The organism is Alloalcanivorax venustensis ISO4, assembly GCF_015356855.1.
In the GTDB taxonomy this organism is placed as follows: Bacteria; Pseudomonadota; Gammaproteobacteria; order Pseudomonadales; family Alcanivoracaceae; genus Alloalcanivorax; species Alloalcanivorax venustensis.
Window position 1 is genome coordinate 1 of record NZ_ARXR01000006.1, and the last position, 57671, is coordinate 57671.

Sequence of the window (57671 nt, forward strand, 5' to 3'; positions counted from 1 at the left end):
CGGGCGGTGTTGCTTCGGCCCGGGGCTCCGGCGCCACCGGCTCCTTGGGCGCGGTGCGTCGGCCCGTGTCACCGCCGAGCAAGGCGCGCAAATCCCCCGGCCCGCCGCCCTGGGGCGACGGCGCCGGGGCGTCAGGCTTTTTTGCCGGGGCGCGGGCCTCTCCGCCCGGCAGCACGCCACGCGGGGAAAACAGCACCATGCGCAGCAGGATCATTTCCAGGGCCGCCCGCGCGTCCGGAGCGTCCTGGATATCCCGCCGTCCGCGCAGCGCCACGTCGTAATAGAGTTGAATCTGTTCCGCCTGGAAGCGCTCCGCCAGGCCCGCCATGGTCGGGTCGGCGCCCTCCCCGCCCAGCGCCTGGATCACCGCCAGCTCGTGCAGGGCGGATACCAGCTCATCGAGCAGGGCCAGCTCGTCGGGCGCGTGCTCGGCGATCGCCGCCAGCCCCTGCAGCACACCGGCGGCTTCGCCACCGGCCAGCGCTTCCAGCAGGGTATGCACATGGCCCCGGTCCACGGTGCCCAGCATGGCGCTCACCGACTGGGCGCTGAGCTGCTCGCCGCCGAACGAAATCGCCTGGTCGGTGAGGCTCAGGGCGTCGCGCATGGAGCCCTGCGCCGCCCGGCCCAGTGCCAGCAGCGCCGGCTCCTCGAAGCGGATCATCTCGCGCTCGAGCAGGGCTTTCAGGTGGCCGGCGATCTGCTCGGCGGGCAGCGCCTTGAGGCTGAACTGCAGACAGCGGGACAGCACCGTTACCGGCAGACGCTGGGGGTCGGTGGTGGCGAGCAGGAATTTCACGTGCGGTGGCGGCTCTTCCAGCGTCTTCAGCAACGCATTGAAGGAGTGCGCCGAAAGCATGTGCACCTCATCGATCAGGTACACCTTGTAGCGGCCCCGGGTGGGCGCGTACTGCACATTCTCGAGCAGCTCGCGGGTGTCCTCCACCTTGGTACGGCTGGCGGCGTCCACCTCGATCAGATCCACGAAGCGGCCTTCGCCGATTTCCTCGCAGGTGGGGCAGACCCCGCACGGGCGGCTGCTGACCCCCTCTTCGCAGTTCAGACAGCGGGACAGGATGCGCGCGATGGTGGTCTTGCCGACCCCGCGGGTGCCGGTGAACAAATAGGCGTGGTGCAGGCGGTCCTGATCCAGCGCGTGGGTGAGCGCCCGGGACACATGCTCCTGGCCCACCAGCTCGTCGAAGGTGCGCGGTCGATATTTGCGGGCGAGAACCTGGTAACTCATCGCTCTCCAGCCAAAGGGCTATCCGGGGCTTCGGGGGAAAGCCGTATGCTAGCGAATCTGACCGGTTTAAGACAGCGGGAGGGGCATGACGGGGGAAGAAATTGGAGGCCTTCCCGCCAGCCGCACCCCGGCACACGAGTCCACTGCTACCGTTGCTCCCTTCCGGGCCTGGCGGGGTTTACAGTTTGTCGTTGCGGGGGGACCAGCGGGTCGGCCATAACGCGCTTTTCAGCGAGCGCGCATTGTGGCCAAAGGCCGGATTCTTTGCAAGCGCGGCTCAGTCGAACGGGCTGAAAGAATCCTCGCGGCCCACTTCCCGGGCCTCGCCGTGGCTGTCGTTCATCACCCGCACGATGCGTCCGGCCTGGGCGTCGTCATCGGCGTCCACCATCACCAGGTACTGGCCCTTCTCCACCTCGCGCCAATAGGGCCGCAGGTGGTGGTTGCGCGATGAAATACCGAAGATGCCGCCCAGCCAGGCGCCGAAGCACAGGCCGAACAAGGTGGTGATCGGCACCACGCTCACCGACAACTGCCAGCCCCAGGGGTCCATGCCGGCCAGCATGAAGCCCAGCACGATGCCGGCGATGGCGCCGATCAGCGCGCCCAGAAAGCCGGTGTGCATGATCTCGGTGTCTTCCCATATGGTGGTGCCGTGCACCTTGGCCGCTTCCAGCGGCCCCGGGTCGCGCCCCAGCACGTGCAACCGTCCGGCGTCGATGCCGGCGCGGTCCAGATCCCGGGAAATATGCTGCACGCTGTCGATCGACGCGGTCAGATAATAGAACCGTTTCACGATGCTTCTCCCTGTCACCTTGGGCCGGCCCGGTACCGCCCTCTCCGGGCCCTCGCCTTCGATTGTGCTACCGGGGCGCCGGGGTACGCAGTGAAGAAGCTAGATTGCTTTGCTATATGGGCGGAGCGCTCATATCGAAACGGGATAAACGAAACAGGGCCGGCGCGGGCCGGCCCTTCGGGCGGTTTAGTGCGGTTCCCCGATTGGGATCTGGCGCGGTTTGTGCGCCTCCGGAACCACCCGGGACAGATGCACGATCAGCAGGCCGTCTTCCATGGTCGCGCCCTCCACCTGAACGTGGTCGGCGAGCCGGAAGCTGCGTTCGAAACCGCGGCGGGCAATGCCCCGATGCAGCCAGGTGCGCTGCTCGCTGTCTTCTTCCGCCGGTTTGCCGCTGATGCGCAGCAGGTTTTCCTGCACGGTGATGTCCAGGTCCGCGCGGCTGAAGCCGGCCACCGCCATCACCACCCGGTAGGTGCCGTCGCTTTCGCGGATAATGTCATAGGGCGGGTAGCCGTTGGACTGATCCGAACGCAGGGCCGTTTCCAACCAGTCGTCGAACCGGTCGAAACCCACGCTGTGCCGGAAAAGGGGTGCCAAAGTATTCATCACGTTACCTCCATAGCATCGTAAGCGGTCCCCGCAGGCGACCGCGCAAACAATCTTCAAGTAGGCGTGACAACTTCAGCCGGCTGTTCGTCACGGTGAAATAAATAGGGTCACCAAAACGGATTTCAAGGCTTTCAAGAAGGGATTAGCAGGGTGGGTCGGGGCGGTCCGCGGTGCTGTTGTTACAACGGAACCAGCCGGCCACGGAGACCCGCTGGCGGCGGGCTTCCAGTACCTCGTGGGGAATCCGGTCGCTGAGAAAGCAAACCAGGGTACCGGCGCGCGGCTCCACTTCGGTGGCCGGGTGAATCGCATCCGGGTCGGCCCAGACACGGAGGCGGCCGCCCTCTTCGCTGCGCCATTGATCGTTCAGGTACACCACCACGGACAATACCCGCCCGTTGCGGCCGTTGAAGGCGTCCAGGTGGCGCCGGTAGAACGCCCCGGGGTCGTACACCGCGAAGTGGGATTCGAGATCGAACAAGCCCATGAACAGCTGCCGGTTCACCGCCAGCCGCAGTTGCTCGAACTCGCCCAGCAGACGGCACTGGGCCAGCGTCGACCCGTCCAGCCACAGGGTGCGGTCGCGGCGCACGCGGGCGTTGTGCTGGTGTTCGCCGCGCCGGCCGATGCCGGCACTCTGGAATTCCCCACGCCGGTCACGCAGCAAGGCCTCGCGGCGCAGGGCGCGCACCAGGTGGGCGGGGAAGTAATTGGGCGCCACGGCGTACTGCCGGGCCACCAGATCATCGATCAGCCGCTGGCAGCGGGGGCTGCCGCCGTCGAACAGATCAGCGTGATTTTCCAGGGCGGGGTCCTCGGAAGGCGGGTGCCGTATTAGTGCAACGAGCCCGGTTCGGCGGGCGGGACATCGTCGTCGGGCCAGAACAACCAGTCGGCCTGCTGGGAATCTTCCAGCAGTTGCACGGTGGCGTCCAGCGTCGCCTGCACGAAATAGAGAAATTGCTCGAAGGTGACGCCCCGGCGGCCCAGCAGCAGGTCGCAGGCGACCAGCCGCGGCATGGAGTCGTCGTTCACATCCAGGAACAGCTTCAGGGAGGGGTATTCCATATTCAGGCGGGTAAGGTCCGCCTGCACCGTGAACAACGCCGCCGGCCTGACTTCCAGCTCGGTGGAGAACAACACCCCGTCTTCTTCCACGAACAGACGCGCGTCCACCACCCCTTCCCGGCCCTGCAGTTCGGAAAGATGCAGGCCATGGCACTGGTCGCAGATATAGTGTTGGATGTTGGCCTGTTCCAGCCAGCGCGTGACTTGCTCCGCATCCGGCGTGACCACCGTCAGCATCGGCTTACTCCTCTGTTCAGGGGGCGCATCATCCGGCATTCGCAACCTAAAGGAAAGAGGTTGCCTCGGAAAATCGGCCCACTTGCGCCGCCGGGTGGAACGGTGGTTATGATTCAGCAAACTCCCCCACAGAGAGAGACAATGACAACAACTTACGTGGCCTTCCGCTCCAGCGACGACCTGCACCAGACCACCGACGGCTTCATCCAGCGCATGCGCGACGGCGCCAGCAAACCCGAGCCCAAGGTGGTGGAAAAGATCATGACCACCTTTATCGACGAAGCCCTGGACGCCTTCTTTCTGCAACCGGCCGCCATGTCCGGCCTGAGCGGCACCCAGAAGCGCCTGGTGCAGGTGGCGTCGGATACCATTTCCAAGGCCACCCGCCTGGTGATCGGCCGCAGCGCCCGCAAAATGGACCTGGAACAAAACAAAGCCGCCGCCGAATACATGGATGAGATCCGCTTCCCCGGCCCGGACCAGGCCTACTGGTACGTGGCCTTCCCGATCAGCGACCCGCTCGCCGCCCAGGGGCGCGGCCTCGCCGACATGGCCGAGGACGGCACCACCAACGCCGCCGCCCGCGACGAGATGGTCGCCTACCTGCGCGGCGTCACCGACGAAGCGCTCAAGTGGTACTTCAACAAGCCCATCGCGCTGCTCGGCTTCGGCCCGATCCTGCGCAAGGTCGCCGACGTGGGCGTCGACACCACCCGCCGGGCCAGCTACGGCGTGATCAATAAAGTGATCCCCAACCTGGATGACGAGCAGTTCCTGCAGTCCGCCGTGTACTACCGTTCCATGCAAATTACCCGCTAGGCCGACGGCCTTCCCGGCGCCGCCCGGCGGCGTCCGGGTTTCATTCCGATTCCGAAATAAAACGATTTGATAACAAACACTTACGCTCGTACCGGGAGCGGAAGGAACGTCACTAAGTTTTTACAAAAGTGCTTATACAACGGATTGCGCAGCGCGCAAGCGGCTCTCTACTATCCCTCTAGTACCACGAATAACGAACCGAGGAGTCAGCCGTGTCACTGCGCCACGCTATTCTTGTCCTACTGCAAGACCAAGAAGCCAGCGGCTATGACCTCGCCAGGGAATTCGCCAATAGTATTGGCCTGGTGTGGAATGCCACCCACCAGCAGATTTACCTGGAACTGGGGAAGCTTAACGAGCAACACATGGTCAGTTTTCGCCATGTGCCGCAGGAGGGGAAGCCGGACAAAAAACTCTACAGCATCACCGAGGACGGCCGGCAGGAGTTGATCCGATGGCTAAAGAAGCCCGCCGGGCCCGCCCGCATCCGCGACGCCTTCATGGTCAAGGTCGCCGGTGGGCAACTGGCGGACTCGGGCGCACTACTGGGGGAACTGGAACAACTGTCCAAACAACGACGGGAACGCCTCGCCACCTTTGAAGCCCTGGCCCAGCGCCTGGACGAACAAGGCCGCGAAGAGAACCTGTACAGCTACCTGACGGTACGCCGTGGCATCCTCGACCAGCGCGCCTGGCTGCAATGGGCCGAGGAAGTCCGTCAGGCCCTGGAACACGCCTCGGTGGGCCTGCCCACCTCGTGAGCGACCCGGCGACCCTCGCCGGGGAGCTGGCATGGCTGACTCAGGCGCCGCCGCTGATCACACCGCCACCCGGCTGTGACAGCGCCGACGCCATCCTCCGGCAGTGCGCCGGCGAACCCGGCGTACTGCGCCGGGCCGCCGCCACCCTCGTCGAACAACCCCGCCCGCGCCGGCTCGGCCTGCACTTCGAAAACCTGGTCGCCGCCGTCCTCCAACACAGCCAACGCTACCGCCTGGTGGCCCGCAACGTGCCCCTGCGCCTCAATGGCAACACCCTCGGCGAACTGGACATGCTGGTCGAGGACCGGGACACCGGCGACCTGATGCACTGGGAGCTGGCGCTGAAGTTCTACCTGGGCCTGCCCGGCGAGCCGGCGGAACGTGCCTGGCCGGGGACCGACCCACGGGATCAGTTAGCCACTAAAATTCGCCATCTTCATGACCGTCAACTGGCCCGTTGTGACGACCCTGTGGTCACCACCTTGCTTGCCGAGCAGGGCTGGCGTGTGAGCCGAAAGATGCTGCTCACACGGGGGCGGCTGTTTCATACCGAACGCGAGACCGCCCTGCCCAAGGAAGCCAATCCGTCCCATCAACGGGGAAGCTGGTTGTACGCGCGGTCACTCGAAACCCCTGGCGTGGTTATTCCACACGACCAATGGCACTACCATCAAACCTTGTCCGACAACCGGACTGACTTTGTTGCCGCCGAGGTGTTGCGCGACTATGTTCAGACCTTGTCGTCGCCGGTGATGATAGGAACCGAGTCGGGCCGCCTCACTTTTGCCGCCCCGGACAGCTGGCCCGATCACTGAGCGCGACCGACCAACTACAACGCGAGCACTTCATGACCCAGCACCAGCCCGACCGGTTACTGATCAATAAAAACGGCGATATCACCACCGGGCTTTTCGAAGATACGGTGGCTCGCATCAACGGTCGCGACTACGACTACCGCACGCCGCTCGGCAAGCCGGCGTCCCGTCGGGCGCGGCACTTTCATTACAAGCAGTTCCAGTATTTCGGCGTGGTCAGTGATGAACTGCTGATCGGCTGCGCGTTCGCGGATACGGCGTATCTGGGCATGGCGTTTTTCTATGTGTTCGACACCCGGACCGGGGCGTTGAGCGAGCACACCTGGCGCTCGCCGCTGGGGCGGGCGCTGACGTTGAGTGATTCGCCGGTGGACGGCGAGAGCCGTTTCCGGCAGGGCAAGGTGAACATTGCCATGGGCTACTCCCAGGCGCCGGGCGGCACGCGCCGGAAGTCGCTGACGGTGACGATGCCGGGGTTGAATCTGCAGGCGGCTCTGCATGAGCCGGCCGGGTATCAGCCGATGTCGCTGTGCACGCGCACCGGCATCAACGGCTGGACCTACGCCAACAAGGTGGCCGGTGTGGATGTGTCCGGGGAATTGCGCCGCGACGGCGACACGCTGGATCTGGGCACGTTGAACGGCGCCGGTGGCCACCATGATTTTTCCGCCGGTTATATGCGCCGGGAGACGTTCTGGAACTGGGCCTGCTTGTCGGGTCGGGTGAAGGGGCGCCGGCTGGGGCTGAACCTGTCCTGCGGGGTGAACGAGACCAGTGTCAATGAGAACTGCGTGTGGGTGGACGGCCGGCGGATCAAGGTGGACGGCACCGCGTTCGCGTATGATCGCGACGATCTGACACAGCCCTGGCGGGTGGACAGCCGGTGCGGCCAGGTGGCGCTGCGGTTCACGCCGTTGGGCAGCCACCGCGAGCGCCTGAACCTGGGTCTGTTCGCCAGTAATTTCCAACAAATTTTCGGGCGCTTCGACGGCGAGATACGCGTCGCCGGCGAATCGCCCCTGGCCGTGCACGGCCTGCACGGCTTCGTCGAGGAGCAGTACGCCAAATGGTAGACGACCATCGCGAGAGCAACGACACCGGGCCGGCCGACGCCGGCGCACCCCATCAGCCTGAGCCGCCCCAGGGCGACGCCGTCAATGAGCGTCTGCGACGCGGCCTGTTCTGGGCGCTGCAATACTGGCGGGAGCTGTTCAATTTCCGCTTCGACAAATACATGATCATTCAGGTGATTCCGGGGGTATACGGCGTGGCGCTGACCGCCATCGGCCTGGGCCTGGTGTATCTGTGCGCGGAGGCGTTCATGGCCTCCACCTGGCGCGGTCTGTTTTTTCTGTTCGTGGGCGGGCCGCTGCTGTTTCTGTTCATGGCCACGCTGCTGCGCGCGTTGCTGGAGTTCTACATGGTGGTGTTCAAGATTTCCGAGCATGTGGATCAGCTGGTGGGGCTGCGCGACACCGTGGACCGGCTGTCCGGCATCGGCGATTCAGTGGACGAGATGGTCTCGGTGACCCGGCGGATTCCGTTCTGGCGGGTGCTGGCCGGGCCGCGCCGCGGCGACATGCGGCGCAACGACAAACCCCGACCCGGCGAACGGGACGACTGACAACCGGCGCGGGGGCGCCCTGTCCGGCGTATACTGAAAGCCTCAGCGCCGAACGAGGCCCTAATCATGGAACTGCTCAAACCCCATGCCCGCGACATCGGTTTTCCGGTGCGCCGGCTGTTGCCCGCCGCCGGCCGGCAGCGCATCGGCCCCTTTATCTTTTTTGATCATATGGGCCCGTCGGCGTTCGAGGCCGGCGGCCGCAATGGCGACGTCCGCCCGCACCCGCATATCGGCCTGGCCACGGTCACCTATCTGTTCAGCGGCGCCATGGACCACCGCGACAGCCTCGGCACCGTGCAACGGATCGAGCCCGGCGCCATCAATCTGATGACCGCCGGCCACGGCGTCGTGCATTCCGAACGGGTGCCCGAAGACGTGCGCCGGGACGGCATCGAAGTGGAAGGGATCCAGACCTGGCTGGCGTTGCCGGAAGACAAAGAGAACGGCGAGCCCGCCTTCAGCCATCACCCCCAGGACAGCCTGCCGCTCTACCAGAGCCGGGGCGTGCGGGCGCGGGTGTTGATCGGCGGGGCTTTCGGCGTGCAGTCGCCGGTGCCCACTGCCTCACCGGCGCTGTACGTGGATATTCAACTGGATGCCGGCGGCTCCCTGCCGCTACCGCCCAGCGATCAGGAGCGCGCCGTCTATGTGGTCTCCGGCAGCCCCACGGCCGGCGACGAACCGCTGCCGCTTCATCATGTGATGACATTGGACGGCCAACGCAGCTGGTTGCTGGAAGCGTTGGAGGAGCCGGCCCGGCTGATGCTGTTCGGCGGCGCCGCCCTGCCCGGCCGGCGCTATATCAACTGGAATTTCGTGTCATCCGATAAAGAGCGCATCGAAAAAGCCCGGGACGACTGGCGCCACCAGCGGTTCCCCGGCGTGCCCGGGGAAACCGAATGGATACCGCTGCCGGAATAAGCGGCGGCATCAGGCTTCGGTGGCGTCCAACGCGGTGAGCAGCAAGCGCTGATACAAGCGCTCGCGCAAGCCGTCGGTGTCCGCCAGCCCCATGCGCGCCAGCTCGGCCTGGTAGCGTTCCGCGTCGTGGTCGCCGAGCAGCGCGCGGCGGCCCAGGGACAGGAAGTCCTTCTGGCTGACTTTTTCCTTGAGCCAGGTGAGCGCCTTCATCAGGCGCTGTTCGCGCTCGTCGAAATCGGTGCCCAGCGGGAAGGTGGCGAAAGAGCCTTCGCCGCCGGTCTCCGCCACCCGGCGTAGAAATTCCGGATTGTTGTGCCGGAAGCGCTCCGGAATGCTGTAGTCCCGGCGCAGTTTGCCGGCCTCCTGGGCCTGTTCCATCAGCTCCACCTGGAAGCGGCTGTCGGCCACGTTGAGCATGGCCATGACCACTTCTTCATCGGTTTTTCCGCGCAGGTCCGCCACCCCGTATTCGGTAATCACCATATCGCGCAGATGGCGGGGAATGGTGTTGTGCGCGTAGGAGAACAGCACATTGGAGGCCGCCTCGCCGCCGCGCTCGCGCCACGCCCGGGTCATCAGAATGGAGCGCGCACCGGGCAGTTCATGGGCCTGGCTGACGAAGTTGTACTGGCCGCCGACGCCGCTGAGCACCCGACCGTCCTCAAGCTGATCAGAGACCGCCGCGCCCAGCAGCGTGGCGGTGAACGCCGTATTGACGAAGCGCGCATCGCGGCGTTGCAGAAGGCGCAGATCCTCGCCGCCGTAGAGGTCGTTGATGATGTTCACCCGGGTCATGTTGATCGCCGCCCGGGTGTCGTCGTCCAGTTCCCGCAGCCGCTGATAGAACGCTTCAGGGCCGAGGAAAAAGCCGCCGTGCATGATGATGCCGCCATTGAGGCGATCGCCGAACAGGCCTTCCAGCGCTTCCCGCGTGTCGGGATGGTCCAGATCATTGGGCACGCTGTCGTCATTGGGCAGACGCAGGTGGCTGGCTTCCACCACCACCCCGGCGCGCAGCACGCCGAAGCGGGTCAGCCGGGCGAGCTGCTCCGGCGTCATCGGTGACGATACGCCGCTGTCCTGACGCAGCGCGTCCAGCAGCGACCAGTCCGGCCGCGCCTGCGGGTGCGCCAGAACGTAGCGCTGCAGTGCCGACCAGTCGTACACCGGACGGCGGATGATGCCCTCATCGATCAACCGCAGCAGACCGTGGGTCATCATCTCGCTGCAGCCGTAGAGGCCCTGGTCGAAACGGCCGGTGCCGCCTTCGCGCTCGATCAGCGCCCGGTGTTCGTCGGGCAGATCGAGCGCGTTCAACAGGGCGCGGTAGTTATCGTTGTGCTGCTGGCGACGCAGGGTGTGATGCACCAGGGCGTCACCCAGGGCGCCGATGCCGATCTGCAGCGTGCCGCCGTCACGGACCAGCGAGCTGGCGTGCAGGCCGACAAAATGGTCCTGCAGATTCACCGGCATATTGGGCGTGCTGAACAGCCGGGTGTGCCCCTGAGGGTCATCCAGCAGGATGTCCATGTCGGCGAGCCACTCGCCCACCCGGGCGTCGTTTTCCATGAACGGCAGATCGCGGTGCACCTGCCCCACGGTGACGATGGTTTCACCGGCGTCGCGGCGGGCCTTGAGCATGGGCAACAGTTCCAACGTCACTTCCGGGTTGCAGGAGAAACTGTAATCGTTGCCGTTCTCGCCATCGGCCCCCGGACGGCACGCCAGCAATTGCGCCACCACGTTCACGCCGCGCGCGTTCAGGTCACGGGCGGCGTGGGTGTAGTTGACGCTGATGTAATGGCGTTGCGCGCTGTTGCTGCCCAGCATGCTGCCCGGCTGAAAGAAAAACTCGAACACCCGGATGTTGTCGGGCAGCTGATCTTTCTTGGCGGCCTTCAGGTAGTCCAGCTCTTCATAGTCACCGAACACCCGCTCCGCGAAGGGCTCCAGAAAACGCTTTTCCAAATCGCTGCCGGCGCCCGGGCGGCCCAGTGACAGAGCGGTATAGATGTCCAGCCGGACGTCCGGGTTTTCCGTGGCCCGCTGATAGAGCGCGTTGACCAGACGGTTCGGCTTGCCCAACCCCAGCGGCAACCCCAGCCGTATTTCACCACCGGTGAGTTCAATGATCCTGTCGGCCGCTTTCAGGGCATCGTCCATTTGCTCGGGCACGGCGTTCTCCTTATCGGTACGTTTTCAATGGCCGGCGGTGCGCGACACGGCGCTGACCAGCACCACACCGACAATAATGAACAGCATACCCAAGACCGCGGGCAGGTCGGGTAACTGTTTGAAAAAGATGGCGCCGGAAATCGCGATCAAGACGATGCCGGCGCCGGCCCACACCGCATAGGCGATGCCCATGGGCACGGTGCGCAAGGTCAGCGACAAAAAATAAAACGCCAAACAATAGCCCACCACCGTAACCATGGACGGCCAAAAACGTGTGAACCCCTGGGAGGCGTTCAAGGCGGAAGTGGCGACCACCTCACTGAGGATCGCCACCACTAAATACCAATAGCCCATATCGGCTCCTTGCGGGCGTCGAATCAGTCCGCCAGCAGCGGCAAGCGTGTTTCGGGGGGCGCGATGCGGCGCTCGAAACGGTGCTCGCCATTCACCACCAACGCGTCCAGGGCGACGCCGTTGAGAAATTCCAGCAGCGGCACGTCCGCCGCCACCAGCCCGTCCGGGCTTTCGCAGCGCCAGGCGTAACGCGCCTGGAATTCGGCGGGGTCCGGGGTGGCCGGCGGCATCAGGGTGGTGGTCGCCTCCTCCCGGGTCACCGTGCAGCCGGCTTCCGCCGCCGGCACCAGCACATTGTCGGCTTTGCCGAGCCGCGCCAGCGCCTCGGTGACCGCGATTTTTTCTTCGTCGCTCTCCGGCCGGTGGCTGAAGCCCACCACTTGTTCGGCGGGCAACGTCAGGCGCGCGATCAGCGCCTGGCCCTTGCGGGCGATTTCCAGGTCACCGGCGGCGCGGTCGCCCTCGGCGGCGGCACCGGTGACGGCGAGACTCAACACCATGACAGCGATAAACAGACGCATGATCCTTCCTCGTTTCCATTCCATGGCAACCGGGCTCAGGCACTGGCCACGTCCGCGAGCCCGAGATAAATACGCCAATGCTCCAGCCAGCGCGTCGGGGTGCCGGCGTCCTCGCCGGCGGCGATCACCACCAGGCGGCTGTCCTCGTCGCCGCCGGGCCAGGCCGGCAACGGCGCCACCTCCACCGCCTGGCCGGCCACCGCCTGGATCAGCAAAGGCCCGTCCAGCTTATCAATGGCCACCAGGCCCTTCAGGCGCACCAGTTCGTCGCCGGCCTCGGCACGCAGTGCCGCCAGCGCCTCCTGCAGGCGATCATAGGCGATCCGCCCGCGCCAGCGTAGACCCGACGGATGCAGGTGGTGGCCGCGCCGTTTCGGCCGTGGCGCCAGGGTGGCCACCGCGCCGGTCGGCGCCAGGGTGCCGGTGATCCGGCACTGGCGGGGGAAATCCCGGTCCAGCAGCCCGGCGTCGGCGCTGGCCGCGTCGTCCACCCCGGCGCGGGGGTTAAGACGGCGCAACGCGTCGACCAGGGCGCCGCGTTGCGCCGCCGTCGCCCGGTCGGTCTTGGTCAGCAGCAGTTGATCGGCGGCGGTGACCTGCTCCAGGGCCTCCGGGAAGCGGGCCAGTGCCGCCTCGCCGGCCACGGTATCCACGGTGGTCAGGATTGAGCGCAGCGTGAAGCGCTTGCGCAGCCAGGCGTCCTGTTCCAGCACGGCGGTCACGCCGAAGGGGTCGGCGGCACCGGTGGTTTCCAGCAGCACCGTCGAAAACGGCGGCAGATCGCCGCCGGCCCGGGCCATGTAGAGATTGCGCAAGGTGGTGCGCAGGGTGCCCTGCACGGCACAGCAGACACAGCCGCCGGCCAACAGGCTGATCGGCGCGCCCACGCGCCGGGCCAGATCCTTGTCGATGCCGATCTCGCCCAGCTCGTTAATCACCACCGCCAGGTCGCCGCGCTGGTCGAGCCAGCGGTTAAGCAAGGTGGTCTTGCCACTGCCGAGAAACCCGGTCAGCACCACCAGCGGGATCGGCGCCGTCATTGGCTTTCGCGGATCGCCCAGGGCAGCGCCTGACCGGCCATGAACGGCACCATGTCTTCACCGGCGGCGGTGACCGTCTCCGGCACGGCCCAGTCGCGCCGCTCCAGGTTCACGGTGTCCGGGTTGCGCGGCAGCCGGTAGAAGTCGGCGCCGAAATGGCTGGCGAAGCCTTCCAGCTTGTCCAGCGCTCCGTGGCGGTCGAGAAAGGACGCGTACAAAGGCAGCGCCGCCCGGGCCGAGTAGCAACCCGCGCAGCCGCACGCCGCTTCCTTCTTGTCGCGGGCGTGGGGGGCGGAGTCGGTGCCCAGGAAAAAGCGCGGATGCCCTTCCAGCACCGCCTGCTGAATCGCCTGCTGGTGGGTGCGCCGCTTGAGGACCGGCAGGCAGTAGTTGTGCGGGCGCACGCCGCCGACCAGCAGGTCGTTGCGGTTCATCAACAGATGCTGGGGGGTGACGGTGGCGGCGGTCAGGTCGCCGCCCTCGCGCACGAAGTCCACGCCTTCCGAGGTGGTGACGTGCTCGAACACGATACGCAGCGCCGGGAACCGTTCGCGAATGTCGTTCAGGTAGCGGTCGATGAACACCCGCTCGCGGTCGAAGATGTCGATTTCCGGCTCGGTCACCTCGCCGTGCACCAGGAACGGCAGATCGTGCTTTTCCAGTGCCTCGTAGAGATGGTGAATGCGCGCCGGGTTGGTGACGCCGCTGTCCGAGTTGGTGGTGGCCCCGGCCGGGTACAGCTTGAAGGCATGCACAAACGGGCTTTGCGCCGCCCGTTCGATCTCCTCCACCGGGGTTTCGTCGGTCAGATAGAGCACCATCAGCGGCTCGAAATCCACGCCCGCCGGAATCGCCGCCAGGATGCGCTCGCGGTAGGCCTCGGCCAGCGCCACGGTGGTCACCGGCGGCGTCAGGTTGGGCATCACGATGGCGCGGCGGAACACCCGCGCGGTGGCGGGCACGGTTTCCTCCAGCATGGCGCCGTCGCGGAAGTGCAGGTGCCAGTCGTCCGGGCGGGTCAGGGTCAGAGTATCGGTCATCAGCGCGCCCTCAACGTTCCACCGCCAGGGCGACGCCCTGACCGCCACCGATGCACAGGGTCGCCAGGCCCTTCTTCACGTCGCGGCGCTGCATTTCGTGGAGCAGCGTTACCAGCACCCGGCAGCCGGACGCGCCGATCGGGTGGCCCAGGGCGATGGCGCCGCCGTTGACGTTGACCTTGTCCTGGTCCCACTCCAGGTCCTTGCCCACCGCCAGGGACTGGGCGGCGAAGGCTTCATTGGCTTCGATCAGGTCCACCTGATCCAGGGACCAGCCGGCGCGCTCCAGGCAGCGGCGGGTGGCGGACACCGGGCCGATGCCCATGATCGCCGGATCCACGCCGGCGCTGGCCTGGCCGGCCAGACGGGCGAGGATCGGCAGGCCCAGCTGGTTGGCGCGCGCTTCGCTCATCAACATCACGGCGGCGGCGCCGTCGTTCAGCGCCGAGGCGTTGCCGGCGGTGACGGTGCCGTCCTTTTTGAAGGCGGCGCGCAGGCCACCCAGGGACTCGGCGGTGGTGTCGCCACGCGGCTGCTCGTCGGTGTCGACGATCTTCGGGTCGCCCTTGCGCTGCGGTACTTCCACCGGGGTGATCTCATTCTTGAAGCGGCCTTCGTTGATGGCGGCCGCCGCCTTCCGGTGGGAAGCGGCCGCGAAGGCGTCCTGGGCTTCCCGGCTGAGGCTGTATTTCTGCGCCAGATTCTCGGCGGTGATGCCCATATGGAAGTCGTTGAAGGCGTCCCACAGGCCGTCTTGAATCATCGAATCCACCAGGCTGGCATGGCCCATGCGCAGGCCGGTGCGCGCCTTGGGCAGCACATAGGGGGCCAGGCTCATGCTTTCCTGGCCGCCGGCGATGATCACGTCGGCCTCGCCGCAGCGGATCGCCTGGCTGCCCAGGTGCACCGCTTTCAGGCCGGAGCCGCACACCTTGTTGATGGTCATGGCCGGCACTTCGTCGGGCAGGCCGGCGAAGATCGAGGTCTGCCGGGCGGTGTTCTGGCCGGCGCCGGCGGTGAGCACCTGGCCGAGGATCACTTCGCTGACCGCGCCCGGCTCCACGCCGGTGTCCGCCAGCAGGCGGCGCACCACCGCTTCACCGAGTTTGGTGGCGGGGACGTCCGCGAGCCCGCCCTGGAAGCGGCCGATGGCGGTGCGGGTGGCGGCGACAATGACCACGTCTTGCATGTTGTTCTCCCAAGCTAAGATTCATGAGCAGCTGTTAACCGCGCATGGTAACACGGCCGCCGTGGCGCCCCCATTGCGCTGAACGCGAAAGGCCGTTAGGCTTCAAGCATAGATTTTGGAGATTCCATGGCCGCAGCACTGCTCGACAACCTGATGCTTGTGAACACCGCTTCCGCGGTGGCGCTGGCTGCTGCCTGCTATTTCTACGGATATTGGTTTAGCCGCGCGCGCGTCTGACCTCTATCCGGTCAGGCGCCCGCTTCGGGACGCCTGCCGTAGAATCCTGAAACCCCGGCTGGTCGTCCCGCCGGGGTTTTTTCGTTTCAGGATGATCAAAATTAAGGAAGTTGCTATGAACGCCAGTCTTGCCGCCGTCACCGCCGACGACTCTTCGACACCCGCGTCGGGGACCGTGAGCCGCCGTCTGCCCAGCGCCCGGCAGCTACGCCAGACGCTGCCCGTGGACGCCGCCCTGGGCACGCGCATCGCCGCCCAGCGCCAGGCGGTGCGCGACATCCTCAACGGCGAGGACGATCGCCTGCTGATCGTCACCGGCCCGTGCTCGCTGCACGACCCGGAGGCGGCGCTGGAATACGGCCGGCGGCTCGCCGCCCTCGCCGACCGGGTCAGCGACCGTGCCCTGCTGGTGATGCGCGCCTACGTGGAGAAGCCGCGCACCACGGTGGGCTGGAAAGGGCTGCTCTACGACCCGCACCTGGACGGCCGCCAGGATCTGGCGGAAGGCCTGCGTGTGTGCCGGGAGCTGCTGCGTGATCTGGCCGGCCTGGGCCTGCCCCTGGCCAGCGAGCTGCTCAGCCCGGTGGCGGCGAGCTACCTGGAGGACCTTCTCAGCTGGGCGGCGATCGGTGCCCGCACCACCGAATCCCAGATCCACCGGGAGCTGGTCAGCGGCCTGTCGTTGCCGGTGGGCTTCAAGAACGGCACCGACGGCGGCATCGCGGTGGCCCGGGACGCCATGCAGGCGGCCGCCCACCCGCACGCCCATCTGGGCGTCGATGACGAGGGCCACCCGGCGCTGCTGGAAACCGCCGGCAACCCGGACACCCACCTGGTGTTGCGCGGCGGCCGGGGCGGCCCCAACTACCACGCCGAGCAAATTCAGGCGGCGCGCGAGGAACTGGCGCAGGCCGGGCTCAACCCGCGTCTGATGGTGGACTGCAGCCACGCCAACAGCGGCAAGGACCCGCGCCGCCAGCCGCTGGTGGCCCGCGACCTGATCCAGCAGCGCCGCGACGGCGAGCGCGCCATCGCCGGCGTGATGCTGGAAAGCCACCTGCACGACGGCAGCCAGCCGCTGGCCCACCCGCTGCGCTACGGCGTGTCGATCACCGACGCCTGTCTCGGCTGGGGCCAGACCGAAGACCTTATTGGTGAGTTAATCGAAACTCCCTGACTTCGCGCATCAGCAAACCGGCCTGACTCTCCAGGGTCTCCGCACGCTCCGCGGCGGCGGCCACCAGGGTGACGTTCTGCTGGGTGACCCGGTCCATTTGCGACACCGCCAGGCCGATCTGCTCGATGCCCCGGGTCTGCTCGGCGGAGGCGCCGCTGATGCGCGCCATGATCGCCGATACCCGCTCCACCGCGGCGACGATCTCGGCCATGGTGTCGCCGGCCTGGGCGGCCTGCTCCGAGCCTCGCGCCACCTCGGCGCTGGAGTCGACGATCAGCGTGCGGATTTCCTTGGCCAGCCGGTCGCTGTTCTGCGCCAGCAGACGCACTTCCTCGGCCACCACGGCGAAGCCGCTGCCGTGCTCGCCGGCCCGCGCCGCCTCCACCGAGGCGTTCAGCGCCAGAATATTGGTCTGAAAGGCGATCCCTTCGATGGACCCGACAATCTGCTCAATGCGCTGGGAGCGCGTTTCGATCAGCCCCATGGTGTCCACCACCCGTGCCACCGCGTCGCCGCCGCGGGCCGCCACGCCGCCGGCATCGCCGGCCAGCCGGTGGGCCTGGTCAGCGTGCTCGTCGTTGTCTTTCACGGTGGCGGTGAGCTGTTCCATGCTGGCGGAGGTTTCCACCAGCGACGCGGACAGTTGTTCAAAGCGGGTGGAAAGATCGGTGTTGCCCCGTGTAGTTTCCACCGCCGCGTCCTGAATCCGTTCGCTGCTGGTGCGCACCTGCCCGACGATGGCGGCCAGGCTGCCCTGCATGCGCGCCAGGCCGGCGTAGAGGCGCCCGATATCGTTGTTGCCGCGTGGCGGAATCGCCTCGGACAGGTCGCCGTCGGCGATGCGGTCCAGGTGCCCGATCACGTTGCGCAGGGGCCGGATCACGTTCACCGTGACCCCCCACAACACCGCCGCGACCATCAGCAGGGCGGCGAGCACCGCCGCCACCATGGCGGCGTCCAGCCGTTGCACGCGCCGGTCGAAACGCGACACCAGCGCATTGGCGGCGGCCCGTGAATCGGCCAGAAAAGCGTCCGCGGCGTTGATAAAATCCTGGCTCATGCCGTTGAGCCGCGAGCGCCCGGAGCGGTAGCCGGCGAAGTCGCCCTCACGGAGCAGCACCAGTTGCAGCCGCAGGCCCACGTCCGTGAGCCGGTCCATGGCGTCGGACAGCGGCACCACGGCCTGCATCGCCGCGCCTTCGCCGGTCATCGCCAGGAAGTTTTCAAAATGCCGCTGTGCCTGTTCGATGAACCCCGCCGCCTGATCCAGCACCGGCCCGGGTTCATCAAAGGATGGCACCCGCACCAGCTCGGCGGCGCGGTCCATGGCCACCTGCGCCTGCAGCAGGTTGATATAGGTACGCTGCAAGGCGCCCGCCCGCTCCACATGGGTCTGATTCAACGTCTCGAACGATTGCCGGCTCTGGTGGCTGGTGTAAATGCTCAGCCCGCCGATCAGCAGAATAATCACACTGAACGCCAGCAGCACCAGGCTCCAACTCGTCTTCACCGTCATGTTGTTAAGCCGATTCATTGGCTTTCCCCCAGCTCATGAACAATGGCTGGAAAGGCTAGCCGCAAACCATGAAGGAAAGACGACAAAGTGACTTTTTGTTGTTTTAAATCAATGTTTTAGCGCCGAAAACCAAACGCTGAAAATTGATAAAAAAGCGGAAAAAGATATCGGCCGGGGAACGGCTTTCTTTAGAAAAAAGATAAAAAAAGGCGGCCGAAGCCGCCCTAGGGAGGAGAAAGTATGCCGGCGGGCTCAGTTGCAGCCGTCGGCGTTGTCGTAATCACCGTCCACCACGGTGTTGATCCACTGCCGCATCAGGGCGGTGGCGCCGTCGTGGGCGACGCTGCGCGCGATCGGCGGCATCATCCGTTGCGGGTCGTTTTCCGCCTCCATGCGGCAGGAGACGATGGAATCGTCGCTGCTGCCCGGCACCACCACGTGCTGGCGGCCGCAGGACCCGCCGCCGGTGGCGGTGGGCTTCTTGCAGATGCCGTAACCCGCGTCCACGGCGCGGAACACGTCCAGGTAATACCCGGTGTTGGACGCGGCGCCCTTGTCGTTGTGGCAATGCTGGCAGTTCACTTCCAGATAGGCGCGCAGGCGGTGCTCGATGTCCGCCGGTGAGTTGGCGGTGTCGCCGCCGTCGCCGGGCACGTTCCAGCGCGGCAGCCGCTCCACGTTGGTGGCCACGCCCTGCCCGTCCAGTTCCAGCTCCGGGGCGCCGGCCAGCAGGCCCTGATCGACCCAGTACTGCAGCTGGTTAACGCGCGGGAAACCGGCCTGACCGGCGGTGCCCATGAAGCTGCTTTCCGGCTGGTAGGCGCGGTTCAGGTTGCGCGGCTTGGGGCCGATCGGCGCGCTGCCGGCGGGCCGGTCGTCGTTGCCGTGGCAGGTGATGCACTGGTTGGCGTTGGGCACCGAATAGCTGTCGGTGGACCCGGTGATCAAGGTGCCGGTATCGGCGTCGCGGAAGTGCCAGCTCGCCGCGCGGCTGCCGCCGCCGGGGGTCAGCACCGCCACCGGTTCACCCTGGTTGTTCTGCTCCCAGATGTAGGGCAGCCCGGCCCAGAACGCCTTGCCGCTCTGGCTCACTCTCTTGATCAGCAGCCGGGTTTCCACCAGCGCTTCGCTGTTGTTGGCTTCGTCGGTGAAGGCGAAGGTCTTGGCGATCACCGTGCCCACCGGGAAGTCGATGGTGCCGTTCACGTTGTTGCCGCCCTGCCCGTCGCGGTAAACCGCCTGTTCGCCCGGGGGCACGAACAGCACCCGGTACTTGGTGGCGTGGTCGGAGAACAGTTTGCTGTTGAGCACGTAGGGCACGCCGCCTTCGTGGGGCAGGCTGCGCGGGTCGTCCGCTTCGGCGAACAGGTTGTACTGGGACAACAGCGGGCAATCCACCTCGAAGGCCGCGCGGTTGATCTCGCCCTCTTCCACTTCCGCCTCGCAGAGATGCGCGATGTATTCCTCGGAGGCGGCCGGGTCGAAGTCGCCGCTGGGCTCGAACGGCGGAATCTCCACCCTCGGCAGGGACGGCAACACGCTGCCGAAACGGGCCTGGCAGTCGTGGTCGGACAGGTTGGTGTCCGACGGGAAGTTGAGCAGGCCGCCGACGATATCCAGCAGGCCGCCGGGGGTGAGGATGGACAGGTCCTGGTCGACCAGGCCGATCACCAGTTCCAGGCCGTCGGTGCCGTGGAAATTCAGGTAGGGCGCGCTGTCGTCGGACAGTTCGTTGTCATGGATACAGGAACCCCAGCGCGGCAGCTTGCGGTTGCCCTGGTCGTCGAACTTGTAGGCGTTGTAGTGGCAGGACGGGTTGGGATGCTGGTTGGTGTGCAGCGGCTTGCCGTGCTCATCCTGGGGTACCGGGTTGCCCTGGGCGTCCACCGGATAGGGGCAGTCCTCATCCAGCTCGTCACGCAGGCCGTCCCAGATGATGTGCGCGCCCTTACCCAGGTTGGCCAGGTTCTGCAGGCTGGAGAGAAACTGCGCCGGGTCGTTGATGGTGGGCAGGTTCTTCAGGCCGATCAAGGTCGGCAGCACGCTTTCGATTTCCCCGTTGAGGGTTTTCTCCAGATCCGGCGGCGGCAGGTCATAGCCGGAATTGCGCATCACGTTGTCGTGGATGTGCAGCCCTTCGGTGTAGGGGTCGAGTTTTTTGTCGGCGGTGCCGCCGGGGCCGTCAATCAGTTCATAGCTGATATAGAGCACCGCGGCGGTGCTGTGGTCCTCGAAAACGTTATCCACCACTTCGATGTTGTCGTAACCCAGGGTGATAAAGCCGACGCCGCGCGGCACCACCGATACCAGACCGCTGTGGGCGAAGTTATAGGTGTTGTTGTTGCGGGCGGTGTTGTTGAGCATCACCGAGGTGTCGCCGTACTGGGTGATGTTTTCCAGATCGTAGATCAGGAAGCCGCCGGTGTTGCACTCCGCCAGGTTGGAATCGTATTCACCGCCCTGGACGTTTTCGATCTCGAAGCCCATGACGTTATACACCGCGCGGCTGTCGCGGATGATGGCGGTGTTGGTCTGGCCCACGTAGATGCCGGCGTCGGAGGCGCCCACCGATTCCGATTCCTCCACCAGAATGTTCTCGGACTCCACCGGGTAGATGCCGTAGCGGCCGCTGTCGGAGCTGGGCACGTAGTCCGGGGCCGGGTCGCCCTCGTTGAACGGCGGCGCGGTGCAGGCCACGTTCAGGCGCTGCGGGTAGTTGTCCTCGGTGATCGGGCCACCGCCACCGGACCAGATCGCGCGCACGTTGCTCAGCGTGCCCCATTTGACGCCCTTGAGTTTGAAGGCGTCGCCGGGGGAGTCGAGGATGGTCAGATCACGCACGGTGATGCCGCGCACGTTGAGCGCTTCCAGGCCGGTGACGTTGGCGCTGTCGCGGAACGACAGCACGGTTTCGTCCTTGCCGCAGCCCTTGATCAGCACGTCCTCGGTGGCCTGGATCAGCAGGCCCTGGTCCAGATTGAAATAGCCGCAGGCGAATTCCAGGGTGTCCCGGGGGCGCAGCTGGATCATGGCGTTGACCATGTCCTCGGTGGCCCCTTCGCCGGGCTCAATGAGAAAAGTCCGGCCCTCGGTGAAGCGGTCCGGTTCTTCTTCCTCGGGCTGGTTGGGCGCCGGCGACGGCGTGGCGCCGCCGTCGCCGCCGGAGTCACCGCCGCAGCCGCTCAGTGTCAGCCCCAGCATCAACGTCAGTAGCGCTAACCAGGATGTGTTGCCGTTCATGGTCGTTCCCCTGTTGGTGTTGGCCGCCCCGTTCATCGCGGGGCCTGCTCCAGTCTTTCCCACATGCGCAAATAGGCTTCCGCGGAGGTGAACAGCTGGTTCACCGCGTCTTCGATCTGCTCCCGGGGGCGGTCGCTGTTGGCGATCATGTCGGCGATCTGATCCGCATAGAGGCCGTAGTGCGCCACGCCCCTGCCCTCGTAGAGGCTGAATTCGTGGTCGCCGGTGCGCTGCACGTCGAAGCGCACACGGCCGTCCACGGATTGGAACGGATACAGGTCGTCGTGCTGGTCCTCGGTGCCCGGGTTGCTCGCCAGCTGCGCGATGCCGTTGACGTCCGAGGCGAAGCCGGCGCCGCCGAACGGCCCGACCTTGAGCGCCTCGTCACGGGGGCGCTGGCCGTCGCGGGTCAGTTCGTCCACCCAGGCGCTGCGCACGCTGCCGAACGAGGCCACCACGCCACCCTGGGAGGCCACACGGTCGCGCAGCGCTTCGGTGCCGCCCCAGGCGCCGTGGCTGTTGATCACCGGGTAACCGCGCCGCCCGGTCAGTTCGAGAATCTGTTCCGCCGCCTTGCGGCTGATGTGGTCGGTTTCGATCATCATGCGGCGCTTCATCAATTCCTCGATCAGGAAGAAGCCCAGGTCGGACAGGCCACGGCTGTTGCAAAGATGGTCGGTGCCCCGGCGCGGGTCGTATTCCGCCAATTGCTCCGGTGTGGCCGGGAAGCGGTCGCCGACGTAGTCGAGCTGGAACAGCAACTGGTCGATGAGGCCCAGCGGCGCCAGCGGGTCCGGCAGGGACGACGCCGGCGGCGCGTCGTCGCCGTGGTCGTGGGCGCAGGTTTCGAATTCGATGGTGTGGCCGGTTTCCAGAATGTTCCCCGCGTAGAGCACCGGACCGATGCCGATGCCCGAAGACAAATCCGGCAAATGGCCGCCGAAGGCGTTGTCGAATTTGTGCACCGGGAACAGGCTGCGCACGTCCATGGCATAGAGACGGTCGAGCCGCTCGACGATCTGCTCGCGGGTGCATTCCGGCGCGCCCAGGAACTCGCCGCAATTGAGCACCTTGGAGGCCTCCACGCCGAGGATCACCGCCATCTTGCCCTCGCCTATCACGTCCCGGGCCTGGGCCGGATCGGTGACGATGCGGAACCAGCCCTCGCCGGGGCCGCCGTGCTGGGCGTCAATATAGTCCTGCATGGCGTGCATCTGCTCGGCCTGCATTTCGATCGCCGCCATGGTGTCGCAATCGTTCTGCTTCTGGGGGTTGAGCTGACACAGCACCTGGTTGTGCACCAGATGGTTGACCAGGATTTTCAGACCGGCGAGATGGGCCCGCTCGATCCAGCGGTAGTAACTCTGGTGATGCTGCAGCGAGTTGTGACGCGGCCAGAACTCATAGCCCGGCCAGCCTTCGGTGGCGTGGGGCCCGGGACTGCTGGTGACCTGCTCCACCAGACCGGTGAGTCCCTGGGGGCCATGATTGACGGCGCAGTCGTCCAGGGCATGATCGACACCGAAGGGATGGAAAGGGTCGCCGTAATTCACCCGGCCGCCGATGAACTCATAGGCGGAAATATGGCTGTGCGCGTCGACGAAGCCGAACACGTCATCGTCGTCCAGCCCTTCCACGTTCTGGAAACGGGGCACCTCGCGCAGATAGTTGGCCGGGCCTTGCTCGGCCACGGTGGCGTTGAGCTCCGCTTCCGGATAGGCGTCACAACCCTGCGCGGGGAGCAGGTGGAAACGGTTGGCTTCGCTCTCCAGCGACGGTGAGGCCAGAGTCAGCGCGTCCTCGCCCACGGTGAGCAACAGCCCGGTGGCGTCGGAGGCCACCGTGAAGGTCTCGCCTTCGCTGCGGTTGAGATTCCACACCGCCAGATCACTGGCCTGGTCCACCTTGCCCAGCGTGGGCCGCGGGGTACGGTCGCCGAGGCGCGTGCCCGCCACCTCCAGGCTCTCGCCCAGTTCCCGCAGCACGCCCCCCAAGGGCGCCACCGGATCCAATACCAGGTTCAGGGTGTCGCCCAGGCCGGCGACCAGGTAGCTGACTTCCGCGATCAAGCGACCGCCGCCGTCGAGCAGCTCGCCGGCCGGGTCGGAGATACCCAGCAGCTCCTTGTCGCCGGCCTGGCCGGGATCGCGGCGGTAATCGGACAGCAGCAGATAGGAACCCAGTGCCGTGGGCTTCATATAAAACGACGCCGCCCGACCGGGGTCCAGGGTCACACCGTAGCGCCCGTCCAAACCACTAAGGTAGCGCCCGTCGGCGTACAGGTGGTAGCAGCCATTGGCGAACTGAAAGCGGTTGAGGGCCTGGGGTTCGGGTTCCGGTTCGGGTTCGGTGGGCGGCTCCGGCTCCGGTTCCGGCTCGGAGGGCGCCGGCGGGTTATTCGCCTGTCGGTCGTCCGACGAGGACGAACCGCCCCCACAAGCGGTAAGGCCGAGAGCCAAAAGCAGCAGCAACCAATACGTCGACACCCGACGCACGCCTTTCACGGTCATAGCACCTTCCTGTTCTTGTTTTATTGGTACGTTTGTACAACTTATTACCGTGAAACGTTGTGGCGTTATTGTGAACGATTGGTGAACGGGCCCGCGGCACTCAAGTTTTCCGCCCTTCCGCCGAGAAATGCGTTGGATGGCGCCGTGTTGGCGGCTATGGCATATTCAAAAAAAGGCGATAGATAGTATGTATACGGCGCGCCGTATTACCGCGCCGCGCCATGCGGGGAGGGGGACCCTGATGCAGGACAAGGGGATGTCAGAGACGGAGCGGGCCCGGCTGGAAAGCCTGGCCAGCTACAATATTCTGGACAGCGCCCCGGAACACGAATACGACGACATCGTGCAGCGCGCGGCGGCGCTCTGCGAGTGCCCGATCTCCACCGTCACCCTGGTGGACCGTCACCGCCAGTGGTTCAAGGCGTCCGTCGGGCTTGATATCCGGGAAACCGAACGCGACATCGCGCTCTGTGACCACACCATTCGCGGCACCGGCCCTCTGATCATCCCGGATACCCGGCTCGACCACCGCTTCGCCGATAACCCGGTGGTCACCGACCCCAACGGCATCCGCTTCTACGCCGGCGCCCCGTTGGTCGCCCCGGACGGTCAGGCCCTCGGCACACTCTGTGTCATGGATCACCGGCCCCGGCATCTGAGCGAGGCCGAGGCGAACTATCTGGCGCTGCTGGCAGACCAGGTGATGATGCATTTGGAGCTCCGCCGACAGAATCAGCGGCTACAGGACGCCGTCGACGAACGGAACCGCGCCCTCCATAAGGCCGAACGTCGCGCCGCTCATTTGGAGGAGTCGCAACGCATCGGCCGGATCGGCAGTTGGACCTTCCATCTGGATAGTCAGACTCTCAAGTGGTCGGAGCAGACCTTCCGCATCTTCGACCTGTCCCCGAAAGACTTGGACGGCCGCTTCGAGCGTTTTCTGCAATGCGTGCACAACGACGACCGGCGCCGCCTGCTCGACTACCGCAAAGATGCCCTCGCCGGCCACACCCCTTTGGATATTCAGTACCGCATCAATTTACCCCAAGGTGGACAACGCCACTTGCATGAGCGTGGAGAATTGCATAAGGACAATCACGGTCGGCCGATGTATCTGCAGGGCACGGTTCAGGACATTACTGAGCTCAAGACCTTTGAAATGCAACTGCAACACACCCAGCGACTCACCGGCATCGCCGGGAGGCTGGCTCGGGTCGGCGCCTGGAGCGTGGATGTGGCCTCCGGGCAGGTTTCCATGTCACCGGAAATTCTCGCTCTGCATGACCTTGGCAACGACACACGCATGGCCCTGGAGGATTCGCTCAGTTTCTATGCCCCGGAGGACCAACCCAAGGTACAGTCCCTGTTCGCCGCCTGCGTCAATCGGGGGCAGCCCTACGACGAAGAACTAAGGGTCGTCACCGCCACCGGACAGCCATTCTGGGTACGCGCTCTGGGCGAACCCGTGTTTGATGAGGTGGGCAAAGTCGTCCGCGTCGATGGCGCCTTCCAGGACATCAGCGAACAGCGCAATGCCGCCAATGCTTTACGCGAAGAAAAAATCCGCTTTGAGGCCGCCGCCCGCGCCACCGCCGATGCGATCTGGGACTGGAACACGTCCACTGACCGGTTGTGGTGGAGCGAAGGCATGGAAACCCTGTTCGGCTACAGTGCCGAAGACCTGGAACGGGACAGCCGTTCCTGGACCACGCGCATTCATCCGGACGACAAAAAGCGCGTGCTCACCGATATTGAAAGGGTCATTTACAGCCAGCAGCAGAAATGGGAAGCGGAGTACCGCTTCATACGCAAGAACGGCAGCGTGGCCTATGTGTCGGATCGCGGCTACGTAATCCGCGATGAAAACGGCGACGCCCTGCGTATGGTGGGCGGTATGAGCGATGTCACCGAGCGCCGCCACTTCCTCACCAATCTGGCCCGACAGGCCGCCCTGCTGGATAAATCCCGCGACGCCATCATGGTGCTCGATCTGGATCGCCGTATTACCTATTGGAACCAGGCCGCCGAGGGCATCTACGGCTGGCGCCAGAGCCAGGCCCTGGGACAGCGCATTGATGAGGTGCTCGGCGAGGACCCGGATGTCCTGAAAGCCGCCACCCGGGAGCTGCTGCTCAGCGGCCAATGGGCCGGCCGCTTGGCCAGCCACGGCGTGAACGGCAAAACCGTGATCTCAGACGCGCGCTGGAGCCTGGTCGCCGACGACCACGGCCAGCCGGACGCCATCCTGGCCATCAACACCGACATCACCGAACATCTGGCGCTGGAGGAGCAGCTCCAGCAGTCGCAGCGGTTGGAAGCCATCGGTCAGCTGACCGGCGGCGTCGCCCATGATTTCAACAACCTGTTAACGGTGATTCTGGGTAATTCCGAGTTACTCGAAGAGCAACTGGAAGAGGCCTCGCCATTACGGGCTTCCGCGGGCTTGATCCGCGGCGCGGCGGAACGGGCGGCGGAGCTGACGCGCCGGCTGCTGGCTTTCGCCCGGCGCCAGCCACTGGCCCCGCAGATCGTCGACGTCAACGAACTGATTCACGGCCTTGCCCCCCTTCTTCGCCCCTCGCTGCACGAACATCTGGAGATCGATATCGTGCCTTGCCCGACGCCCTGGCCGGCGTTCATTGATCCGGGGCAGCTGGAGTCGGCGATTCTCAATTTATGCCTCAACGCCCGCGACGCCATGGACGGCGGAGGCTGCATCGTTCTTGAAACCGCCAACGTCAGCCTGGACCAGGATTACGCCAACCGCCATTCCGAAGTGGTTGCCGGCGACTACGTTCAGGTGGTGGTCTCGGATACCGGTGCCGGCATCCCGGAGACCACACTGAAACAGGTATTCGACCCCTTTTTCACCACCAAGCCCAAGGGCAAGGGTACCGGCCTGGGTTTGAGCATGGTATACGGTTTCGTTAAGCAGTCCCGCGGCCATATCAAGATTTACTCCGAGCCGGGTGAAGGCACCACGGTAAAACTCTACCTGCCCCGGGCGGACCGTGAGCGGCAGGAGCCGCTTCCACCAGCTTGCCCGGTGCGGTTCACCAACCGCCAGGAAACAGTACTTGTCGTGGAAGACGATGACGAGGTGCGCGACCAGGCCGCCCGACAACTGCGCGAGCTGGGCTATCGGGTGATCAGCGCCGCCAACGGCGATGACGCCCTGGAGCGGCTTTCCGAACAAGAAGTCGACCTGCTGTTCACCGACGTGATCATGCCCGGCGGCCCGAACGGGCCGGAACTGGCGCGGCTCGCGCGGCAGCGTCTGCCCGAGCTGCCGGTGCTCTACACCTCCGGCTACACTGAAAACGCCATTGTCCACCACGGCCGTCTGGATCCCGGCGTGCATTTATTGGAAAAGCCCTACCATAAGACGGATCTGGCGCAAAAGATCCGCGACGCTCTCGACGAGGTGCCAAGATGACGCCATCACAACAATCAGAAACGATACCTCGGCTCCTGGTTCTTGATGACGACCCTGACATCGGTCAGACGGTTTGCAGCATGGTCTCGAGCCTGGGTTACCAATGCCAGGTCACCACCCTGCCGGACACTTTCTTCGAGATACTCGACACCTGGCAGCCCACCCACATTCTGCTCGACCTGGTGATGCCAGCGATGGACGGCGTGGAAGTAATCCGCCATCTCGCCGAGCGTCACTGCGACGCAGGCCTGATTATCTCCAGCGGGCTGGGCAGCCGGGTCATCGATGCGGCCGGCAGGGCCGCCAGCCAGCACCGGTTGCACATGACCGGTGTGCTCCCCAAACCCTTTTCGATCCGCGATCTGCGTGCTCTGCTGGGCCAGCAACCGCCGCCAAGCCGCCAGCCGCGCCAGGCTCCGGTGAGCCCCGAGCAGGACATCACCCCGGCAATGCTCGCCGACGCCATCGATAATGACCAGATCCGCCTGATGTATCAGCCCAAGGTCAGTTGTGCCGAGGGCAATCCTGTTGTCGGGTTCGAAGCGCTGGCCCGCTGGCGGCACCCCCAGTGGGGACCCATCGCCCCGGACCGCTTTATTCGCCTCGCCGAACGCGAAGGGTTGATAGAGCCCCTTACCCGCAAGGTAGTCGTCCAGGCCTGTGCCGCTATGGCGGCCCTGTTACGAAGTGGCGGAGCGAAGGCCGAGCACTGGACCATGGCGGTGAATCTGTCCGCCTCCTGCCTGACCCGGTTCGATATGGCGGACAAGCTGGTGGTCCTGTGCCGACGGTACGGTCTGGAGCCGCGCCATTTAACGCTGGAGCTCACCGAGACGGCGGCCATGGAAGACGGCGTGCTGGCGCTGGACCTGCTCACCCGGCTGCGCATGAAAGGCTTTCAGCTGGCGATCGACGATTTCGGCGTGGGGTATTCCTCCATGGTGCAGCTGGCCAAACTGCCGTTCTCCGAGTTGAAGCTGGATAAAGCCTTCGTCATCGCGGCGGACCATTCCCGGGAAGCACGCACCATTATCAAATCGGCGGTGGATTTGGGGCACCAACTGGATCTGAAGGTGATCGCCGAAGGGGTGGAAACCGACGCGGCTCTGGCGTTCCTCCGCGAAACCGGGTGCGATTTCATGCAGGGGTACTATATTGCGCGGCCGATGGAGGGAGAAGATATTGGGGGGTGGTTGGAGGACCGCGAAGGGCGCTGCTGAGAGGCCTGGGCGCGCTGGGGCGCGCCGAGAGGGAGGGATTGGCTCGCTGCGCTCGGGGCTGCGCCCCGTTGCCGCCGGGCGGCAACGCCCCTCACGGCGCGTTGCGCCGTTCGGTCGAACGGAGGGTTCGAATCATCAACTCCCTCTCCGCCATACACAAAAAAGCCCGGCGTTGGCCGGGCTTTTTTGTGTATGGCGGAGAGGGAGGGATTCGAACCCTCGATACGCGCAATGCGTATGGTTCCTTAGCAGGGAACTGGTTTCAGCCACTCACCCACCTCTCCGGAACTCGGATTTTTCGATCGTTGGATAACGATTTAGCCGCGCATGATACCAGCTTGCGCGAAAAATACAGCCCAAAAATCAGGCATTCTCGCCGGTGTCGCTGCTTTTTTCGTGTTGAATCCGCTGGTAGATCTCTTCGCGGTGCACCGCGACTTCCTTCGGGGCGTTAACACCGATGCGGACCTGGTTGCCTTTGACGCCAAGCACGGTGACGGTGACATCGTCGCCGACCATCAACGTCTCGCCGACGCGACGCGTAAGTATCAGCATGGAAAATCCCTCCTGGGTCCATCAGATTGTTCAGTGAGCGCGTTCCCGCACACCAGGTGTGAGAGGACCCGTCATCCTTGTGTTCCATCATGCGGACGGCCCGGCTCCCTGGTGAGCGAGGCCGCATTATGCCGCATCAGATTAGGAAAGTCTCCCTAGAGACTAGCCACGCCCGCCCCGTGAATGCAATCACCGGGCGGGCCCCGGCATCACGCCGCCGGCTGGTCCAGCTCGAAGGCCTGATGCAACGCACGCACCGCCAATTCGAGGTATTTCTCGGCCACCACCACGGAGACTTTAATCTCGGAGGTGGAGATCATGGTGATGTTCACGCCCTCGGCGGCCAGCGTCTGGAACATCTTGCTGGCGACACCGGCGTGGGAGCGCATGCCAACACCCACCAGGGAGATTTTGGCGATCTTGTCGTCACCGATGATTTCCGGGTTGCCCAGTTCCTCGGCGGCCTGCTTGAGGGCCTCCTTGGCTTTGGCGAAATCGTTGCGGTGCACGGTGAACGTGAAGTCGGTGGCGCCGTCGGCGCCCACGTTCTGCACGATCATGTCCACTTCAATGTTGGCGTCGCTGACCGGCCCGAGAATCTTGAAGGCAATGCCCGGAGTGTCCGGCGCGCCGCGTACGGTGATCTTTGCTTCGTCACGGGTAAAAGCGATGCCAGAGATAACCGGCTTTTCCATATCCACCTCGTCGTCGACGGTAATGAGGGTGCCCGGGCCCTCTTGAAAACTGGACAGTACGCGCAGCGGCACGTTGTATTTGCCGGCGAATTCCACCGAACGAATCTGCAACACCTTGGAACCCAGGCTGGCCATTTCCAGCATTTCCTCGAAGGTGATGCTGTCCAGACGGCGGGCGGTGTCCACGACCCGCGGGTCGGTGGTGTAAACCCCGTCCACATCGGTGTAGATCTGGCACTCGTCGGCTTTGAGCGCCGCCGCCAGGGCCACCGCGGTGGTGTCCGAGCCGCCCCGCCCCAGGGTGGTGATGTTGCCGTCCTGGTCGATGCCCTGGAAGCCGGCCACCACGCACACCCGGCCGGCGTCGAGATCGGCGCGCATCTTGCGGTCGTCGATCTCTTCAATGCGGGCCTTGGAGTGGGTGTTGTCGGTGCGGATGGCGACCTGGCCGCCGGTGTAGGAACGGGCGCCCACGTTGAGCTTCTGCAGCGCCATGGACAGCAGCGCGATGGTGACCTGCTCGCCGGTGGAGACCAGCACGTCCATCTCCCGCGCCGGCGGGTTGTCGTGCACGCCGTTGGCCAATTCGATCAGGCGGTTGGTTTCACCGCTCATGGCGGAGACCACCACGACCACCTGATCACCACGTTCCCGGAAGCGCGCCACCCGTTCGGCGACGGCCTGAATGCGTTCGACGGTGCCTACCGAGGTGCCGCCGTATTTCTGGACAATTAGAGCCATAGTGACTTGGTTTCTGCCAAAAGAGGCGCGCAAGCATAGCATTTGCGCCCCTGATTTTCATGTGAGGGTGGTCAGAGCTGCTCCGCCACCCACCGATACGCACTCTCCAACGCCGCCGGCAGAGCCGCCGCGTCGCTGCCGCCGCCCTGCGCCATATCCGGCCGGCCACCGCCCTTGCCACCGACCTGCCCGGCCACGTGTTTCATCAAATCACCGGCCCTGACCCGGTCGGTAAGGTCCTTGGTGACGCCGGCCACCAGCGACACCTTGTCGCCTTCGGCGGCGGCCAGCAGGATCACGCCGGAGCCCAGCTTGTCCTTCACCTTATCCATGGTGACCCGCAGCGTCTTGGCGTCGGCCCCGTCGACACGGGTGGCCAGCACCTTCACTCCCTGGACGTCACGGGCGTCGGCGGTCAGATCACCGCCGGCACCGGAGGCCAGTTTCTGCTTGAGCCGTTCGACCTCCTTTTCCAGCTCGCGCACGCGGCGGGTTTGGGCCCCGACCCGCTCGGCGGCCTGCTCCGGCCCGCTTCTCAGGGTCGCGGCGATCTCACCCAGCGCCTGTTCCTGGTGGCGCACCCGCGCCAGAGCGTACTCGCCGGTGACCGCTTCGATACGGCGCACCCCGGCGGCGGCGGAGGTTTCCAGGGTGATCTTGAACAGGCCGATGTCGCCGGTGCGCTGCACGTGGGTGCCGCCGCACAGCTCCTTGGAGAAACCGTCGCGGCCCATGGTCAGCACCCGCACTTCGCTGTCGTATTTCTCGCCGAACAGGGCCACGGCACCGGCGTCCTTGGCCGCTTCCATGTCCATCAGCTCGGTGGTCACCGCCGCATTCTCGAGAATCTGGCGGTTGACCAGGGTTTCGATTTCCTCGCGCTGCTCCGCGCTCAGGGCTTCGCCGTGGGCGAAATCGAAGCGCAGGTAATCCGGCGCCACCAGCGAGCCCTTCTGCTGCACGTGGTCGCCCAGCACGCGGCGCAGGGCGGCGTGCAGCAGATGGGTGGCGGAGTGGTGGCGCATGATGGCGCGGCGGCGCTCCACGTCCACATAGGCGTCCACCTTGTCGCCCACCTTCAGGGTGCCGGTGCTGACGGTGCCCACATGGATGTGCGCCTGGCCCCGCTTGCGGGTGTCTTCCACGTTGAAGCGGATTGCATCGGCGCCGGTGCCGCCGGCGAGCACGCCCCGGTCGCCCACCTGGCCGCCGGACTCGGCGTAGAACGGCGTGCGTTTGAGCAGCACCATGCCGGTTTCCCCGGCCGCCAGGCTGTCCACGGCGACACCGTCGCGGTACAGGCCTTCCACCTCGGCCTGGTCCTGATGCTTCTCGTAGCCGGAGAAGTCGGTGACCGCCTCGATGTTGAGCCGGTCGCTGTAATCATTGGCGAACGCGCCGGCGCCACGGGCGCGCTCACGCTGCGCCTGCATTTCCTGGTCGAAGCCGTCCATGTCCACGGACAGGCCGCGCTCGCGGGCCACATCGGCGGTCAGATCCGGCGGGAAGCCGTGGGTGTCGTACAGGGCAAACACCACCCGGCCCGGCAGCTCGTCACCCTGCAAGTCGGCCATCGCCGCTTCCAGCACCTTCATGCCGGCGGCCAGGGTGCGGCCGAACTGCTCTTCCTCGGCCAGCAGCGCTTTTTCCACCCGCGCCTGCTCGCGGCGCAGTTCGGGATAGGCGTCGCCCATCTGCTCGACCAGCGCTGCCACCAGAGTATGGAAGAACGGCTTTTCCTGGCCGAGCTGGTGCCCGTGGCGCAAGGCGCGGCGGATGATGCGGCGCAGCACATAGCCGCGCCCTTCATTGGACGGCACCACCCCGTCGGTGATCAGAAAGCTGGCCGAACGGATATGGTCGGCGATCACGCGCAGGGATTTGTTTTCCAGGTCGTCGCGGCCGGTGGCCCGGGCGGCGGCCTGGAGCAGCGCCTGGAACAGGTCGATCTCATAGTTGGAGTGCACGCCCTGCTGCACCGCGGCGATGCGCTCCAGGCCCATGCCGGTGTCCACGCTGGGCTTGGGCAGCGGCTTCAATTCGCCGTCGTCCTGGCGGTCGTACTGCATGAATACCAGGTTCCAGATCTCGATGTAGCGGTCCAGCTCGCCGTCCTCGGAGCCCGGCGGGCCGCCGGGCACGTCGACGCCGTGATCGTAGAATATCTCCGAGCTGGGGCCGCAGGGGCCGGTGTCGCCCATCTGCCAGAAGTTGTCCTCGTCCAGGCGCGAGAAGCGGTCGGCGCTGACGCCCATTTCCTTGAGCCAGATGTCCGCCGCTTCGTCGTCGGACACATGCACCGTGACCCACAGCTTCTCCGGCGGCAGCCCCAGCTCCCCGGTAAGAAACTCCCAGGCGAAGCGGATGGCGTCACGTTTGAAATAGTCGCCGAAGCTGAAGTTGCCCAGCATCTCGAAGAAGGTGTGGTGGCGGGCGGTGTAGCCGACGTTCTCCAGGTCGTTGTGCTTGCCGCCGGCGCGCACGCAGCGCTGCGAGCTGGTGGCGCGGCTGTAATCGCGCTTGTCGCGGCCGAGGAACACATCCTTGAACTGGTTCATGCCCGCGTTGGTGAACAGCAGGGTGGGATCGTTCTCCGGCACCAGCGAGGACGACGCCACCACGGCGTGGCCCTGGCGGGCGAAGTAATCGAGAAAGGCCTGGCGAATCTCAGCGCTCTTCATACGCAAGCAACTACTTTAGACAGGGAAATGGGGAGCAAAGTATAGCGTTGTCAAAGGGCGGTTGCGATGGGGAAGGCGCGCCACTTACTTGAGCGCCGCCGCCGCGCAGACCGTTACCACCATCACCAGCAGGATCCATTTCAGCACCCGCTGGGAGACCTTGTGGGCGAAGCCCACGCCCAGCCGCACGCCCAACAGGGTGCCGGCGGCGACCAGCAGGCCCGGCGCCCAGGCCACCTGATCCCGCCACACGAAAATACCCAGGGCGAGAATAGTGAAGCCGGCGGTGATCGCCAGCTTCAGGCCGTTGGTGCGCACCAGGTCGTAGCGGAGCTGGCCCGCCAGCACCGCAATCAAGAGAAAACCCACCCCGGCCTGGGCAAAACCGCCGTAGGCCCCGGTCACGAACAGCCCGGCCCAGGCCGCCGGCGTGCTGGCCAGGGCCCGGGGCGCCTCGTCCGGGCCGGCCACCAGCGTGGACGGCTTGAGCACCATCACCACCGCCATCACCACCAGGGTCGTGAGCAACACAGGTTCAAGAATGGTGGTCGGCAGGAAGGACGCGGCCAGGGTTCCCAGCAAGGCGCCGGCCAGGGTCGGCACCATGATGCCCGGCAAAGCCGCCACCGGCATGGAGCCATGACGATGGAACTGGCGGGCGCCCTCCAGGCACTGGATCAAGACGCCCACGCGCATGGTGCCGTTGGCCAGGGCCGGCCCCATGCCGGTGAGCATCAGAAGCGGCAGAATCAACAGGCCGCCGCCTCCGGCCAGGGTGTTGATGAAGCCGGCGATCACGCCGGAGCCCAGCAAGGCCGCCACCAACCAAGGGTCGCCCAGGTACTCCACGTCGATTCCCCGCTACCAGTCAGAAAGGGAAAGCATTATGACCTGCCCGGCGGGGGAATAAAGTCGCGGCAGGGATTAAATCAGTCGAGGTCCTCTTCCCCGGCCAGGTCCAGGGCGTTAAAGCTTTGCTCCGCGTCGAAACCCCGGGATTGCAGAAAGCGCAGTTGGCGGGCTTTTTCCTTGCGGTCCGCCGGCGGCTGACGAAAACGCCGGGCATGGGTCTCCCGGGCCAGGGCGAACCAGTCACAATCGGCCTGTTCCAGCGCCTCTTTCACCAGCGCCTCGGGGAGGCCCCGTTGCTGAAGCTCGGAGCGGATTCGCAACGGTCCCTGCCCGCGCTCGATCCGCGAACGCACAAAAAAACCGGCGAAGCGCCGGTCATTCAGAAAATCGTGTTCCTGGCACCAGTCCAGCGCCGCGTCCAGCTCTTCGCCGTCACCGAACTTGCGCGCCATCTTGACGCGCAACTCGGCACGGCCGTGATCCCGGCGCGCCAGCATTTTCACCGCGTACTGACGTAACTCAGCAGGGTCGGCGGGGCCGTCTTCAGGGCCCCGCTGTCGCCGGCGCCGTTCAGTCATCCTTGCCGTCTTGCGCCTCGTCACCCTCGGCTACGGACGCTTCCTCACTGGCGGGGGTTACCACATTCAGCAGACGGGCACGGATTTCCTTCTCAATGGCCTGGGCCACGTCCGGGTGCTCGGTCAGGTAGTCGCAGGCGTTCTGCTTGCCCTGGCCGATCTTGTCGCCCTGGTAGGCGTACCAGGCGCCGGACTTGTCCACCAGGCCCTGCTGAACGCCCAGGTCCAGCACTTCACCAAGCTGGTTGATGCCCTGGCCATAGAGGATCTGGAATTCCGCCTGCTTGAACGGTGGCGCCACCTTGTTCTTAACCACCTTCACCCGGGTTTCGTTACCGGTGACTTCGTCGCCCTGCTTCACCGCGCCGATACGACGGATGTCCAGGCGCACGGAGGAATAGAACTTGAGAGCGTTGCCGCCGGTGGTGGTTTCCGGGTTGCCGAACATCACACCGATCTTCATGCGGATCTGGTTAACGAACATCACCAGGCAGTTGGCGTTCTTCACGTTGCCGGTGATCTTGCGCAGCGCCTGACTCATCAGGCGGGCCTGCAGGCCGACGTGGGCGTCGCCCATCTCGCCTTCGATTTCCGCCTTCGGCACCAGGGCCGCCACGGAATCCACGATCACCACGTTAACGGCGCCGGAACGCACCAGCATGTCGGTGATTTCCAGCGCCTGCTCGCCGGTATCCGGCTGGGACACCAGCAGATCGTCCACGTTAACGCCGAGTTTTTCGGCGTAGTCCGGGTCCAGGGCGTGCTCCGCGTCCACGAACGCGCAGGTGGCGCCCTGCTTCTGCGCCTGGGCGATCACGCTCAGGGTCAGGGTGGTCTTACCGGAGGACTCCGGGCCGTAGATTTCGACAATCCGCCCTTTCGGCAGGCCACCGATGCCCAGGGCGATGTCCAGGCCCAGGGAGCCGGTGGAAATGGCGGGAATGCGCTCGCGCTTCTGGTCGCCCATGCGCATCACCGAACCTTTACCGAACTGGCGCTCGATCTGGGACAGCGCCGCCGACAGTGCTTTACTCTTGTCGCTCATTTGTGAACCCCTCTCCGATTCCATCCATTGGCACAGAAACTGACCCGATGGCCAGCACTGTCTTTCTGGACAGCATTATGGGCAGTGTTTGTGCAGGGTGCAACCCCCACTGCGGGCGTGACGATGGTCGCCATGATACACGTCCCCGCGAAGGAACAAATCCGCGCGCCTCACAGGCGCTCGATCAGCCCCTCCAGGGCCGCCAGCATGCTGCGGTTACGCACCTCGTCGCGGTCGCCGGGGAACAGGAAGTGTTGCGCCTCGGCGATGTCCTCGCCCAGGCCCCAGCCGATCCACACCGTGCCCACCGGCTTCTCCGCTGAGCCGCCGTCCGGGCCGGCCACGCCGCTTACCGAAATACTGACGTCGCCGTTGGAGTGCGCCAAGGCGCCCCGCGCCATCGCCAGCACCACCTCTTCGCTGACCGCGCCGCGGGTTTCCAGAAGGGAGCGCGGCACGCCCAGCATTTCCTCCTTGGACAGATTGGAATAGGTCACGAAGCCGCGCTCGAACCAGCTCGAGGCCCCCGGCTCGTCGGTCAGCAGGCGAGCGATGCCGCCGCCGGTGCAGGACTCCGCCGTGACTACGGAAAGCCGCCGCTGTTGTAAAATCTTGCCTAACTCGCGGGCTTGATTCGCCAGTCCTTGCATGCTCTTAACCTCGCCAAAGCCTGTGATTACGGCCTCCATGATGGACGACTTCCGGTTTGCTTCCCAGCGCCCTGGGGGCTCCGCCACCTTCCAAGACCGGTGACGGCTGTGCTATTCCCGGGGGCACCGACGCTAGTGAAGGAGCACTACCGTGACAACCGCGAACGGCACTACGCCAAGGGTCTCCATGGAAAGCGTCATTCACCTGGTCGACGAGGACCCGGGCGCCCGCGATCGTCTCGACCGCGTGCTGCGCCGCGCCTACCCGCCCTGCCGGGACTACCGGGACGCCGACGATCTGCTGCTGCGTCTCGTTGATGACCGGCCCGGCTGCGTTCTGGTGGCCCTGCGCACCCCGGGGATGGCGGGTCTGCGAACCCAGCAACGCCTGAGGGAAGCAGGCTCTACGCTGTCGGTGATTTTCCTGGGCGACAGTCCCCGGGTCAGCGCGGCGGTCGGGGCGATGCACGCCGGCGCCGAGGATTTCCTCGCCAGCCCTATCGATGACGACACCCTGATCGAAACGGTGCAACAGGCCATCGCCCGGGACCGCCGCCGCAAGGTCCGCCAGGCCGCCCGGCAGGCGCTGCGCGAACGTCTCGCCCGGCTGACACCCCGCGAGCGGGAAACCCTGGAGGCGGTGGTGTCGGGGTTGTCCAATAAAGGTATCGCCGAGGCACTGTCGATCTCGCCGAAAACCGTGGAACTGCACCGCGCCCATATGATGCACAAAATGGGCGCCGGCTCGGTGGCCGAAGTGGTGAAGCTGTATCTGCTCGAACGCCCTGTAGGCAACCGCCAGCGCACGGACTAGCTGGCCTTTCACCTATGGAACCGCTGCTGGCATCTGCCGAACGGCGGTATTCGCTGTGCGAAACCAGCAACCCCAACACGGCGGACGCCGCCCAGGCCGACGCGGACTTCAACGCCAAACAGGACGGTTGTATCAAGGTGGTCATGAGCCCCTGAGCACCGGCGCCCAGCGATAAAAAACCCCGCCGATGGCGGGGTTTTTTATGGGCCTCTGATGGTTGCCGGTTGCGATCAGGGCAACATCGTCTTCAACGCGCCGGCGTCCTCGCTATCGTCTTCCACTTCGCCTTCCAGGATCGCCTCGACGGTGGTGGCGCGGGTGTAGTACTCCTGGTTGGCTTCGTCGTCGGCGAACACGTCGCTGACGCTGATGGCACCGCCCGCGAACAGGCCTTCGGTGCTGCTCCAGAACAGCACATCGCCTTTGCCATAGCTGCCCTGGGCCGCGTTGGACCAGTCCAGCAGTGTCAGGCCGGCGTCCGCGTTGAGCGCGAAGTTGTGATCCTGCTTAAAGGATTCCACAGCCTTATCGGTCATCAGCAGCATCGCCACCTCACCGGCGGCGACACCACCCTGGGCACCGGCGCTGACCGCGCCGAAGTTGAAGAACGCCGGGCCGTTCCAGTCGCCGCCTTGCTTGGTCAGCACCACGCCCTGACCGCCGCGGCCACCGAACACGAAGGCACCACGCCCGAAATCGGGCACCAGGAACACGCCCTTGGCCTGCTCCAGCGCGGCGTCCATGCCTTCCTCGCGCTTCATGTTTTGCAGCACCTTCTGTGATTCGTTGAGCACTTCCCGGGTATCGTGGCGCTCGCCTTCGGTCTCCAGGTTGGACGCCTGGTCCTCCATATGATCCATGCTTTGCGTATTCTGCATGGTCTCCGCGTCATCCACGTCCCGGCCGGTCTGGTTGGCGCTAACCGCCGCCGTGAGCGACGCCAATGCCAATGAGGTCGCTGTGATCATTGCTATCTTCATGGTTCTCTCTCCTTCCTTGATGAGGAACCCCCACGCTAGGACGCCAGTCCGACAGTGCAAATACGGGATAACCCGTGGTCGGCGGCCGCGGTGTGCTAATCCGAGTCGGTTTTTCATTCCTTAACAGAAAACCCCGATACCATGACCTCCACACCCAACCGCGCACGACGATGGTTCGAAAGGCTCAACGGCTCCAGGCACATGCTCTGGCTGCTCGCCGCCCTCTCCTTCCTGGAGACCATCATCCTGCCGGTGCCCATCGAGCTGGTGCTGATCCCGCTGATGGCCCTCAACCGCCAGCGCCTCTGGCGTATCGCCACCGTCACCACCGCCGGCTGCCTGGCCGCTTCGCTGGTGGGCTACGGCGTGGGCATGGCGCTCTACCAATCGGTCGGCACCTGGTTCATCGACACCCTGGGCATGCAGGACGCCTACCAGGCCTACCAGGGCTTCTTCGACCAATACGGTTTTATCGCCATCCTCACCCTGGGCATTCTGCCGATCCCCTTCCAGGTCGCCATGATCACCGCCGGCCTGTCCGGCTATCCGGTCGCGCTGTTCGTGCTGGCGGCGTTGATCGCGCGCGGCCTTCGCTATTACGGCCTGGCCTGGCTGGTGTGGCGGTTCGGGCCCCGTGTGGAAGAACGGTGGCGACGCCACGCGGTGGTAACCAGTCTGGTGGCTGGCGCGGTGGTGCTGGGCGCGGCACTGGGCCTGCAGGCGCTAGCCCGGGCAGTGATGTAGGTCACCGGAACGTCTCCGGCACGGTCAGTTCATAGGTACGGCCCAGGCTCGAGAGTCCGAGTAAGCCGGACGGCCCCCGCTGCGAGCTGAAGTACAGTCGTGAACCGTCCGGGGTAAACGCGGGACCGGTGAGCTCGCTGCCGCCGCCGGGCACCTGCAGCAGGATTCTGGCCGGCTGGTTGGGCACCATCAGTCGCATCGCGTCGCCGGCGGGGCTGACCACCAGATTGTCGACATCGTAGCCGGACACGGTGTCCCGGGCCCCCTCCGGCCAGAACTGGATCCAGATGCCCTCGCCGCCCTTGAAGCGGGTGCCGGGCGCCCCCGCGCCGGTGCTATTGATCCGGGTGTTCCGCAGGATCGGATAGGCGTCCAGCATTATGACGCTCCGGTGAAGCGGGGACGGGGCGTCGTTTCGTTGTCGTTTCGCAACCGGTCAGGAGCGCGACACCCGCTCCTGATATTTCCGGGTCCGCGCGTTATCCGGGGCAATGCGCTCCTGCGCGCCCGCCATTCGCTTAACCCAGTGCCCCAGCCGTTCAGGCAGGGCCTGCTCGATGGCGCCAATCGGAAACAACCATTTCGGCATGGTCACTTCCGGCTGACCATGACGACAGGACGCGACCACTTCCGCGGCGATCTCGCAAGGCCGGGCCTTGGGAATACCACGGATGTTCATACCCGCGGTCAGGTCGGTATCGACCACGGACGGCATCACCGTGGTGATCGACACGCCGTAACCCGCGATTTCAGCACGCACCGTGCGTGACAGGCTGGCGACCGCGAACTTGCTCGCGGTGTAAACGGCGGCCCCCGAGCAGGTCATTTTTCCCGCCATGGAGGACACATTCACAATGTGCCCGTAACGCCGCTGCTGCATTTCCGGCAGCACAAGCCGCATGCCATTGATCACACCGCCCACATTGATCGCCATTTCCCGGTGCAGCGACGCCGGATCCAGAGTGACGAACGCGCCGGTACGCATGATGCCGGCATTATTCACCAGCAAATCCACCGGCCCCATTTCCCGCGCCACCTTCAAAAATTCCTCAAACGAATCGGGATCGGCCACATCCAGCTTTACCGCCTGCACGCCGGACAGGGACGCCGCCACCGCTTGCGCCGCCGCCAGATCGATGTCGCCGATCACCACGCGGGCCCCTTGATCGACCAGCGCTCTGACCGCGGCTTCCCCGATGCCTCTGCCGCCGCCCGTGACACAGGCGACCGCGCCATTCAGTGTGATGGGCATTGATCAACACTCCCTAGCGCACGAAAGGATAACGAAGCGCAAAATAGCCGACGACGTCCCAACCGTGCTTGGCCCGGTACACCACCCGACCCAGAAAGACGTCCGGCACGATTTCCACGATCTCATCACGCACTTTCGGAAGAATCAGCGGATTATTGAAAGACGGCTCGTCATAGGTGATCCCGCGAACCTGCAAATGAGGCGCTACCGGGGAAGTGTCGATACGGTGGTGAAAGTCGAACCCGAGCAACTCCCTGCCCTGCTTTTGCAGCTTGTAATGCGGCATGGCGAGCCGGGCGGGAACGTAAGTGGAGGCGGTAACCCGGTTGTAACCGGTACCGGTTTCCGGGTTGAAGGTTTTACCGGTCCAACCCATGCGCCCCAGAAGCTGCCCCAGCAGAACGGCTCGGTTCAGCGTCCGCATCAGGAAGGAACCGTGCAGGTTCATCACCATCCCCTCGGTGTCCCCGTTCGGCGCGTCGGCGTCACCCTTGCCCTGGGCAAACAACCAGGGCAGGCGATGAAACTGGGACTCGTCCTGGAGCTCCCCGAGCAACGCCCAGGCCGCCTCTTTGGCCAGATCCGGATTGCTCCCGGCCTGGGCTCTCAGTTGTTCCAGACGTTGCTCGTCCGACACCGGCGCGGGCACCGTGGACGCCTGTTTAAGCGTAGCTTGCGCTTGCATGGTCACTCCTTGTATCGCGTTGGCGGTTACAAATCACTCTTGGTACAGTCATGTACCAAGAATAGAATCCGTCCTGCTCGGAGGTCAAGACTGGCTTGGCCGATTTTCTTGCTGTTACCATAAGTCGTTGATCGAACAGGAAATTCAGCTCATGGCCTACCCCACTCGTCCTTTCCAGGGGCAATCAGCGGCGTCCCGGATCCATGCCCGGCGTCAACAACTGCTGAGCCAGGCGTATCAGATCATCGCCGCCGAGGGCTGGAGAAAACTCACCATCCACAAGCTTTGCGCCCAGGCCGGGTTGAACAAACGCTACTTCTACGAAAGCTTTGACAGCCTGGATGCCATGGCCGCCGCGCTGGTCGACGACCTGGCGGAAGAACTCATCGGTATCGGCCAGAACGCCGCGCTGAGTGGCTGGCAAGAAGGCATGGACACCCCGGCACTCGCCCGCCAGGTGCTTGATCGCTGTATCGGCTGGATGGTGGACGAGCCCGCCCGAACCCGGTTGCTGTTTTCCTCGGCCTCGGAGAATCCTCAGGCTCTGGAACAGCGCAAAACGGTCATCCGGAAAATGGCGCGGGTGCTCTCCACCTTCAGCCTCCAATACCATCAGGCTGGCGAGCCCCTGCCCATCGCCCATGTCGGGTCCGCGCTGCTGGTGGGCGGCACCATCGAAGCCGTGATGTCCTGGCTGGACGCCGATGTCGTGGTCAGCCGTGAGGAGTTTGTCGAGGATATCGCCTGTTTCTGGGTGGCCGTTGGCGACAGCGCCGTCTCGCTTTCCCAAAGCCGGGGCATCGGGCGCGCCTTGGACGCACCCGGTACCGGCGATCCGTGGCCTTCCGGCGGCGGTTAGCAGCGGTTAGCAGCCGCCGAATCATGGCACTCCGCCAGGTAGATCACCGGAACCCCTCCGGCACGGTCAGCTCGTAGGTGCGCCCCAGGGGCAGCAGACCGGTAACGCCGGACGGCGCCCGCTGGGAACTGAAATACAACCTTGAGCCGTCCGGCGTGAACGCCGGCCCGGTGAGTTCGCTGCCGCCACCGGGGATTTGCAGCAAAATCCTGGCCGGCTGATTGGGCACCATCACCATCAGGCGCATGGCGTCACCGTCCTCGGCCACCACCACATCGCCGGCCGGGCTCACCACCAGGTTGTCCACGTCGTCGAAGGCCGGCTCGTCCACCGCCGCCAACTGGTCGTTGTCGAACACCACCTCGATCAGGTCGTTGTCCACGTCGAGGGCGTAGACCCGGTTGTCACCCTTGCAAGCAAAAAACGCCACCGCGCGCAGCGGGTGTTCGTAGCCGGACACGGTCTGTTGCTCACCCTCGGGCCAGTACTGCATCCACAGCCCCTCGCCGCCCTTGAAGCGCGTACCCGGCGCGCCCTGCCCGGTACTGTTTTCAATGTCCGAACGCACCTGGCTCTGAGGCCGGTCCGGGGATTGCACGTCCACCCAGCGCACCCGATGAATCTCACGAGCGGCGGCCAGATCTTCCATATAAGCCCCACTCTCGAAGCCTTCCACCTCCAGCACCTGAAGCACGCCGTTATCCAGATCCAGACCCTGGTTGCCGTTGATCGCACTGACCCGGCCGTGGGACACGAACCGGTAAAAACGACCGTGGCCCTCGTCCTCGGTCATGAACACCGTGTTGGTCTCCAGGTCCACGGCGGCGGCCTCGTGCTTGAACCGCCCCAGCGCCGGGTAGGATTGCGCCTGGCGCGGCGTGCCAATAGGGTCGCACTCGTAGACTTCACCGTCCTCAATCTCTTCACAGGACAACCAGGTGCCCCAGGGCGTGGCGCCACCGGCGCAGTTGATACGCGTGTTCTTGAGAATCGGATAGGCATCCAGCAGCTCGCCATCGGCACCGAAGCGCAGCGCCCCCACCCCGCCGGGCAAAAACTCACTGTTGGACACATACACCCAGCCGCCGTCCGCCATCGGGAACACCGCGCCACCGTCTGGCAACGGGTGCCACAGAAACAGCGGCAGGCCCGGCACCGGCTGGCGCCCCGCCGTGGCCACCAGACGCAGGGAAAACCCCTCGGGAATCAGCACGCTATCCACCCCGGAGTCGACCAGCGGGCCGATGTCCGCCAGCGGCCCGGCTCGCAACGGCAACTCCCGGGCCGGCGGCAGGGGCGCCGGCCCCGGGTCCACCGGCGGCCCGGGAGCCGGATCACGCGGCCCTTCTCCCCCGCCGCCACTTGCCGGCGCACTGCCGGAGGAGCCGCCCCCACAGGCGGTGAGCACCGCCGCGCCGCCGCCCAGGAACATCATCTGCAACATGATTCTGCGTGAAATCGCCATGGTTCTCTTCGCACTGATTGAAGTGCGAAACAGGCTAGGCGGGGAACATGACAGCGGGATGGGGTGGGACGCCGGTTCCGGTTGAGTTCGTGTTGGCTATCTGAGAGTTTATGTAACAGAGAAACGAGCGATCTTTCGGCTCGGACTAAGCGGTTCGCCAGCTTTCGTCAGCGAGGGGCAGCGCGTTCAGGTCGTCCCTGGCTTCACGCCAATTGGGATAGTGCTTATCCAGAATAGTGACAAATCGCTCATTGTGGGTCGGCTCAATCAGGTGAGCCATTTCGTGAACGAGAATGTACTCAAGCAGGTCTTTAGGCTTTCTCACCAGCTCGGTATTCAAACGGATATTCCCGGCCCGGTGATTACAACTACCCCACTTCGTCTTCATACGTTGCAGATAGTACTTCGCGACGGTGACATCCAGCTTAGCTTCCCACTTGGCGATTAGGGGCGGTACAGCCTCGTGCAACAACCTTTTATGCCAAGCGTGCATGATTCGGGCGCGGCTTTCCGTGTCACTTCCGGGCTTCACCTTTAACGTGACACGCTTATGATCAAGACTCACCCCTGGCCGGGCTTTACTTTCGACCACGTCCAGAAGGTAGCGCCGCCCCCACAGATAGTGGCTTTCTCGCGTAACGTACTGCCTGGGCGTTTCGCGGGCCTGTTTCTTGAGCTTGGTCTGTTGGCTACGAATCCAGTTCAATCGGGAAATGGCATAGGCACGGGCGACTTCCGCGCGAGTCGCCATCGGAGTCACCATCGTGACTCTACCGCTGGGCGGGTGGACGGATAAATGCACGTTACGGACCACCTTACGGTGAATCAGAATGCGGATGTCGCCGAGTTCGATGGTTTCCGTCATTAGTACCCTTTCAAATTTCTGACCAGCTCGAACACCGCCTTTGTAGTCTCACGATCACGATCCAAAACGTCATACAATACGTTCTGTACCTGGCGCTCCTTGACTTCATCGCCCTTCCAGTTGGCGGGCGTTTGTTCCCGCATAGCGGCATCCACTCTCAGGGTCATGCGAACCAGTGGATCCATATAACCGCCTGGCTCCTCAGCAACTTTAGGTTGATCAGGTGAAGCCGGTAGAATAGTCGGAAGATTTTTATACAGCACCAGAGCCGCACGGTTGCCGACGAGCTCTTGGGGAGCCTCATCGGTGTTATGACCCTGCGCCACGGTTCGAACCAAAGCTTCCGCCCGCTCCAAAAACTGCTTGTAGGACGCCGTCTCACCACGCCAATCTTCAATCAGGTCATTCAACAGCGTGGACATCTGCTCATAAAACCGCGGGTCGGTAAGCTGTTCACGGATGATGGTTTTACGCACATTGTTGATTATGCCTTCGGCCACCGCGTTGTTCGACATCTTACCCTTGGCATTAAGCTTTTGGGCAATGGCATCGTGGATGCCGGTCTCCACGATTAACTCCACCAGGGAATAGGTATCCACCGAACCCATCTTATCCGCCGAATCGGCTTGAACATAGGTATTGATCAGGTGGCGCATATCGGCTTCAAACGGCTTGATGTCCAGTTCTTCGCCGGAGTGGTGTTTAATTGCGTCGCGCACCTCACTATAGAACGCCACTTCGTCGTTCAAACGCTGGATGTGCTTTTCGGAATAGCCCGCTTCATCCAGGTGCTGGGCGATATTGGAAAAGGCCCGCACGAAACCGGTAACGTGCTTATAAAAAGAAATCCGCAGGGTCTCGGTGTTATCCAGCGCCTCCGGATTGTAGGCCTCGCCACAGAAGTAGTGAATGTGCTGCTCAATCTCCTTGGGCGGCGGCACCGGCTCGCAGAGGTAGTGCAATTCCTCCCGGGCGTTGTCCAACTTATCCCTGCCCTCTTTCAACCAGTCCTTCAGCTCAATGTTATTCTCCGCCACGCCGCCGTCATCCAGGTCCAGCTCGTCCGAACTGTACACGGCGATAGCTTCCTGCACGTCGCCAAACAGTTGTTTGAAGTCGACGATATGCCCGTAGTCTTTGTCATCGCCGTCCAGCCGGTTGGTGCGGCAGATGGCCTGGAACAGGTTGTGGTCGTGCAGCTCGTTGTCTAAATAGATGTACGTGCAGGTAGGCGCATCAAAACCGGTCAGCAGTTTGCCCACCACAATCAGCAGCTTGCAGTTGGCCGGCTCCTCCCTGAAACGGCGCTTCATTTCATTCTCGTATTGCTTGGTGGACTGGCTATCCTTCAATACGTACTGCTTGTAGGTATCAAACTTGAAACGCTCATCGCTGTCTTCCGATTCACGGGAAATCGCGTTGTGGTTCGGGTCATAGGAAGTGATGACGCCGCAGTACTTGCCGAAGCTGGTGCTGTGGAGCAGGCGGAAGTAATGGCAGGCATCGTAGATGGAAGCCACCACCAGCATCGCCGTACCCCGATTGTTGTTCAGGCGCGGTTTGAGGCTGAAATCCTCGATGATATTGGCAATGATGCGCTCCTTACGCTCCTTGGCACTCATCAGGTGTTCCAGAGTGGCCCATTTATTACGAAGCACAGCCTTCTGATAGTTGTTCAGATTCTTGGTCGCATTCTCAAACCAGGTGTCCACGGCCGTCCTGGAGGTCAGTCGCTGGGGTACATCCCGGGCCTCGTATTTCAAGTCCAGCACCACCTTGTCCGCCACCGCCTCGGGGAACTTGTAGGTGTGAATGTAGGTGCCGAACACTTCGCGGGTGGTCTGCTTGTCCTTACGTAGCAGGGGCGTGCCGGTAAAGCCGATAAATAGAGCATCCGCCAGCCAGCGCTTCATCTGCTTGTTCAGATAGCCGCCTTGGGTGCGGTGGCACTCGTCCACAAAAACGTAAAAACGCCCGTGTACCGGCGGCGGGTCACCCTTGAAGTCGGAGGGATTGAATTTGTGTACCAGCGCGCACAGCAGGCGCGGTGTACTGGCGCCGAGTTTTTCCACAAACTGGGCACGAGAGGTAATGCGCGGGGAAGGCGCATCCTCGCCCACCACGCCGGCGTTACGCATCACGCCGACGATCTGCTGATCCAGTTCGTCCCGGTCGGTGACCACCAAAATGCGGCCCTCCGGATCGTACTCGAGCAGCCATTTGGCCAACAGCACCATCAGAATGCTCTTGCCGCTGCCCTGGGTATGCCAGATCACTCCGCCCTCGCGCTTGCCAACGCGCTCCTGCGCCGCCTTGATACCAAAATACTGATGCGGACGCGGCACCTTCTTCTGCCCAGCATCGAAGATCACGAAGTTGCGGATCAGGTCCAGCAGCCGCTCTTTACGGCAGAGGTGAGCCAGAGGCCGATCCAACAGCGAGCCGGGGCCGATCTCATCGGGGCGCTCTTCGTCCTTCCACTGCACAAAGAATTGCTCCGGGGTACCGGTGGTGCCGTAGCGCAACCCTTGGGAGTCGCTGCCCGCCAGCAGCAGTTGCGAGGTCGTGAAAAACCCTTCATTGAATAAAGGTTCCTGATTGGTGCGAAGCTGGCGTACCCCGTCGCCCACCTCCACAGAGCTGCGCTTGAGCTCGATCACCGCCACGGCGATCCCATTCAAATACAGTACAATATCCGGACGCCGTTCATGTCCACCCTTGAGCGTGACTTCCTCGGCCAGGGCAAAATCATTGCTTTCCGGGTGATCCCAGTCGATCAGATGCACATCTTCATGAGGCTTGCCCGGCGCCAGCAGCACCTTCACCGGGTAGCGCAGCAGGTTGTAGGTGCGCATATTGGCCTGGTAGAGGCCCACCCCGGTGACATCGGCGGCCGCTTCCAACTTCTGCAGGGCCGAGGCGATATGGGCGTCCGAGTAACCCCGCGCCTTCAGGTTGGTGCGCAGCAGCTCGGGCTCGATGGGGCGGTTATTCTCGCGCTTGCTCCAGTCACCGAGATACCGATAGCCCAGCCCGCCGTCTTTTTCAGGCCGCGTAAACATCGCGACCACACGATTCTGGGTCAGGCGTTCCGGGCGGGTTGTCAGGCTCATACGGCTATCCCTTATTCTTTATATTGTTGTGCTGTTGCAGCCAGGCGTTGCCAGTGGTCGTCAGGCGGTATTTTTGCAAACGACTATTGGGTTTGTCCGGTATCGTCAGCTCGACCAGCCCGGCTTCCAGCGCCGGGCGAAGGTAGGCATCTCTGAAATGCGGGGTATGCTTCAGGCCCAGCGCTTCCTGTAACTCCGCTCTCTTCATTTCACCTTCCATCGCCATCAGCAGACGCCCGATCTCGGGAGGCACTTGGTCGGTCACTTGGTCGGTCACTTGGTCGGTCACTTGGTCGCCACCCGCTCCTGAGCGCCACTCCGCCTCTGGTCGCCAAGCCACGGCCGTGAACTGATTGCCCGCCGGGTCGTCCAGCAGATCGATGCGGGGCCAGGCTTCCAGGGCGCGGGGGATGCCGCTGCCCATGCCGCGATAGGGCAGAATATGGCTCGCGTGCTCGGTGAGCGTGGGGTTGCGGCGGATGGTCTTGCCTCGGCGGATATCCTCCGGGCTCAGGCTGTCCGGCAGGTGGCCGGGGCTGACGATCTCGACCCGGTCGGCGAAGACCATCAGGCGAATGGAGGCACTGGTGAAGTAGTCCCGGTGGATCAGAGCATTGACCAGCAGCTCTTCCAGCGCGGTTTCGGGAATCTCCAGCTCGCCCAGAGTGTTGAAGCCGCGCCCGTGCTGCACATGGTGCAGGTTGCGCTTGATAAAGGCGAAGGCGCCCCGGAACTGCTCCAGCAGGGTGCCCTTGATGTCCTCACTGTCCAGGTAGCGGGTATCGTGCAAGGCCGTGCCGGGGAAGGCCACCGCCTTCACTTCAAAGGCCGGGCGCCAGCGCTGGGGGGTGCGGCCAAACAGTATCAGCCCGGTCAGATTCAGCTCCCGGCCATCGCCCAGGCCCAGGTTCTGCAGCAACTGCTCGCGGGTGAGCCCGGCGTATTCACTGCTCTCGCCATAGCGGCGGTTGAAGTAGTTGGCAAAGGCCTTCTCGTCGATATCCTCGACTGACGTACCCGCGACTGGCACTACATCGGCGTAAACCAGCCCGGAGCGCTGGAACATGCGCTGCATTTCCTCCCGGGAGGTGACATGGCGCTTGTCCGAACCCTGCTTGACCCAGATACGGCCCTGGTTATCCAGGTAGGGCTTGGCCAGCCCATCGGGCACCTCCACCACCATCACAATCCCCTGATCCGTCTGCACGTTCTCGCTAAGCGGATGCACAGGCGGACGAACGTTATGAGAGGCCGCATTGCTAACCAACTGATTCAGCCGACGAATCGCGGCGCCATCCAGGCCCGCGATGGAGCCGTCGTCATTGACGCCCAGAAACAGCCAGCCCCCGCCGCTATTGGCAAAGGCGGCCAGTTCGGCGGCAAGGCCATCGGCGTTGGTGGCATTGCGTTTGAACTGGTGGCGGCTGTCTTCGCCACACGAAAGAATGCTGGTGAGTTCCGAAATATTCATGCCACCCCTCTGGGGTGTGCTTCAATCTCTGTATCCAGTTCTTGGAGAAAATCCACTATCAATGCTCGATCGACCGTGCGCTGATAGCGGCCTTCCACCTCTTCGAACTGCGACTTTAAAAAGATCCCTGCAAGAGCCACATCGTCTGGTATAGGCAAATAAACCAGATACTCATTCTCTCCTAGCCCAATTTCGATTGTCAGCAATACATTCAGTTGGTCAGAGGACAGACTAATATGCGGCTCGGAATAGGTGTCATTAACAGATTGATAGTCGGCCCTGAGCGAAGACAGCTTGATTCCTCCGGCGCTAAGCTGCTTGTAGAGACAAAATGTGAAAAGCTCTGCGTGTGCACCATTCATCTGAGACCGCTTTAGCAAATAGATATGGCCTCGCTCATCAATACGAATCATTTTTCGCTCACAGTAATCCAATACCGCAGGGCAGTGAGCAGCCTCTTGACGCCAGACTTCTAACGCTTTGTCGCCTTCGATCACACTGTTGAGCTGATCAGCAAGATCCACTCCTGGCGAAAGCTTGCTGAACAGTGTTTTGAGCAGAGCGCGCGACCTTTTCGCACGAGCGCCTGCGCCGCTGAGCAATCGCTTCCAACTAGCCTCTTCGGTTGTAGCATTCACTACGAAAGAACGGTTTCGGCCGCTCGGAAGTAGGTAATCACCCAACGTCAGGAGTGCCCTTTGCCAGAGGTACTTGCCTGGATCTAAGAGCCCCTGTGCCGAAAACATGGTTTCTGCCAACTCCAAATCTCTTAAGAAAGCATCCTGGTAATCAGCATGATCGGAGCTACTCCAACTTTCCGGCGCAGAGTCAGTACACTTTGCCGTCACTCCGGCGAACTCCAGAAGGAAGCCGACTTGGCCCCGGAAATAGCCATGAGCTTCAGCCCGATCGAGCAACGGCCGCCAGCCGTCGTCGGCCAGAATCAACTGCGCCTTAACCTTCTCCTCCTCAAGCTGCAACTCATTGAACCCGGTAACTGGTCTTTCTGACTGAGCCATATGGGTAAGGATGTCACTAGTGTGCTCCAGCATTACCATTACACCCTGCACGCTACGCCTGAAGTCATCGGGTCGATTATAGGCAGTATTCACCACCAGATTCCGGATGATACGCATCCACTCCTGAAAGGCGTCGACACTGCCCGAGCCATGGGCCAAAATAAACTGCGTATAAGCCACGAGCTGAACTAGCTCGACATAAGAACAGTTTGCGCCGTCAACAGTGATCTTTCTAAAGAAAGCCGGCTCGTTAAAATAGCGCGTATCCGGCAACAACTGGCGTAGCTCGCCACTAGGGGTACACCATGTGTCAAGAAGACCAACTAGGAAGCGCGTAAAAGGCTCGTCCAACCAGCACTGAGTATGAAAATCATGGTATGAGGGCGGATTAATGCCCTTCCGTAGCTTTCCAACATCATCCAAGTATTGGTCTGATTCAGGGGTACGACTCACCAGCGCCACTATACGAAATATATTCATGAAAGCATCGTCATACAGTTCGCTTCCTTTTTTTCGATGCTTCCAGAAAAGGTCGGCCCAGTTGGTATCTAAGCGGCGGGAAACGTACTCAGCCGCGTTAAACTGCTGGCCTCCAAGAGCGAATGTTTCGCCCTCAAGCTGACCTGCTAGCTCTTCTTCATAACGTGCCTTGAACATCTCAAAAGCAGTAAGTGGCTTACCGCGTGCGTTCATCTTGATATACAAATCATCGGATAGCCCGAAATTGCGCAGGTCCAACAACTGAAAGGTAATCGCCGGAGCCTTTTCATCCAGCAATCGCATAAACAGCCCCTCAGACAGGGCAAATCGCTGATGAATTGCATTCAGCATGTGCAATACCGACTGTATAGTCGGATCGAGCCTCCAGCTCCGGAAATACCAGGGTTGGTCGGCGATCAGTTTTGCTAGGTCTGACACATCACCAGGCGCATACCCGGGGCGATAACATGTCAATGCATCAAAAAACTCATTGCTGCTAGGCCTTGTGCTATAGGCGAAACGGGAGCGGCCATTGCAAAGAAATACCCTCTCAAAGGTAGTCCATGCTTCATCACTCCAAGCCAAGTACCAGTGCAAGAGATAAAGCGTTGTCAGCCGTTGCTGGCCATCGAGAGGGGTAAAACGGGTTTGACCATCCCCACCCTCGACGCTGCCGTAAACAAAATCGAGATTCAGAGGCAGCGCCGGATCGCCGGTAGGCTTTTGCAGCGCTCTCTCAAGTGCGTCTAAGAAAGCATCCCGCACCTCTGTTTCCGAAGGGCGCCCCTGCGCGTAATCGCGCTGAATCATCGGCACCCGTATAGTTCCGTGCCGGTCCAGCAACTGTTTGTAATTGATCTGGCTGCCGATACTACTCATCAGAGCGACTCCATATTTGCGCTGAAGAAATCAACCAATACGTCGGTAATGGTCGACACATAACCATTCCGATCAGCTTCACTCCAGAACATCAGGTTATCCACCTGTGGGCTGTAACACTTTAAGAACACATTGCGGGTACACAGAGGCACAAAAATGCCTGCCTGATCGAGCTCCAGAAGACGCTGGCGCTTTACGGCGAAGACCGCATTCTTGTAACCTCGGTTGGTACTTTCATCAAGCAGGGTCAGGTTCGAGATTCCATGCTCAGCATCCCCGTCATAGGCTTCATGAAAATAGTCAAGTACTCGAGGGTAAAGTCGCTCGAATAAGGCATTGGCGGCGTCCCCCTGAGATAGCTTTAAGAACTCTTGGATATTATCCTGTAACTGCGTTTCTACACCCTGTGACTTCAGGTAGCCAAAGGCATTCTCGAACCATCGCCGACGATCATGATGACGCTCAGGCCGATCATCTGTAACGGAGCGAATATGCTCGATGTCCCAGCGCTCTCGCTTGAAACTGTCAAACTGAAAACGCAGATTGGAGCGCCGGCTCTGCAGAATCGTAGCTAAGTTAAACAGCAGCAGAACTGCCCGAATTTCCCTCTGTCCAGATGAGGAAAGATAAGAAAGCTCCTCCAGCCGGTTGGCGACGCACTCACGAATTGACTCGCGCTCGTGTGGGCCCGGCATATCCTCACCCATGGTGTGCTTGAAAATTTGCTTGCGAATACCTGACTCGAAAACGCTCTTGGTGCAATTCTCGGCAATTGTTCGAATATCGCTAATCGACACTCCCTGGCTCACTAAGAAGCCAACCATGTGGTAGAGCACACGATTTTCGAACCACTCTTGCAGCATAAGAAAGCGCTGCTTGATCCTGCGCCACTCTCCCTCCGGTGTTGTGTTAGCCTTTTTAAGTTTCCGATTGAAGGCGTAGAAGACCGCATAGGCGTCGTGCTCCGAACCCGGAATCAACCCCTCTTCTTGGGCAACTAGGTCAAATAAGAAGCCAATGCGGCTCTGATCTGCCCCAGGTTCGTTGCTCAGAAAATACCAGAACGCATCAGATTGGAGTGATTTCTCCACTTGATCCCACTCATAGGCGATCTGCAACTGCGTACTGGTAGCTTCGGTGTCATCGGAGCCAGCGGTCCTACGCAAAAATAGCGCCCGAATCAACTCATCATTGGTCAACGGTATTTTGCCTACATTGAGACGGGTAAACGCTTCAACCGGGTTATCCGCTACCGCCAGTTCGAACCAGATGACCTTGGTTTGGTTAAGTAGCGCATCCTTGATTTTTTCAACTTCGCTGTCACGCTCAGAAAACCAGGCTTCAATGGTACTGATTGCGTGATAAAGGTGATAAAAGTCAATATTCCGGCCGGCTGCATCTTCATCAGGGTTGTCCAAAAATGCATCAAGCTCTGAGCGGGTCTCGTATTTTAGATTGAATAGCGTCTGACGGAACTTTTCGGCCAGGCGCTCATTGAAGTGACGCAGTATCAGAAGAAGCGTGGTCAGGCGCTGCTGGCCGTCAACTACTTCAAAATCGCCCGTTTCAGGGCGCGTTTTGATGACCAAAGGCTGTAGGCAATAGAATTCATCTGGCTGGGGATTTCGGCGTTGCGTAAACTCCTGGATGTCATCCAACAGCTGTTGCACCTGAAGCGGAGACCAGCGAAATCCTCGCTGATAGGCTGGAATGAAAAACTGACGTGCTTCACCGTCGGAGTCGGCACGTAGATCATTAACGGACCAAAGCGCGATCTGCTGATCACTCATACTCCTGCCTCCGCGACAGCTTCTGTTTCTATAAGCCGGATGCGACCAGTCAATAGATCCTGCATCATGGCCTGCTTTATGGCGGCGGTTTTGGTGCGGCTTTGCTCTAAAAACTGTATTTCAGTGTCTAGGTCGGATAGGACTGAAGAAATAGCTCGCTGCTCCAAAGGCTGAGGGCAGTTAATTTCGATATTCTCGATTGTTCGCGCACTCAAGCTCGGAACGCCGGATGCTTCGTTGTATTGAAGCCAGTCAATCATCAAAAACTGGTAGTAGAGGTACTTTGCGTCGTTATCTTCCTCAATAACAGAGTAGAATAATGTATCAACTGACCAAAAAGGCGTGGCCATATACCTCGGTTTATTAATCGTCCCTTTTCGCCCAATCAATACTGATGGCCGGTTATATAAGGCGTGCTTCGAAGTGCCGATTACTCCACTGGTTGCCAGAATAGGAAATTGGCCATCTTTCACTTCGACCTCGTGCTGATTTCTTCCATGACAAATTGTTAGCAACTCACCAATACGCTTAGTTTCCCACTCCTGCTCAAACCCCGGCAGGCGGGTTTGGCCGGTGAGGAGTTGTTGCATGGTGGCTTGTTTGATGTCGCGCTTTTTGGCGATCAGGCGGTCCAGTTCTTCGAGCAGGGCGTCTACGTCGCTTAGGGCGGTGGCGATGGCGCGTTGTTCGCTCACATCGCTTGGCAAGCCGATCGGCATTTTATCAACGATTGTAATATAAATGTGCTTGATCGTTGATCCACCTGCGTCTTCAATCATTCGTTTCTGATAGCTGTTGCCTTCCAGTAGAAACTTGATAAAAAGTGGGTCGGCCTTTCGGTTGGTGCGTATAACTGCCACTGATTGATTTATGCAAATAGTTTCTTCGCCAACAACGGCAAGGCGACCTAAAGTTCCGTCTTTAGTTAGCAAAATGTCGTTTTTTCTCGGTCTACTTTTGTCTGTGAGTAAATTTTTGTAAGCCTGAAGCGAAGTCATTCTTGCCGTGTCTAGCTGAATCCTACCATCTCCAATATCTGCAGCGGTAACCATGTAAATGCCACTTTCAACCGTCGGCATGGGATTGGTGAATCCATACGAAATAAAAGAAAGAAACGCTTCGAGCTTCTCACACTCCCAATCCTCTGGAATAGCTCCCACTTTAGTCTGTTTATACCCCTCCGGCACCGCCGGCTTGGCCGCTTTCAACGCATACCCCGGCGAAACTTCCCGAATTTCCATTGCCTCCCGATTCATACCCACTCAACCCCCATCCTTTTCAGGTGCTCGTCCACTTTGGACGAAAGCTCCTCCACCCGCTGGGTGATTTGCGGCAGGGGCGTGGCGTAGCGTTCGGTCAGTTGGCGTACGCGGCTGGTGAGGGTTTGGGAGACGCGTTCCAGTTCGCCCTGTACGGCGGCTTCCAGGGCGGTGAGCCATTTGTGGTCCACCACCAGGGTTTTGATGTCGGCTTCGTTGAGTTTGGGGTAGTGCTCGTAGGCGAGCTGATCGAGCTCGGCGTCCTGTTCCTTGATCTGCTTTTTCAGTTCGCTTTGGCGCTTTTCCAAATCGCTCCACTGTTTGAGGATCTTGGCTTCCTCGGCGTAGTCGGGGTTCTTTTTTATTTCCCTAAGGCGTTTGTTGACTTCGCCCCTGTTGATTTTGTCCAACTCGGCAAAGGCGCCGTCTTCGCCGCTGTGCTCTTTTTCCAGCTCGGTCAGTTGGCTGGCGAGTGTTTCCTGTTCGGTTTGCAGGGCATCCAGCTCGGCCTGTTGGTCGGCGAAGTAGTGCTCCACGATATAGGGCTTAGACAGCAGGTCGCAGGTCCAGCCTTTGTCTTTCATCTGGCCTTTTTTCTTGCCGCTGGTGATTTCTTCTTTAATGCGGCGGGTTTTGGCTACCCAGCCGTCGGCGGCGATTTCGTAGGCGTCGTCCTGCAAGGTCTCGTACCAGTAGTCCATCAGGTGTTGGTAGATGTCGTAGGGATCCAGCAGGGGTGCCCGGCGAAAGCTGTCGAGCAGGTCTTCGCCCACTTCGGTGATCAGTGCCTTGGGTTGGCCGTCTACGCCAAAGGCCTTGAGGCGCGGGGTGTTGCGCTGGCGCCAGTCCTTGAACAGGCCCATGACTTGCTGGCGGAAGCGGGCAAACTCTTGGTGTTCCAGAATCGTGGACTTAATGGCGGTAGCGTCCACCGCCGGGTCGGCGTAGCCCGGATGGCGGTTGGGTTGGAACAAGGCTCTGCGCAGCGCGGGGAAGACCTGCCAGTAGGCGGCTAGGCCCGGCATGGGCGGGATGGCGTTCGGGTCGCCGTCGATATCCCGCTCGGGGATGCCGCCGTTCAGGTGGGCGTGGATGTCGTGGCGGTCTTCCGGTTCGCTGGTGTCGATATAGCGCGGCAGGTTGAGGTTGAAGTCGTTTTTGGCGTCGGCGATTTCATCGAAGGGCACCATTCGGGCGTAGCGCGTTACGTCCATTTGCTTCTTGAAGGTATCCACCATGCGGTGGATGTCCTGCTCGCGCAGGCGGTTCTTGTTGCCGTCTTTGATAAAGCCTTTCGAGGCATCGATCATGAAAATGCCTTTCCTTCCCTGGGCGTTGTCCTTGTCCAGCACCAGGATGCAGGCGGGGATGCCGGTGCCATAGAAGAGGTTCGCCGGCAGGCCGATAATGCCCTTGAGAATGCCCGAGCGCACCAATTGCTTGCGGATCACCGCCTCGGCGTTGCCCCGGAAAAGCACGCCGTGGGGCAGGATCACCGCGCCTTTGCCGGCGCTGTTCATGGAGCGGACGATGTGCAGCAGGTAGGCGTAGTCGCCCTGCTTGGCGGGCGGCACGCCCCAACTGAAGCGCTGGTAGGCGTCGTCTTCCGCCGTCAGGCCGGTACTCCAGGCCTTGTCGGAGAACGGCGGATTGGCCACTACGTAGTCGTAGGTACGTAGCTTTTCGCCATCAAGAAATTTGGGGTTCGCCAGGGTGTCCCCCTGGACAATATTGGCGCCGGGAAAGTCGTGCAGGATCATGTTCATGCGGGCGAGGCCGGCGGTGGTCACGTCCTTCTCCTGCCCTTCCAGGGTAATTCGCTTGCCCGCCTCGGCCGCCACCTTGAGCAGCAAGGAGCCCGACCCACACGTCGGGTCATAAACCGTGGTGGCGCCCACGGCATTTTCGGGCGAGATACCGATGACCTGGGCGATCACCCGGCTGACTTCCGAAGGAGTGTAGAACTGACCCTTGCTCTTGCCGCTTTCGCTGGCGAAATGCCGCATGAGGTATTCGTAGGCATCGCCGAGGATGTCGTCGTGTTCAGCCCGATTCTTGGCGAAATCCAGCTCCGGCTTTTGAAAGATACCAATCAAGTTAGTGAGCCGGTCAACCATGGCTTTGTTTTCGCCAAGCTTGTTGGGATCGTTGAAGTCTGGGAAGTCACTGCGCGCCAAGCGAGCGTTGTTATCGATCAGCGGCTGGATAATCTGAATATTGATTTTGTCGCCGATATCGCTCTTACCCTTGAGCTGGATCATGTCCTTAAAACTGGCGCCCTTCGGGATCACCACCGGCGGCGCGAAATCGTCGGAATCCGCGTACTTGTCCGAGATGTACTTGATGAACAGCATGAACAGGACATAGTCCTTGTACTGAGACGCGTCCATACCTCCGCGCAGTTCGTCGCAGGAGGCCCAGAGGGAGGAATAAAGTTCGGATTTCTTGATTGCCATGTGTTTACGCTCCGCTTGGGCTTAATGCGTTGGGGAAAAGCTACTCTTCACTAAAGTAGTCACTGTCAATCTGCTTCACTTCATAGACCTGTTTGATACTCACACCCAGGTTGTTCTCCACCATCAGTTGCGCTAGTTCCCGGCCATCGAGCAGCACCACCTTCATGCTCAGGCCGTTAGCGGCCTCACGGGCGCCCGGGGAGAAATCGGAGGTGGTGATGAAGACTCCCTTGCGGGCGCCCTGACGGGTGAGCGCCCCGATAAACTTATCGATCTCTGGGCGGTGGACCGTATTGGCCCAGCGCTTGGCCTGGAGGTAGATCACATCCAGACCCAGCTTGTCTTCCTTGATGGTGCCGTCGATGCCGTCGTCGTTGGTGAGCTGGGTGGCCTGCCCGGCTTCCTTGCGGGAGCCGCCGTAGCCCATGGCCAGCATGAGGTCGACCACCAACTGCTCAAAGAATTGGGGCGAGGACTGGCGCACCTGAGTCAGAATCTCGTCAGCCAGGGCTTCCATCAGGGACTGATGGGCCTCGGCCAGGCGTTCGTCCGGGGTGGTCTGGTCCAGGTCGTCGGCCATATCCTGGCTGTCGTCAGTCTTGTCCTTGGGAGTGTGACTGTGAAAGCGCTCAAACTCAGGGAACTGTTTGAGCCAGCGGACGGTGATCCGATCAGGGCCATTGGCCAGCGCAGCCTGACCCCGGTCGGTGATTTCCACCATGCCACGCTGGGGAATATGCAGCAGGCCGGCCTTGTTCAGGTAGGTCCGCGCCCAGCCGACCCGGTTATTGATTACCGTTTGGCGGCCGGAGGGGAGACGCTGCTTGCGCTCTTCTTCGGTGAGCTGAAAGGCATTCGCCACGTGTTGCCGCACGTCCCCCAGGGCCAGGGGCTGCCCGTGGCGGACCGACTCCAGCACGGGACGCATTACAGTTTGAAAATCCGGAATCGACACGGTGGCTCCTCAATCTTTCGGGCGGGCTATCGGCGCGGAGCGTCGTCATCCAGCCTCTTATTATCAGCCGGAAACTCTATCACACCGAAGCCGGTGTTCCCGTCATATCAAACAACCGGATAACTCGCCTCACCCCAAAGCGCCCCGGCGTTATCCATCATCACCTCAATCACAACCGGCACCAGGTCCGCCAGGATCGCCACGCAGTCGCGAATCTGGTCGCGATTGACT

The 57671-nt window shown here is 62.7% G+C and carries 48 protein-coding genes, 1 tRNA gene and 1 other RNA gene (1 of these 50 running past the window's edge); 13 read left to right on the plus strand and 37 right to left on the minus strand.

Going from position 1 to position 57671, the window contains the following annotated elements; genetic code table 11:
- The 6 genes from dnaX to ISO4_RS04980 form a co-directional block, all read right to left on the minus strand.
- Positions 1-1246: DNA polymerase III subunit gamma/tau (gene dnaX, locus ISO4_RS04955; RefSeq protein WP_194855360.1), on the minus strand; the 1246-nt coding region annotated here is incomplete at its 3' end.
- Between the two features lie 111 nt (positions 1247-1357).
- Positions 1358-1454, minus strand: an RNA gene (ffs, locus tag ISO4_RS04960) — signal recognition particle sRNA small type.
- A 69-nt stretch (positions 1455-1523) separates the two neighbouring features.
- Complete coding sequence (locus ISO4_RS04965) at positions 1524-2042, minus strand: hypothetical protein (protein WP_142949662.1); 519 nt, start codon at positions 2040-2042, stop codon at positions 1524-1526.
- A gap of 186 nt (positions 2043-2228) precedes the next feature.
- Positions 2229-2651 (minus strand): Hsp20 family protein, encoded by a 423-nt coding sequence (locus tag ISO4_RS04970; RefSeq protein WP_194855361.1) that lies wholly within the window; start codon positions 2649-2651, stop codon positions 2229-2231.
- 145 nt (positions 2652-2796) lie between these two features.
- Entirely contained in the window at positions 2797-3393 is a 597-nt protein-coding gene (locus ISO4_RS04975; RefSeq protein ID WP_323745336.1) for a 2OG-Fe(II) oxygenase, read from the minus strand.
- A gap of 95 nt (positions 3394-3488) precedes the next feature.
- The gene (locus ISO4_RS04980) at positions 3489-3959 is read right to left on the minus strand and encodes a YbjN domain-containing protein (RefSeq protein WP_142949659.1); all 471 of its coding nucleotides are present in this window, start codon (positions 3957-3959) and stop codon (positions 3489-3491) included.
- 141 nt (positions 3960-4100) lie between these two features.
- Between ISO4_RS04980 and ISO4_RS04985 the strand changes: the two genes are divergently transcribed.
- The 6 genes from ISO4_RS04985 to ISO4_RS05010 all read left to right on the plus strand — a co-directional run bounded on the left by ISO4_RS04985 (position 4101) and on the right by ISO4_RS05010 (position 8902).
- Positions 4101-4778: a hypothetical protein gene (locus ISO4_RS04985; protein ID WP_194855362.1), complete on the plus strand. Its 678-nt coding sequence runs from the start codon at positions 4101-4103 to the stop codon at positions 4776-4778.
- Positions 4779-4990: 212 nt separating this feature from the next.
- The gene (locus ISO4_RS04990; protein WP_067609143.1) at positions 4991-5539 is read left to right on the plus strand and encodes a PadR family transcriptional regulator; all 549 of its coding nucleotides are present in this window, start codon (positions 4991-4993) and stop codon (positions 5537-5539) included.
- Complete coding sequence (locus tag ISO4_RS04995) at positions 5536-6354, plus strand: DUF1853 family protein (RefSeq protein WP_194855363.1); 819 nt, start codon at positions 5536-5538, stop codon at positions 6352-6354. The genes ISO4_RS04990 and ISO4_RS04995 overlap by 4 nt, the downstream gene beginning before the upstream one ends.
- Before the next feature lie 32 nt (positions 6355-6386).
- Positions 6387-7427: a DUF2804 domain-containing protein gene (locus tag ISO4_RS05000; RefSeq protein WP_194855364.1), complete on the plus strand. Its 1041-nt coding sequence runs from the start codon at positions 6387-6389 to the stop codon at positions 7425-7427.
- A complete protein-coding gene (locus tag ISO4_RS05005) occupies positions 7421-7978 on the plus strand; it encodes a DUF4282 domain-containing protein (RefSeq protein WP_194855365.1) in 558 nt (185 codons plus the stop codon). Before ISO4_RS05000 ends, ISO4_RS05005 begins: the two co-directional genes overlap by 7 nt.
- A 66-nt stretch (positions 7979-8044) precedes the next feature.
- Positions 8045-8902, plus strand: coding sequence for a pirin family protein (locus ISO4_RS05010; protein ID WP_194855366.1), 858 nt, complete (start codon positions 8045-8047; stop codon positions 8900-8902).
- Positions 8903-8911: 9 nt separating this feature from the next.
- Here the strand turns inward: ISO4_RS05010 and ISO4_RS05015 are convergent, their stop codons facing one another.
- From ISO4_RS05015 to ISO4_RS05040, 6 genes are read right to left on the minus strand one after another with little or no spacing between them, the layout of a single operon-like run.
- Complete coding sequence (locus ISO4_RS05015; protein ID WP_323745337.1) at positions 8912-11077, minus strand: acetyl-CoA hydrolase/transferase C-terminal domain-containing protein; 2166 nt, start codon at positions 11075-11077, stop codon at positions 8912-8914.
- A 24-nt stretch (positions 11078-11101) separates the two neighbouring features.
- Entirely contained in the window at positions 11102-11431 is a 330-nt protein-coding gene (locus tag ISO4_RS05020) for a DMT family transporter (protein WP_194855367.1), read from the minus strand.
- Between the two features lie 23 nt (positions 11432-11454).
- Positions 11455-11952 (minus strand): ZrgA family zinc uptake protein, encoded by a 498-nt coding sequence (locus ISO4_RS05025; protein ID WP_194855368.1) that lies wholly within the window; start codon positions 11950-11952, stop codon positions 11455-11457.
- 35 nt (positions 11953-11987) lie between these two features.
- The gene (locus ISO4_RS05030; protein WP_194855369.1) at positions 11988-12992 is read right to left on the minus strand and encodes a CobW family GTP-binding protein; all 1005 of its coding nucleotides are present in this window, start codon (positions 12990-12992) and stop codon (positions 11988-11990) included.
- The gene (pyrC, locus tag ISO4_RS05035) at positions 12989-14032 is read right to left on the minus strand and encodes a dihydroorotase (RefSeq protein WP_194855370.1); all 1044 of its coding nucleotides are present in this window, start codon (positions 14030-14032) and stop codon (positions 12989-12991) included. Before pyrC ends, ISO4_RS05030 begins: the two co-directional genes overlap by 4 nt.
- A 10-nt stretch (positions 14033-14042) precedes the next feature.
- Positions 14043-15221 (minus strand): acetyl-CoA C-acetyltransferase, encoded by a 1179-nt coding sequence (locus tag ISO4_RS05040; RefSeq protein ID WP_142949650.1) that lies wholly within the window; start codon positions 15219-15221, stop codon positions 14043-14045.
- 352 nt (positions 15222-15573) lie between these two features.
- Between ISO4_RS05040 and ISO4_RS05045 the strand changes: the two genes are divergently transcribed.
- The gene (locus tag ISO4_RS05045; protein ID WP_142949649.1) at positions 15574-16635 is read left to right on the plus strand and encodes a 3-deoxy-7-phosphoheptulonate synthase; all 1062 of its coding nucleotides are present in this window, start codon (positions 15574-15576) and stop codon (positions 16633-16635) included.
- On the opposite strand, the gene ISO4_RS05050 is transcribed toward ISO4_RS05045, so the two are convergent.
- The 3 genes from ISO4_RS05050 to ISO4_RS05060 all read right to left on the minus strand — a co-directional run bounded on the left by ISO4_RS05050 (position 16607) and on the right by ISO4_RS05060 (position 23901).
- Positions 16607-18169 carry a methyl-accepting chemotaxis protein gene (locus tag ISO4_RS05050; RefSeq protein WP_194855371.1) on the minus strand — a complete coding sequence of 521 codons (1563 nt, stop codon included), beginning with the start codon at positions 18167-18169 and terminating at the stop codon, positions 16607-16609. The genes ISO4_RS05045 and ISO4_RS05050 overlap by 29 nt on opposite strands.
- 234 nt (positions 18170-18403) lie before the next feature.
- Positions 18404-21391 carry a parallel beta-helix domain-containing protein gene (locus ISO4_RS05055; RefSeq protein WP_194855372.1) on the minus strand — a complete coding sequence of 996 codons (2988 nt, stop codon included), beginning with the start codon at positions 21389-21391 and terminating at the stop codon, positions 18404-18406.
- Between the two features lie 32 nt (positions 21392-21423).
- Positions 21424-23901 carry a membrane dipeptidase gene (locus ISO4_RS05060; RefSeq protein WP_194855373.1) on the minus strand — a complete coding sequence of 826 codons (2478 nt, stop codon included), beginning with the start codon at positions 23899-23901 and terminating at the stop codon, positions 21424-21426.
- 256 nt (positions 23902-24157) lie between these two features.
- Here ISO4_RS05060 and ISO4_RS05065 point away from each other — a divergent pair, with 256 nt between their 5' ends.
- Positions 24158-27337, plus strand: a complete 3180-nt coding sequence (locus ISO4_RS05065; RefSeq protein ID WP_194855374.1) for a PAS domain-containing protein — start codon at positions 24158-24160, stop codon at positions 27335-27337.
- Positions 27334-28557, plus strand: coding sequence for an EAL domain-containing response regulator (locus tag ISO4_RS05070; RefSeq protein WP_194855375.1), 1224 nt, complete (start codon positions 27334-27336; stop codon positions 28555-28557). The genes ISO4_RS05065 and ISO4_RS05070 overlap by 4 nt, the downstream gene beginning before the upstream one ends.
- Before the next feature lie 193 nt (positions 28558-28750).
- Here ISO4_RS05070 and ISO4_RS05075 read toward each other — a convergent pair.
- From ISO4_RS05075 to ISO4_RS05110, 8 genes are all read right to left on the minus strand, one after another.
- Positions 28751-28841, minus strand: a tRNA-Ser gene (locus ISO4_RS05075).
- A 79-nt stretch (positions 28842-28920) separates the two neighbouring features.
- Positions 28921-29112, minus strand: coding sequence for a carbon storage regulator CsrA (gene csrA / locus ISO4_RS05080; RefSeq protein WP_142949643.1), 192 nt, complete (start codon positions 29110-29112; stop codon positions 28921-28923).
- Between the two features lie 209 nt (positions 29113-29321).
- Positions 29322-30548, minus strand: coding sequence for an aspartate kinase (locus tag ISO4_RS05085; RefSeq protein WP_142949642.1), 1227 nt, complete (start codon positions 30546-30548; stop codon positions 29322-29324).
- Between the two features lie 71 nt (positions 30549-30619).
- Positions 30620-33229, minus strand: coding sequence for an alanine--tRNA ligase (gene alaS / locus ISO4_RS05090; RefSeq protein ID WP_194855376.1), 2610 nt, complete (start codon positions 33227-33229; stop codon positions 30620-30622).
- Positions 33230-33313: 84 nt separating this feature from the next.
- Positions 33314-34078 (minus strand): sulfite exporter TauE/SafE family protein, encoded by a 765-nt coding sequence (locus ISO4_RS05095; RefSeq protein ID WP_194855377.1) that lies wholly within the window; start codon positions 34076-34078, stop codon positions 33314-33316.
- Between the two features lie 80 nt (positions 34079-34158).
- Positions 34159-34659 (minus strand): regulatory protein RecX, encoded by a 501-nt coding sequence (locus ISO4_RS05100; RefSeq protein WP_194855378.1) that lies wholly within the window; start codon positions 34657-34659, stop codon positions 34159-34161.
- Entirely contained in the window at positions 34652-35704 is a 1053-nt protein-coding gene (recA, locus tag ISO4_RS05105) for a recombinase RecA (RefSeq protein WP_194855379.1), read from the minus strand. The genes ISO4_RS05100 and recA overlap by 8 nt, the downstream gene beginning before the upstream one ends.
- 170 nt (positions 35705-35874) lie before the next feature.
- Positions 35875-36354: a CinA family protein gene (locus tag ISO4_RS05110; protein ID WP_194855380.1), complete on the minus strand. Its 480-nt coding sequence runs from the start codon at positions 36352-36354 to the stop codon at positions 35875-35877.
- A 151-nt stretch (positions 36355-36505) separates the two neighbouring features.
- Here ISO4_RS05110 and ISO4_RS05115 point away from each other — a divergent pair, with 151 nt between their 5' ends.
- Positions 36506-37168 (plus strand): response regulator transcription factor, encoded by a 663-nt coding sequence (locus ISO4_RS05115; protein ID WP_194855381.1) that lies wholly within the window; start codon positions 36506-36508, stop codon positions 37166-37168.
- A 14-nt stretch (positions 37169-37182) separates the two neighbouring features.
- Positions 37183-37323, plus strand: a complete 141-nt coding sequence (locus tag ISO4_RS05120) for a hypothetical protein (protein ID WP_194855382.1) — start codon at positions 37183-37185, stop codon at positions 37321-37323.
- Positions 37324-37398: 75 nt separating this feature from the next.
- Here ISO4_RS05120 and ISO4_RS05125 read toward each other — a convergent pair whose 3' ends face one another.
- Entirely contained in the window at positions 37399-38148 is a 750-nt protein-coding gene (locus ISO4_RS05125; RefSeq protein WP_194855383.1) for a lipid-binding SYLF domain-containing protein, read from the minus strand.
- 141 nt (positions 38149-38289) lie between these two features.
- Here ISO4_RS05125 and ISO4_RS05130 point away from each other — a divergent pair, with 141 nt between their 5' ends.
- Complete coding sequence (locus ISO4_RS05130) at positions 38290-38892, plus strand: YqaA family protein (protein ID WP_194855384.1); 603 nt, start codon at positions 38290-38292, stop codon at positions 38890-38892.
- Position 38893: 1 nt separating this feature from the next.
- Here the strand turns inward: ISO4_RS05130 and ISO4_RS16960 are convergent, their stop codons facing one another.
- The 3 genes from ISO4_RS16960 to ISO4_RS05145 are packed head-to-tail and all read right to left on the minus strand — an operon-like array spanning position 38894 to position 40829.
- Complete coding sequence (locus ISO4_RS16960; RefSeq protein WP_228547927.1) at positions 38894-39271, minus strand: hypothetical protein; 378 nt, start codon at positions 39269-39271, stop codon at positions 38894-38896.
- A gap of 57 nt (positions 39272-39328) precedes the next feature.
- Positions 39329-40144 (minus strand): SDR family NAD(P)-dependent oxidoreductase, encoded by an 816-nt coding sequence (locus ISO4_RS05140; RefSeq protein ID WP_194855385.1) that lies wholly within the window; start codon positions 40142-40144, stop codon positions 39329-39331.
- Between the two features lie 13 nt (positions 40145-40157).
- Positions 40158-40829, minus strand: a complete 672-nt coding sequence (locus tag ISO4_RS05145; protein WP_194855386.1) for a hypothetical protein — start codon at positions 40827-40829, stop codon at positions 40158-40160.
- Positions 40830-40956: 127 nt separating this feature from the next.
- On the opposite strand from ISO4_RS05145, the gene ISO4_RS05150 reads away from it, so the two are divergent.
- The gene (locus tag ISO4_RS05150; protein ID WP_194855387.1) at positions 40957-41688 is read left to right on the plus strand and encodes a TetR/AcrR family transcriptional regulator; all 732 of its coding nucleotides are present in this window, start codon (positions 40957-40959) and stop codon (positions 41686-41688) included.
- Positions 41689-41731: 43 nt separating this feature from the next.
- Here the strand turns inward: ISO4_RS05150 and ISO4_RS05155 are convergent, their stop codons facing one another.
- The 10 genes from ISO4_RS05155 to ISO4_RS05200 all read right to left on the minus strand — a co-directional run.
- Positions 41732-43153, minus strand: coding sequence for an alkaline phosphatase PhoX (locus ISO4_RS05155; RefSeq protein WP_194855388.1), 1422 nt, complete (start codon positions 43151-43153; stop codon positions 41732-41734).
- A gap of 145 nt (positions 43154-43298) precedes the next feature.
- The gene (locus ISO4_RS05160; protein ID WP_194855389.1) at positions 43299-44018 is read right to left on the minus strand and encodes a M48 family metallopeptidase; all 720 of its coding nucleotides are present in this window, start codon (positions 44016-44018) and stop codon (positions 43299-43301) included.
- Complete coding sequence (locus tag ISO4_RS05165; RefSeq protein ID WP_194855390.1) at positions 44018-47131, minus strand: type I restriction endonuclease subunit R; 3114 nt, start codon at positions 47129-47131, stop codon at positions 44018-44020. Before ISO4_RS05165 ends, ISO4_RS05160 begins: the two co-directional genes overlap by 1 nt.
- Positions 47132-47135: 4 nt before the next feature.
- A complete protein-coding gene (locus tag ISO4_RS05170) occupies positions 47136-48602 on the minus strand; it encodes a Fic family protein (protein WP_194855391.1) in 1467 nt (488 codons plus the stop codon).
- Entirely contained in the window at positions 48599-50980 is a 2382-nt protein-coding gene (locus ISO4_RS05175; protein ID WP_194855392.1) for a DUF262 domain-containing protein, read from the minus strand. The genes ISO4_RS05170 and ISO4_RS05175 overlap by 4 nt, the downstream gene beginning before the upstream one ends.
- Positions 50980-52770, minus strand: coding sequence for a DUF262 domain-containing protein (locus ISO4_RS05180; protein WP_194855393.1), 1791 nt, complete (start codon positions 52768-52770; stop codon positions 50980-50982). Before ISO4_RS05180 ends, ISO4_RS05175 begins: the two co-directional genes overlap by 1 nt.
- Positions 52767-54011, minus strand: a complete 1245-nt coding sequence (locus ISO4_RS05185) for a restriction endonuclease subunit S (protein ID WP_228547928.1) — start codon at positions 54009-54011, stop codon at positions 52767-52769. Before ISO4_RS05185 ends, ISO4_RS05180 begins: the two co-directional genes overlap by 4 nt.
- A gap of 11 nt (positions 54012-54022) precedes the next feature.
- On the minus strand, positions 54023-56485 hold the full coding sequence (locus ISO4_RS05190; protein ID WP_194855394.1) for an HsdM family class I SAM-dependent methyltransferase: 2463 nt from the start codon (positions 56483-56485) through the stop codon (positions 54023-54025).
- Between the two features lie 40 nt (positions 56486-56525).
- Positions 56526-57413, minus strand: a complete 888-nt coding sequence (locus ISO4_RS05195) for a restriction endonuclease (protein WP_228547929.1) — start codon at positions 57411-57413, stop codon at positions 56526-56528.
- Between the two features lie 134 nt (positions 57414-57547).
- A protein-coding gene (locus tag ISO4_RS05200) for a HEPN domain-containing protein (protein WP_194855396.1) crosses the window boundary here: on the minus strand, positions 57548-57671 show its end. The gene runs 527 nt beyond the window's last position; only the last 124 of its 651 coding nucleotides appear in the window; the start codon falls outside the window, past its right edge; the stop codon is at positions 57548-57550.

Bases quoted from the DNA above. Each gene is read 5' to 3' on its own strand.
- ISO4_RS04970 (WP_194855361.1), bottom strand. From the start codon at position 2,651: ATGAATACTTTGGCACCCCTTTTCCGGCACAGCGTGGGTTTCGACCGG.
- ISO4_RS05175 (WP_194855392.1), bottom strand. From the start codon at position 50,980: ATGAGTAGTATCGGCAGCCAGATCAATTACAAACAGTTGCTGGACCGG.
- ISO4_RS05050 (WP_194855371.1), bottom strand. From the start codon at position 18,169: ATGAATCGGCTTAACAACATGACGGTGAAGACGAGTTGGAGCCTGGTG.
- ISO4_RS05010 (WP_194855366.1), top strand. From the start codon at position 8,045: ATGGAACTGCTCAAACCCCATGCCCGCGACATCGGTTTTCCGGTGCGC.
- ISO4_RS05160 (WP_194855389.1), bottom strand. From the start codon at position 44,018: ATGACGGAAACCATCGAACTCGGCGACATCCGCATTCTGATTCACCGT.
- ISO4_RS05125 (WP_194855383.1), bottom strand. From the start codon at position 38,148: ATGAAGATAGCAATGATCACAGCGACCTCATTGGCATTGGCGTCGCTC.
- ISO4_RS05085 (WP_142949642.1), bottom strand. From the start codon at position 30,548: ATGGCTCTAATTGTCCAGAAATACGGCGGCACCTCGGTAGGCACCGTC.
- ISO4_RS05045 (WP_142949649.1), top strand. From the start codon at position 15,574: ATGAACGCCAGTCTTGCCGCCGTCACCGCCGACGACTCTTCGACACCC.
- ISO4_RS05000 (WP_194855364.1), top strand. From the start codon at position 6,387: ATGACCCAGCACCAGCCCGACCGGTTACTGATCAATAAAAACGGCGAT.
- ISO4_RS04985 (WP_194855362.1), top strand. From the start codon at position 4,101: ATGACAACAACTTACGTGGCCTTCCGCTCCAGCGACGACCTGCACCAG.
- ISO4_RS16960 (WP_228547927.1), bottom strand. From the start codon at position 39,271: ATGCTGGACGCCTATCCGATCCTGCGGAACACCCGGATCAATAGCACC.
- ISO4_RS05030 (WP_194855369.1), bottom strand. From the start codon at position 12,992: ATGACGGCGCCGATCCCGCTGGTGGTGCTGACCGGGTTTCTCGGCAGT.
- ISO4_RS05185 (WP_228547928.1), bottom strand. From the start codon at position 54,011: ATGGAAATTCGGGAAGTTTCGCCGGGGTATGCGTTGAAAGCGGCCAAG.
- pyrC (WP_194855370.1), bottom strand. From the start codon at position 14,032: ATGACCGATACTCTGACCCTGACCCGCCCGGACGACTGGCACCTGCAC.
- ISO4_RS05020 (WP_194855367.1), bottom strand. From the start codon at position 11,431: ATGGGCTATTGGTATTTAGTGGTGGCGATCCTCAGTGAGGTGGTCGCC.
- ISO4_RS05055 (WP_194855372.1), bottom strand. From the start codon at position 21,391: ATGAACGGCAACACATCCTGGTTAGCGCTACTGACGTTGATGCTGGGG.
- ISO4_RS05145 (WP_194855386.1), bottom strand. From the start codon at position 40,829: ATGCAAGCGCAAGCTACGCTTAAACAGGCGTCCACGGTGCCCGCGCCG.
- ISO4_RS05070 (WP_194855375.1), top strand. From the start codon at position 27,334: ATGACGCCATCACAACAATCAGAAACGATACCTCGGCTCCTGGTTCTT.
- ISO4_RS05060 (WP_194855373.1), bottom strand. From the start codon at position 23,901: ATGACCGTGAAAGGCGTGCGTCGGGTGTCGACGTATTGGTTGCTGCTG.
- ISO4_RS05155 (WP_194855388.1), bottom strand. From the start codon at position 43,153: ATGGCGATTTCACGCAGAATCATGTTGCAGATGATGTTCCTGGGCGGC.
- ISO4_RS05190 (WP_194855394.1), bottom strand. From the start codon at position 56,485: ATGGCAATCAAGAAATCCGAACTTTATTCCTCCCTCTGGGCCTCCTGC.
- ISO4_RS05065 (WP_194855374.1), top strand. From the start codon at position 24,158: ATGTCAGAGACGGAGCGGGCCCGGCTGGAAAGCCTGGCCAGCTACAAT.
- ISO4_RS05165 (WP_194855390.1), bottom strand. From the start codon at position 47,131: ATGAGCCTGACAACCCGCCCGGAACGCCTGACCCAGAATCGTGTGGTC.
- ISO4_RS05140 (WP_194855385.1), bottom strand. From the start codon at position 40,144: ATGCCCATCACACTGAATGGCGCGGTCGCCTGTGTCACGGGCGGCGGC.
- ISO4_RS05110 (WP_194855380.1), bottom strand. From the start codon at position 36,354: ATGCAAGGACTGGCGAATCAAGCCCGCGAGTTAGGCAAGATTTTACAA.
- ISO4_RS04980 (WP_142949659.1), bottom strand. From the start codon at position 3,959: ATGCTGACGGTGGTCACGCCGGATGCGGAGCAAGTCACGCGCTGGCTG.
- recA (WP_194855379.1), bottom strand. From the start codon at position 35,704: ATGAGCGACAAGAGTAAAGCACTGTCGGCGGCGCTGTCCCAGATCGAG.
- alaS (WP_194855376.1), bottom strand. From the start codon at position 33,229: ATGAAGAGCGCTGAGATTCGCCAGGCCTTTCTCGATTACTTCGCCCGC.
- ISO4_RS05180 (WP_194855393.1), bottom strand. From the start codon at position 52,770: ATGAGTGATCAGCAGATCGCGCTTTGGTCCGTTAATGATCTACGTGCC.
- ISO4_RS05040 (WP_142949650.1), bottom strand. From the start codon at position 15,221: ATGCAAGACGTGGTCATTGTCGCCGCCACCCGCACCGCCATCGGCCGC.
- ISO4_RS05130 (WP_194855384.1), top strand. From the start codon at position 38,290: ATGACCTCCACACCCAACCGCGCACGACGATGGTTCGAAAGGCTCAAC.
- ISO4_RS05170 (WP_194855391.1), bottom strand. From the start codon at position 48,602: ATGAATATTTCGGAACTCACCAGCATTCTTTCGTGTGGCGAAGACAGC.
- ISO4_RS05025 (WP_194855368.1), bottom strand. From the start codon at position 11,952: ATGCGTCTGTTTATCGCTGTCATGGTGTTGAGTCTCGCCGTCACCGGT.
- ISO4_RS05005 (WP_194855365.1), top strand. From the start codon at position 7,421: ATGGTAGACGACCATCGCGAGAGCAACGACACCGGGCCGGCCGACGCC.
- ISO4_RS05195 (WP_228547929.1), bottom strand. From the start codon at position 57,413: ATGCGTCCCGTGCTGGAGTCGGTCCGCCACGGGCAGCCCCTGGCCCTG.
- ISO4_RS05120 (WP_194855382.1), top strand. From the start codon at position 37,183: ATGGAACCGCTGCTGGCATCTGCCGAACGGCGGTATTCGCTGTGCGAA.
- csrA (WP_142949643.1), bottom strand. From the start codon at position 29,112: ATGCTGATACTTACGCGTCGCGTCGGCGAGACGTTGATGGTCGGCGAC.
- ISO4_RS05100 (WP_194855378.1), bottom strand. From the start codon at position 34,659: ATGACTGAACGGCGCCGGCGACAGCGGGGCCCTGAAGACGGCCCCGCC.